Origin of the sequence: Parabacteroides sp. PFB2-10, from assembly GCF_029893085.1 — a bacterium.
Classification (GTDB): domain Bacteria; phylum Bacteroidota; class Bacteroidia; order Bacteroidales; family Tannerellaceae; genus QVMG01.
Genome location: NZ_JARXWI010000004.1, coordinates 1 through 57671 on the forward strand (window position 1 = coordinate 1; position 57671 = coordinate 57671).

General features: G+C 48.7%; 41 protein-coding genes (1 of these 41 running past the window's edge). 26 read left to right on the top strand and 15 right to left on the bottom strand.

Features of this window, described 5'->3' with window-relative positions:
- Nucleotides 1–503: 503 nt before the first annotated feature.
- Nucleotides 504–974 carry a GAF domain-containing protein gene (locus tag M2137_RS04505; protein WP_280765272.1) on the bottom strand — a complete coding sequence of 157 codons (471 nt, stop codon included), beginning with the start codon at nt 972–974 and terminating at the stop codon, nt 504–506.
- Nucleotides 975–1131: 157 nt separating this feature from the next.
- Here M2137_RS04505 and M2137_RS04510 point away from each other — a divergent pair, with 157 nt between their 5' ends.
- From M2137_RS04510 to M2137_RS04535, 6 genes are all read left to right on the top strand, one after another.
- Nucleotides 1132–2478 carry an MATE family efflux transporter gene (locus M2137_RS04510; RefSeq protein ID WP_280765273.1) on the top strand — a complete coding sequence of 449 codons (1347 nt, stop codon included), beginning with the start codon at nt 1132–1134 and terminating at the stop codon, nt 2476–2478.
- 62 nt (nt 2479–2540) lie between these two features.
- Nucleotides 2541–3167, top strand: a complete 627-nt coding sequence (locus tag M2137_RS04515; protein ID WP_280765274.1) for a cytidylate kinase-like family protein — start codon at nt 2541–2543, stop codon at nt 3165–3167.
- A 168-nt stretch (nt 3168–3335) separates the two neighbouring features.
- A complete protein-coding gene (locus tag M2137_RS04520; protein ID WP_280765275.1) occupies nt 3336–4598 on the top strand; it encodes a carboxypeptidase-like regulatory domain-containing protein in 1263 nt (420 codons plus the stop codon).
- 51 nt (nt 4599–4649) lie between these two features.
- Nucleotides 4650–5198: an RNA polymerase sigma-70 factor gene (locus M2137_RS04525; RefSeq protein WP_280765276.1), complete on the top strand. Its 549-nt coding sequence runs from the start codon at nt 4650–4652 to the stop codon at nt 5196–5198.
- The gene (locus M2137_RS04530) at nt 5195–6043 is read left to right on the top strand and encodes a FecR family protein (RefSeq protein WP_280765277.1); all 849 of its coding nucleotides are present in this window, start codon (nt 5195–5197) and stop codon (nt 6041–6043) included. The genes M2137_RS04525 and M2137_RS04530 overlap by 4 nt, the downstream gene beginning before the upstream one ends.
- Nucleotides 6044–6058: 15 nt before the next feature.
- Nucleotides 6059–7630, top strand: coding sequence for a carboxypeptidase-like regulatory domain-containing protein (locus tag M2137_RS04535; protein ID WP_280765278.1), 1572 nt, complete (start codon nt 6059–6061; stop codon nt 7628–7630).
- Between the two features lie 220 nt (nt 7631–7850).
- Here M2137_RS04535 and M2137_RS04540 read toward each other — a convergent pair whose 3' ends face one another.
- Nucleotides 7851–9140, bottom strand: a complete 1290-nt coding sequence (locus M2137_RS04540; RefSeq protein ID WP_280765279.1) for a nucleotide sugar dehydrogenase — start codon at nt 9138–9140, stop codon at nt 7851–7853.
- A 17-nt stretch (nt 9141–9157) separates the two neighbouring features.
- Nucleotides 9158–10147, bottom strand: coding sequence for a DNA/RNA non-specific endonuclease (locus M2137_RS04545; protein WP_280765280.1), 990 nt, complete (start codon nt 10145–10147; stop codon nt 9158–9160).
- A 615-nt stretch (nt 10148–10762) separates the two neighbouring features.
- Between M2137_RS04545 and M2137_RS04550 the strand changes: the two genes are divergently transcribed.
- The 6 genes from M2137_RS04550 to M2137_RS04575 all read left to right on the top strand — a co-directional run bounded on the left by M2137_RS04550 (nt 10763) and on the right by M2137_RS04575 (nt 17933).
- A complete protein-coding gene (locus M2137_RS04550) occupies nt 10763–12139 on the top strand; it encodes a S8 family serine peptidase (protein ID WP_280765281.1) in 1377 nt (458 codons plus the stop codon).
- Nucleotides 12129–13478, top strand: coding sequence for an exodeoxyribonuclease VII large subunit (gene xseA / locus M2137_RS04555; protein ID WP_280765282.1), 1350 nt, complete (start codon nt 12129–12131; stop codon nt 13476–13478). Before M2137_RS04550 ends, xseA begins: the two co-directional genes overlap by 11 nt.
- Nucleotides 13479–13489: 11 nt before the next feature.
- On the top strand, nt 13490–13687 hold the full coding sequence (gene xseB, locus M2137_RS04560) for an exodeoxyribonuclease VII small subunit (protein ID WP_280765283.1): 198 nt from the start codon (nt 13490–13492) through the stop codon (nt 13685–13687).
- The gene (locus M2137_RS04565; RefSeq protein WP_280765284.1) at nt 13687–14388 is read left to right on the top strand and encodes a 2-C-methyl-D-erythritol 4-phosphate cytidylyltransferase; all 702 of its coding nucleotides are present in this window, start codon (nt 13687–13689) and stop codon (nt 14386–14388) included. The genes xseB and M2137_RS04565 overlap by 1 nt, the downstream gene beginning before the upstream one ends.
- Nucleotides 14389–14401: 13 nt before the next feature.
- Nucleotides 14402–16498 (top strand): ATP-dependent DNA helicase RecG, encoded by a 2097-nt coding sequence (recG, locus tag M2137_RS04570; RefSeq protein ID WP_280765285.1) that lies wholly within the window; start codon nt 14402–14404, stop codon nt 16496–16498.
- A 214-nt stretch (nt 16499–16712) separates the two neighbouring features.
- The gene (locus tag M2137_RS04575; protein WP_280765286.1) at nt 16713–17933 is read left to right on the top strand and encodes a LysM peptidoglycan-binding domain-containing protein; all 1221 of its coding nucleotides are present in this window, start codon (nt 16713–16715) and stop codon (nt 17931–17933) included.
- An 85-nt stretch (nt 17934–18018) separates the two neighbouring features.
- On the opposite strand, the gene M2137_RS04580 is transcribed toward M2137_RS04575, so the two are convergent.
- From M2137_RS04580 to M2137_RS04595, 4 genes are all read right to left on the bottom strand, one after another.
- The gene (locus M2137_RS04580) at nt 18019–18240 is read right to left on the bottom strand and encodes a DUF2795 domain-containing protein (RefSeq protein WP_005633363.1); all 222 of its coding nucleotides are present in this window, start codon (nt 18238–18240) and stop codon (nt 18019–18021) included.
- 76 nt (nt 18241–18316) lie between these two features.
- Nucleotides 18317–18880: a cob(I)yrinic acid a,c-diamide adenosyltransferase gene (locus M2137_RS04585; protein ID WP_280765287.1), complete on the bottom strand. Its 564-nt coding sequence runs from the start codon at nt 18878–18880 to the stop codon at nt 18317–18319.
- Nucleotide 18881: 1 nt separating this feature from the next.
- Nucleotides 18882–19673 (bottom strand): SAM-dependent methyltransferase, encoded by a 792-nt coding sequence (locus tag M2137_RS04590; protein ID WP_280765288.1) that lies wholly within the window; start codon nt 19671–19673, stop codon nt 18882–18884.
- Nucleotides 19674–19685: 12 nt separating this feature from the next.
- Nucleotides 19686–21404 carry a B12-binding domain-containing radical SAM protein gene (locus M2137_RS04595; protein WP_280765289.1) on the bottom strand — a complete coding sequence of 573 codons (1719 nt, stop codon included), beginning with the start codon at nt 21402–21404 and terminating at the stop codon, nt 19686–19688.
- A gap of 132 nt (nt 21405–21536) precedes the next feature.
- Here M2137_RS04595 and M2137_RS04600 point away from each other — a divergent pair, with 132 nt between their 5' ends.
- Nucleotides 21537–21824 (top strand): GNAT family N-acetyltransferase, encoded by a 288-nt coding sequence (locus M2137_RS04600; RefSeq protein ID WP_280765290.1) that lies wholly within the window; start codon nt 21537–21539, stop codon nt 21822–21824.
- Nucleotides 21825–21841: 17 nt separating this feature from the next.
- On the top strand, nt 21842–22060 hold the full coding sequence (locus tag M2137_RS04605) for a (4Fe-4S)-binding protein (protein ID WP_280765291.1): 219 nt from the start codon (nt 21842–21844) through the stop codon (nt 22058–22060).
- A 17-nt stretch (nt 22061–22077) separates the two neighbouring features.
- Here the strand turns inward: M2137_RS04605 and M2137_RS04610 are convergent, their stop codons facing one another.
- The 6 genes from M2137_RS04610 to M2137_RS04635 all read right to left on the bottom strand — a co-directional run bounded on the left by M2137_RS04610 (nt 22078) and on the right by M2137_RS04635 (nt 33300).
- The gene (locus M2137_RS04610) at nt 22078–22962 is read right to left on the bottom strand and encodes an aldo/keto reductase (protein ID WP_280765292.1); all 885 of its coding nucleotides are present in this window, start codon (nt 22960–22962) and stop codon (nt 22078–22080) included.
- Between the two features lie 143 nt (nt 22963–23105).
- The gene (gene carB / locus M2137_RS04615) at nt 23106–26324 is read right to left on the bottom strand and encodes a carbamoyl-phosphate synthase (glutamine-hydrolyzing) large subunit (protein WP_280765293.1); all 3219 of its coding nucleotides are present in this window, start codon (nt 26322–26324) and stop codon (nt 23106–23108) included.
- Nucleotides 26325–26608: 284 nt separating this feature from the next.
- On the bottom strand, nt 26609–27211 hold the full coding sequence (locus M2137_RS04620; protein ID WP_280765294.1) for a hypothetical protein: 603 nt from the start codon (nt 27209–27211) through the stop codon (nt 26609–26611).
- A 39-nt stretch (nt 27212–27250) separates the two neighbouring features.
- Nucleotides 27251–28162: a helix-turn-helix domain-containing protein gene (locus M2137_RS04625; protein WP_280765295.1), complete on the bottom strand. Its 912-nt coding sequence runs from the start codon at nt 28160–28162 to the stop codon at nt 27251–27253.
- Nucleotides 28163–28433: 271 nt separating this feature from the next.
- Nucleotides 28434–30536 carry a tetratricopeptide repeat protein gene (locus M2137_RS04630; protein WP_280765296.1) on the bottom strand — a complete coding sequence of 701 codons (2103 nt, stop codon included), beginning with the start codon at nt 30534–30536 and terminating at the stop codon, nt 28434–28436.
- Between the two features lie 259 nt (nt 30537–30795).
- Entirely contained in the window at nt 30796–33300 is a 2505-nt protein-coding gene (locus M2137_RS04635) for an alpha-L-arabinofuranosidase C-terminal domain-containing protein (protein WP_280765297.1), read from the bottom strand.
- Between the two features lie 498 nt (nt 33301–33798).
- On the opposite strand from M2137_RS04635, the gene M2137_RS04640 reads away from it, so the two are divergent.
- From M2137_RS04640 to M2137_RS04680, 9 genes are all read left to right on the top strand, one after another.
- Nucleotides 33799–36489, top strand: coding sequence for a valine--tRNA ligase (locus tag M2137_RS04640; RefSeq protein ID WP_280765298.1), 2691 nt, complete (start codon nt 33799–33801; stop codon nt 36487–36489).
- Nucleotides 36490–36510: 21 nt separating this feature from the next.
- Nucleotides 36511–38514 carry a HAMP domain-containing sensor histidine kinase gene (locus M2137_RS04645; RefSeq protein ID WP_280765299.1) on the top strand — a complete coding sequence of 668 codons (2004 nt, stop codon included), beginning with the start codon at nt 36511–36513 and terminating at the stop codon, nt 38512–38514.
- A complete protein-coding gene (locus tag M2137_RS04650; RefSeq protein WP_280765300.1) occupies nt 38515–40506 on the top strand; it encodes a HAMP domain-containing sensor histidine kinase in 1992 nt (663 codons plus the stop codon). It abuts the gene before it with no gap.
- Nucleotides 40507–40635: 129 nt separating this feature from the next.
- A complete protein-coding gene (gene topA / locus M2137_RS04655; protein ID WP_280765301.1) occupies nt 40636–42981 on the top strand; it encodes a type I DNA topoisomerase in 2346 nt (781 codons plus the stop codon).
- A gap of 206 nt (nt 42982–43187) precedes the next feature.
- The gene (locus tag M2137_RS04660) at nt 43188–43748 is read left to right on the top strand and encodes a hypothetical protein (RefSeq protein WP_280765302.1); all 561 of its coding nucleotides are present in this window, start codon (nt 43188–43190) and stop codon (nt 43746–43748) included.
- Entirely contained in the window at nt 43748–44656 is a 909-nt protein-coding gene (gene miaA, locus M2137_RS04665; protein ID WP_280765303.1) for a tRNA (adenosine(37)-N6)-dimethylallyltransferase MiaA, read from the top strand. Before M2137_RS04660 ends, miaA begins: the two co-directional genes overlap by 1 nt.
- 330 nt (nt 44657–44986) lie before the next feature.
- Nucleotides 44987–49621: a translocation/assembly module TamB domain-containing protein gene (locus M2137_RS04670; RefSeq protein ID WP_280765304.1), complete on the top strand. Its 4635-nt coding sequence runs from the start codon at nt 44987–44989 to the stop codon at nt 49619–49621.
- A 5-nt stretch (nt 49622–49626) separates the two neighbouring features.
- Nucleotides 49627–52056, top strand: a complete 2430-nt coding sequence (locus M2137_RS04675; RefSeq protein WP_280765305.1) for a BamA/TamA family outer membrane protein — start codon at nt 49627–49629, stop codon at nt 52054–52056.
- Between the two features lie 189 nt (nt 52057–52245).
- Nucleotides 52246–53613 (top strand): glycoside hydrolase family 27 protein, encoded by a 1368-nt coding sequence (locus tag M2137_RS04680; protein ID WP_280765306.1) that lies wholly within the window; start codon nt 52246–52248, stop codon nt 53611–53613.
- A 12-nt stretch (nt 53614–53625) separates the two neighbouring features.
- Here M2137_RS04680 and M2137_RS04685 read toward each other — a convergent pair whose 3' ends face one another.
- Together M2137_RS04685 and M2137_RS04690 are read right to left on the bottom strand one after the other, a co-directional pair.
- Nucleotides 53626–54099 carry a YkgJ family cysteine cluster protein gene (locus tag M2137_RS04685; protein WP_280765307.1) on the bottom strand — a complete coding sequence of 158 codons (474 nt, stop codon included), beginning with the start codon at nt 54097–54099 and terminating at the stop codon, nt 53626–53628.
- A gap of 81 nt (nt 54100–54180) precedes the next feature.
- Complete coding sequence (locus M2137_RS04690; protein ID WP_280765308.1) at nt 54181–55458, bottom strand: O-acetylhomoserine aminocarboxypropyltransferase/cysteine synthase; 1278 nt, start codon at nt 55456–55458, stop codon at nt 54181–54183.
- Nucleotides 55459–55948: 490 nt separating this feature from the next.
- Here M2137_RS04690 and frr point away from each other — a divergent pair, with 490 nt between their 5' ends.
- The 3 genes from frr to M2137_RS04705 form a co-directional block, all read left to right on the top strand.
- On the top strand, nt 55949–56509 hold the full coding sequence (gene frr / locus M2137_RS04695) for a ribosome recycling factor (RefSeq protein ID WP_280765309.1): 561 nt from the start codon (nt 55949–55951) through the stop codon (nt 56507–56509).
- Nucleotides 56510–56606: 97 nt separating this feature from the next.
- The gene (gene rsgA, locus M2137_RS04700; protein ID WP_280765310.1) at nt 56607–57539 is read left to right on the top strand and encodes a ribosome small subunit-dependent GTPase A; all 933 of its coding nucleotides are present in this window, start codon (nt 56607–56609) and stop codon (nt 57537–57539) included.
- Between the two features lie 60 nt (nt 57540–57599).
- Nucleotides 57600–57671: the 5' portion of a DEAD/DEAH box helicase gene (locus M2137_RS04705; RefSeq protein ID WP_280765311.1), read on the top strand. The gene runs 2835 nt beyond the window's last position; 72 of the gene's 2907 nt are visible here — the first part of the coding sequence; its start codon is at nt 57600–57602; its stop codon lies off the right edge, out of view.

Here is a 57671-nt window from a genome sequence, read left to right on the forward strand (position 1 = left end):
ACTTAATATCTCATGAACCCGAAAAGGGTTCAATTGGCTAAGACCGACCTTTAATTCAACACCTTCGGCGTTGGTTTGTTTCCACATTCGCTATCCCCCCCAGTCGTTCGCTTCGCTCTCTTCACTGGGGGTTATTAGGAGTTAAATCCCTTCCGGGCTTTCTGCAAATCTTCAAAATCTCTCCAATTTAAAGAAACCAGTAACTATTCCCCTCTCTTGTGGGCAGGGGGAGAGGTGGTCTCTTCTCCCCAAATGTTAAAAACTCGATTGTAAGCAAAACGCCTGTTTTGCTTACAAATCCATACGTTAAAAAGTGTTTCTCCCGGGAGTTTGTCTCCGAAGTCCCGCCTTTTTGCGCGCAAACTCCCTCCGAAATTACAAATCGTAAATTGGGAGTTTTGACGAAAATGAGTAAATTAACATTTGTTTACATCTGAATTGAGTGGTGGGATCGTTACATCTTGAAGAAATTCAAATGGGTCATTTAGTCATTGTTGCTATTTTTAACCAATCAGAGCAACTATTTTTTCCAGGTAGATCCGGTCGGTTTCGTCGAAGCTATTGAGGCTGTCGCTGTCGATATCGAGTACGGCGTAGACCGTATCGTTTTGTATCAGGGGAACGACAATTTCCGAACGCGAGGCAGAGTTGCAGGCTATATGTCCGGGGAATTGATCCACATCGGGTACAATCAGGGTTTGTTTTTCTTTCCAGGCGGTGCCACATACCCCTTTGCCGTAGCGGATGCGGGTGCAGGCAACCGGTCCCTGGAAAGGAGCCAATACCAGTTGCTCACCGTCGACCCGGTAGAATCCGACCCAAAAGAAATCGAAGGTTTGCCGCAGGGCAGCCGCCACATTAGCCATATTGGCGATTAAATCCGGTTCGCCTTCAACAAGGGCAGCTATCTGGGGGAACAGGGAGGCGTAACGTTCTTCTTTACTCTTTCCGGTGATCTGTAAATTTTCAGCCATGGTCTCTTTGTTTTCTTGTTTAGAAGGGCGAAGATAGGGATAAACACAGCTTCTTTTCTATTAACACACGTTAAAAAAACACACAATCAGCCTGAATAATGGCTATCTTTGCAGGCTCTTAGCAGCGACGCTGCTACCAATATAAGACCAATCATTTATGACACAAAAGAATTCCCCTTTAGTACTGGGTACCGAGCGTACAGGTAAATTACTGACGCAATATGCTATCCCGGCTATTATTGCTATGACCGCCTCGTCATTGTATAATATTGCTGATAGTATCTTTATTGGTCACGGGGTCGGCCCGTTGGCTATTTCCGGCCTGGCATTGACCTTTCCGCTTATGAACCTGGCAGCCGCTTTTGGTTCGTTGGTCGGCGCCGGAGCGGCCACCCTGCTTTCGTTGAAACTGGGGCAGCGCGATTACGAAAGTGCCAACCGGGTATTAGGCAACGTGCTCATATTAAATATTATATTAGGTATCGCCTTTACGATTATCAGCCTGATCTTCCTGGATCCGGTGCTCTATTTCTTTGGTGCCAGCGACCAGACGATCCAGTACGCACGCGAATATATGGAGATCATCCTGATGGGTAATGTGGTGACGCATATGTATCTTGGCCTGAACGCGGTACTCCGTTCCGCCGGTTTTCCCCGCCTGGCCATGTATGCCACCTTGGCATCCGTGGTGATCAACTGCATTCTGAACCCGATATTCATCTTCGGTTTCGGATGGGGTATCAAAGGATCGGCCTGGGCAACCGTTATCTCGCAGTTGATTTCATTGGGCTTTCAGCTCCGTCATTTCTCCAAATCGTCGAACCTGATCCATTTCAAGAAAGGAATATACCGCCTAAAAGGCGAATTGGTGAAAGATATCTTCTCGATCGGTCTGTCACCGTTTCTGATGAATCTATGCGCCAGTTTGGTGGTGATCCTGATCAACCGGGGATTGAAAGAACACGGAGGCGACCTGGCCATTGGTGCCTATGGTATCGTGAACCGCTTGTCATCGCTTTTCGTAATGATTATCATGGGATTGAATCAGGGCATGCAGCCCATTGCAGGCTATAACTACGGAGCGCGCCTCTTCCCGCGTGTGATGGAGATCACCAAATTGACACTGAAGATCGGGGTCGCTATCTCCACCACAGGCTTTCTGTTGGCGCAACTTATTCCGGGCGCTATGGTACGGATCTTCACGACCGATCCGGAACTGGTCGAGATTGCTACGAAGGGATTGCGGGTGGCCTTTGCGGTATTCCCGATTGTCGGTTTCCAGATGGTGGCAACCAACTTTTTCCTCTCCATCGGCATGCCCCGCAAATCGATCTTCCTGTCGCTGTCACGTCAGTTGATCTTCTTAGTGCCTTTCCTGATCATTCTGCCTCAGTTCTGGGGAACGCTGGGTGTCTGGATCTCTATTCCATTCGCCGACGTGACGGCGGCTATTATCACCTGGATTGTTTTGATGAACCAGTTCAAAAAGTTTAAAACCGCCTGAGAAAGCGATTGGAAGGAAAAAAATAATATATTTGTATACATTGTTAATCAGAGAAACAGGATATGGAAAAGAAAATAATCCTTACGATCGGCCGTCAGTTCGGTAGCGGAGGACGCATAATAGGAAAACAGATAGCCGAGGAATTGGGCATTGGCTACTATGATAAAGAGATCATGTCGGTAGCGGCCAAAGAGAGCGGCCTGTGCGAAGAGGTGTTTGAAAAGGCGGATGAACGCACGGCAAGCGGGCTTTCGTATGCGCTGACCACCGGTTATTCCTATATGGGTATGTATATGCCTTATACCGATTTCCTTTCCAACGATGGATTGTTTCAACTGCAAAGCGACGCGATGCGCAAGCTGGCGGCAGAGAAATCATGCGTATTGGTAGGTCGTTGTGCCGACTACATCCTTCGCGACGAACCGGGACTGTTCAGTTTCTTTATCCACGACAAGACAGAAAACCGGATCAAACGCATCATGGAGTATCAAAAGATTGGCGAAGAAGAGGCCAAAGAATTGATGATCAAGACCGACAAATCACGTGCCGCCTACTATAATTATTATACGAATAAGACCTGGGGTGCTGCCAACTCCTACAACTTCTCGATCGACGCCTCCGTATTAGGCATCGACGAAACAGTTGCGCTGATGAAAGAATTTATCGAACGGCGTCAGAAAGGTTCGTAACTTTTTTTGATTTTAATCGCAGAGAACGCGAAGAACTACTAAAAAACAAAAAGTTCTTCGCGTTCTCTGTGTTTAGATCTTTTGTATCGAAAAGGATAGGGTATTTCTTCACTGAACGATCTTAAAAATAGAGAGATGAGAGATAATAAACTAAAATAAGTGACGATTATGAAAAGGTTCAGTAAACAGATCATTTTATGGAGCATTGCTCTGTGTATAGGCTGTGGAGTAATGCCAGCCTATGGGCAAGACGTTGTGATGGAAGACTTCGTGACGGTGACTGGTGTTGTGAAAGACCAACGTTCGAAACGAGTACTCGAATATGTGAATGTGTCGGTGCCGGGCACGAATATCGGCACCGTAACCAACGAAGACGGACAATTCTCTTTGAAGGTGGTGAAATCGTTGGGTGCAAACAAAATCGAGATCAGCCATATTGGTTATTTAAACAGTATTATTCCTTTGAACGGAAGGGATATCACCGGGCTGGCTGTTACGTTGGTTCCCAACGCCAACCTCTTGGAAGAGGTGATCGTGCGCGGGGGTGATCCCCGTATAATTGTGGAACAGGCGATGGGAAAGATCCCTGATAACTACAGCAATCAGGCCAATCTGTTTACCGGTTTCTACCGGGAAACGGCACAGAAAGGGCGCCGGTATGTCAATATTTCGGAAGCTATTATCGACATCTACAAGTCGCCTTATAAAGATATGGACGTAAATCGTGACCGGGTGCAGATCTACAAAGGGCGTAAGCTGTTGAGCCAACGCGCCAGCGATACCTTGGTGGTAAAGCTATTGGGCGGGCCAAACCTTTCGGTCTATGTGGATATTGTGAAGAATCCCGATGTGTTGTTGGATCGTGAGATGCTGCCTTATTATGCTTTTCGCATGGAAGAGAGTGTGATGCTGGATGAGCGCCACCATTATGTGATCAGCTTCAAGCCACAGGCCATCCTGCCCTACGCCTTGTATGAGGGGAAACTCTATATCGACCGGGAGAAATTGTCGTTCAGCCGGGCTGAGTTCAATCTGAATATGGACGACCAAAACAAAGCCACACAGGCGATCCTGAAAAAGAAACCCTTCGGCTTGCGCTTCCGCCCGCTTGAGGTAAGCTATCTGGTGACCTACAAAGAGAGAGAGGGGGTGACCTATCTGAGTTATATCCGCAATGAGGTACGCTTCCGGTGTGATTGGAAACGCCGCCTGTTTGCTACCAACTACACGATCAATTCGGAAATGGTTATCACCGATGGCAAGCCGGCCGACACAACTATCCCCAGCCGGGAAGCATTCAAACAGACTCAGTCGCTCTCCGACCGTGTGGCCGATTTTGTGGACGAAGACTTCTGGGGAGCGTATAACATTATCGAACCGACCGAATCATTAGAGTCGGCCGTAACCAAATTAAGAAAACAACAGAAATAATATCTCGATACTTTTTCGTATATTTACAGAAGATAGGAAGATAATGAGGTTATGCGGAACGAGATACTCTTATGTAATAAGATTCGGAAAGGAGATATTAAAGCCTTCGAACAGATGTTCAGGTTTTATTATACGCCTCTCCGTATGTATGCCGCAAGCCTTACCGGAGAGATGGAGGTAGCCGAAGAAATCGTGCAGGAACTATTTTATGTGTTTTGGAAAGAACGGGAACAAATCACCGTATTGCATTCGTTGAAAAACTATCTCTACGGCGCCGTTCGCAACCGATCCTTCCAATACCTGGAACATCAGGACGTACGTCACCGCTATCAGGAGGCGATATTGTCGAAGGAAACCGTCGATGATCCGACACCGCACGACGAACTGGAGTATAATGAGTTATTGAAACTCATCGACCACGCCATCAGTCGGCTTCCCGAACGGCGGCAACGCATCTTCAAAATGCACCGTTTCGAAGGAATGAAATACGCGGAAATTGCGGAAACCCTGTCGTTATCGGTGAAAACAGTCGAAGCGGAGATGACGAAAGCCCTTCAAACATTACGAAAAGAGATTGAGGTTTACACCTTTAGAGCATGAATGAAATAGATTTGCATAAACGAAAAACAGACCGGGCATGGAACCGGTTATACGCCCGCCTCGATGAAGACGGACTATTGACCGGGGCGGTTGCCCCTCGTCAGCAAACCAAAACGCTGCCGGTAAGGGATATGCGTATGTTGGCCGCCGTTGCTTTATTGTGTCTGGTCATAATAGGTGTGTATATGTATACCCGACAGGACAACCGGGTATCTGCCCTTCTGACGCTCCGCAACGCGGAAGAATCGACCACACTGATCACCACCTTGGAGGACGGCTCCGTGGTTTACCTGGCTGAACAAGCCGTGCTTCATTATCCTTCCTCCTTTGAAACAGATCGCCGCGAAGTGGCATTGGAAGGGAATGCGCAGTTCAATGTAAGCGGAAACAAGGAGCGTCCGTTCCTGATCTCCACAGAAAATGTGCATGTTGAGGTATTGGGCACCACCTTTCATATACAGAATGAGGCGAACGCTCCTTTTGAATTGAGCGTAGAATCGGGCATTGTGAAGGTGATTGCCAAAGGAAATGGAAATAGCTGCTTAGTGACTGCCGGTGAAATAGCCCGGTTGCAGGCCGGCGAATGGCAGATAGGGAAGGCAGAAACAAACCGGAATCCACTGAAACGCATCCTCTTCAAAGACGAACGCCTGGGAGATGTGTTGAACATACTCAACCAAGAGGTCTCTTCCGTGCCCCTGTTCACCACTCCGGCGCTGGAAAGCCGTAGCTTTACCGTTGCCTTCGAGGGGCAGACTCCGGTGGAAATGGCTGAAATCATCTGCCTGGGTCTCGATTTGTCCTACACCCGAACAGAGGAGGGGCTCTTGATTACCGAACCATGAAATAACCTTTAAGAGATGAGACCGCCGGTTCCTTTCCGCTTTATCCTGTGTCTCGCCTGGTGGCTGTTGTGCGTAGCTTCCGTGGCGAAGGCAGATAATGAAGGATTGGATCGCCGAATCGATCTGCCCCGAAGCAAGGGGACTGTTTATAAGATGCTGGGGTTAGTAACCGACCGTTCCGGCTATTTGTTTATATACGATAGCCGGGTGATCGACAATGACAAGGTGGTCAGGCTGAAAAAAGGCAACTACACCATCCGGCAGGCCATCCATGAAATCACCGGCGACCCCACGCTCTTATTGCGTATCTCCGGCAATCATATCTTAATCCATACGCAGGAACAGACAAAGAAATCCTTGCGCGAAGAGGCCACAGCGCAAGAAGAGACCGGCTCACCCGAGCCTTCCTACCTTACCGTCGCAGGCGTAGTGACCGATCGCTACAACAACGAGCCGATTGCCTATGCCACAGTCGGCATTATCGAGGGAGCCATCGGCACGGTGACCAACCAGAACGGCGAGTTTCGCTTCACCTTTCCCGACTCACTCCGGAGCTATCCTTTGCAGTTCACCCACTTAGGCTATAAATCTTACGAGGTAGAAGCCGATTTATTAGCGGGCGGATACCGCTATATCACACTCGAGCCAAGAGTGATCTCCCTCCAGGAAGTGATCGTTCGCTTGGTCAATCCGGAGAAGTTATTAGACGAAATGCTGGCAAAACGGGAGCTAAACAATGCCCGGGAGCCGGTCTACCATACTGTTTTCTACCGGGAAGGCATCCACTACCGCAAGCGCCTGGCCAGCCTGACCGAGGCCATGTTTCAGATCTATAAGACACCCTATGCCCAGTCGACGGCTAACGACCAGGTGAAGCTGTTGAAAATGCGACGGCTTCTCGACAGGTCGGAACGCGACACCATGATCACCCGCTTCAAGTCGGGCGTACAAACCACCCTACTGCTCGATGTAGTAAAGAATCTTCCTGACTTTCTCCTGCCCGAAGAGCGTATTTTATACGATTATGCGCATGCGGATATCAAAGAGATAGACGGTCGGTTGGCCAACGTGGTCACGTTCGAACAACGAGTCGGCATCACCTCCCCTCTTTTCAAGGGAGAGATCTATCTCGATATGGAGAATAGTGCCCTGCTGGGCGTTACCTTCCGCATCCATCCTAAGTTTGTTGCCCAGGCCGCCCCCATGTATGTAGAGCGTAAAAGCCGCGACTTGACTATCATCCCGCAAGAGGTATCTTATACCATCTCCTACAAACAGTCGAAAGGCATTTACTATATCAATCATGTCCGGGGCGATCTGGCATTTCGCGTGCGTAAGAAGAAGCATCTGTTCAGCACCACCCTGCATACCTGGTTCGAAATGGCCACCATCAAAACAGAAACGGAAGATGTAAAACGTTTCTCCCGGGATGAACGGATACCGACCCGTAGCGTTTTTTCCGAAACGGAATACACCTACGACAATCATTTCTGGGAACACTTCAACATTATCCTTCCGGAAGAATCGCTCCACGAAGCAATCGGGAAAATATCCAGTATCATAGAGGAAACAGAGAACAGCGAATAGTTATAAATCATAAAGAGGGCCTTTTCTCAAAGGCCCTCTTTATAGGTTTTTAATAGGTATTAGTCTTTAAGGCAAAAAGATTGTTTAGGTTATCTGCATGCAAAGATGTGCCTTTTATCGAGACCGCACAAAAAAAAAAACATATTATAAAACACATTTTTAACATTCTCGATACTTATTTGCAGGTTATCTTACTTTTTAACATTTCAGACCCCTTTTTTCAAAGGCTCCAATAAGCCATTTTGGCAATTCGTCCCTGAAAAATACCCTTTACGTCACCCAAAACGGCCGGTTCGTTGGCTATGTTCAAAAACCAATTTTCGTTTAATGTTAAATATTCCTTATGGGAAACGGCCATAATGATGGCGTCATAGCGCCCTTCGGGCTGCTTTTTCAGACTCAGCCCATACTGCTTTTCCACCTCTTCGGGCGACGCATAAGGATCGGTCACATCCACCTCCATACCGTAGTCCTTTAGTTCGTTTATAATATCGACCACCTTGGAATTGCGGATGTCGGAAACATTCTCCTTAAAGGTTAATCCCATCACCAGGGCACGCGCCCCTAAGATGTTTTTCCCTTGGGCAATCATCTTTTTCACGATCTTCTTCCCGATATAACCGCCCATGGAGTCGTTCACAAAACGGCCGGAATTGATCATCTTTGGGTGGTAATTCAATTCGCGTGCCTTATATACCATATAATAAGGATCGACCCCTACGCAATGGCCGCCCACCAGTCCCGGCGCATAAGGCTGGAAATTCCATTTGGTTCCGGCCGCCCGCAACACATCATAGGTATTGATGCCCATCCGGTCGAATATGATCGACAATTCGTTCATCAACGCGATGTTCACATCGCGCTGCGTATTCTCAATGATTTTGGCTGCTTCGGCCACCTTAATCGATGGGGCGCGATGCAATCCCGCCTCGACAATCAGCCCGTACACCTTTTCCAAGGTATCTAAGGTCTCTTCATCGGAAGCAGAAACGATCTTGATCGTATTCGAAAGCGTATGCGTCTGATCGCCCGGATTGATCCGTTCCGGCGAATAGCCCACATGGAAATCTTTCCCGGCTTTCAAGAGAGAGGCTTTTTCCAATAGGGGAATACAGTCTTCTTCTGTACATCCCGGATAAACCGTCGATTCATAGACTACATAGTCTCCTTTCTTTAATACTCTTCCCACCTGGCTGGTCGCATTCAACAAAGCGGTGAGATCGGGTTGGTTGTGTCGGTCGATGGGAGTCGGAACGGCAATAACATAAAAAGAAGCCTCAGGCAAATCTTCCGCAAAAGGAGTGAAAAAGATATCTTTTCCTTCGAATTCCTCCGGACTCACTTCGTTGCCCGGATCAATGCCTTGTTGCAGTTTTTCCAACCGGTCTCTATCGATATCATACCCGATCACCGACAAATGCCTGCCAAAAGCCATGGCAAGCGGCAGCCCCACATAACCCAGGCCGATCACTGCCAGCTTTTTTTCTTTTCCGATCAATGCTTTATACATACGCTTTCTCCTTATGATTAGAACCAGAACGATTCGTCTACCACCGCTTCCATATCTTGTTGTATCGACTCGGGCAATTGGTAAAAGAAATCGATCCCCGTGACCTTTTCCACCCTGTCGATCGGTATGGCCAACGTCCGGAGGGATGTTTTTCCGTAATCTTTGTTCTCTATTAAGAACGCAATTCCGTGGTATTTGTTATGCGAATAATAACAAATCACCTTATAAAACTGCTTCGGCACACCCACCCGGTTCTTCCCCATCACCCGCATATCTTCCGTGATCACCGGCCCGGTGGCTATCCAAAGCGTACCATGTTGGTTGGCCCAGGCGCGGCATTTGTTTTCCAACGTGTTCCAAAGCCCCTTGTTCAGTTTGGGGTGCTGGGGGCAGATGTTGCTCAGGTAGAATGTTTCGCGCATCGCCTTGGCCGACCATTTCATATCGCCGGCAGGTGCCAGGTGACCGCGGTCGAAACCTGTCCGGGTATAATCCTCGTGCAGAGCCGTAGCACCCTTCACCTCGGGATCGGGCACAAAACGCCCGTCACGAGCCGCTTTGGTACTGACCGCCTCTTCGCGTGTCAGCTCCCAGGCAACCCAATTGGCAATTTTATAATCGTTGTTGTAGGAGAGCGAATAGCCCTCGTGGTGGATAAGCTGCTCAGGGCGTTTCGCCTGCAAAGCCGCCATCTCGATTCGCACATCTCCACGGCTCACAACCGGTTTCGTTGCCGTTTCTTTTGTTTCACCGGGAAAAGCAAACGTATTCTCTTTTGGGAAAGAGAAAAATTTTGCCAACTGCCGCTTGGTCTCTGCCGCAGCAGGCTCCTTCGGATAGAGATAATCCAATAGGTATAAGCCGACGAAAATCCCAACTGTCACCAGCAATACACGCACCACAAACCGTTTCGTGGAAAGCAGAAAGCCATCTCCTTTCGCTTTCCGGTTTGTTTTGGCGGTCTTCCTTTTCCTGACGGATTTCTTTTTCCCTTTTTTCTGTACCATAGCCTATTTCTTACAGGTTACAAAATTAATAGAAAAAACGAAGAATTGGGAATCCTGATTTGGGATAGGTGAGAGTGGTGTAAATAAATGTTAAAACATTCGTTTTCGACGAAATCCCCAATTTACGATTTGTAATTTTGGCGGGACTTTGCGCGCAAAAAAGCGGGACTTCGGAGACAAACTCCCGGGAGAAACATTTTTTAACGTATGGATTTGTAAGTAAAACAGGCGTTTTGCTTACAATCGCGATTTTAACATTTGGAGAGAGACCGCCTCTCCCCTGCCCCCTCTCCACAAGAGAGGGGGATAGTTACTGATTTCTTCAAAGAGGAAAGGATTGGAAGATGTTTCAGGAAAATCCCGAAAGGGATTTAATTCCTAATAACCCCCAGTGAAGAGAGCAGAGCGAACGACTGGGGGTAGGCATAAAAGGATCTAACATCTCATGAACCCGAAAAGGGTTCAATTGTTTAATTCAACACCTTTCGGCGTTGGTTTGTTTCTACATTCGCTATCACCCCCCCCTCATCCCTACTTGTAACAACCTTCCCTTTTTTTTAATCTTATCTCCCTATTTTTTGTACTTTTGCATATAGGACAAGGTGGACAAATGAAATGAATAAACTGATCGCATTCCTTTTTTTTATATCGATTGCCTATTTCCCTCTTTCGGGTGAAGAGAGCTATTGCTTTCGGGTCTACCTGAAAGACAAAGGAGCAACCGGCCATACCCTTGAGAAGCCGGAAGAGTTTCTCTCTGCCCGGGCTATCGAACGCCGCCTGAAAACGGGGAAAGAGTTGACGGAATCCGATCTGCCGATCTCCGCTTCCTACCTGCATACGTTGGAGCAAACGGGAGTCGCACTGATAACTAAAAGCAAATGGCTATCCACCGTAGTAGTTTCCTCCCCTGACAGCCTGATAGCCGGACGCCTGCGGGAGTATTCCTTTGTCGATGATGTGAAATTGGTGTGGAAAGGAAATCTCGCTCCGAAGAAGGAGGATAATAGTGAAGAAATAGATACGACCCGGTTTTCACCTTCCGACACCCCTTTGTCCGATCATTACGGATATGCACAGAAGCAGATAGAAATGCTCCACGGCGACCACCTGCACGAAGCGGGATATACCGGATCGGGCATACATATAGCGGTGATAGATGCCGGATTTACGCATGTGGATCGCATCAGTGCTTTCGATTCTTTGCGGATCGGAGGAACCTATAACTTCGTTGCACCCGGACAAAGTGTTTTCCAAGGCGATGATCACGGCACCCGGGTATTGTCGTGCCTGGCTGCCAACCAACCGGGTATCATGGTCGGAACGGCGCCGCATGCCACCTACTGGTTGCTTCGCAGCGAAGATAGCTCGACGGAGTTTCCCATTGAAGAGGATTATTGGGCGGCCGCGGTGGAATATGCCGACAGCATAGGGATCGACCTGATCACCTCATCCCTCGGTTACTTCTCGTTCGATGCGGAGGAGATGAGCTACACCCAGGAATTATTGGACGGGAAAACAGCCTTTATAAGCAAAGCTGCGGCTATGGCTGCCGAAAAGGGGATGTTGGTGGTCTGCAGTGCCGGCAACGAAGGCGGCAATCATTGGGAAAAGATCACCTTCCCCTCCGATGCGGCCGATATCCTGACGGTCGGATCCATCACCCAGAAAAAAGAAAAAAGCAGCTTCAGCTCCACGGGCTTTACGGCCGACTACCGCATCAAACCGGATGTGACGGCACTGGGAACAGGCTGTTGTGTGATCGACGAACAAGGTCAAATCCGCTATGCCAACGGCACCTCCTACTCCACGCCTGTCGTGGCAGGGCTGGCTGCCTGTCTGTGGCAGGCTATCCCTGAATTGACTCCCGTCCGACTGATTGCCCTGTTGCAAACAACAGCCAGTCAATACAAACGACCGGACGCAGAGAAGGGATACGGCATACCCGACCTCAACAAGGCGCATAAGAAAGGAAAAAACGATGACTACTGATATTTTTCAAACACAGGAACAGCCCCAGGCAATCTCGCTCTCGGCGCTCAACCTGCAGGTGAAAGGGGCAATCCAACAGGCTTTCCCCGACGGTTGCTGGCTACAGGCGGAGACGAGCGATGTGCGTGCCAATGCGACATCCGGCCACTGCTACCTGGAATTTATCGAGAAAGACCCGACGACCGGGCAACTGTTAGCCAAAGCACGGGCGACAATCTGGGCAAAGACCTACCGGATGCTTAAACCCTACTTCGAGCAAGAGACGGGGCAACGGTTCACATCAGGCATCAAGGTGATGGTCAAAGTATTGGTCGACTACCACGAGGTGTATGGATTCAACCTGACCATTGTCGATATCGACCCGACCTATACCCTGGGGGATATGATGCGCAAGCGCCTGGAGATTATCCGCCAACTGCAGGAAGAGGGGGTGTTTACATTGAATAAGGAGTTGGAATTCCCGACATTACCCCAGCGCATTGCCGTGATCACCTCGCCGACAGCCGCCGGATATGAAGATTTCATCAACCAATTGACTCATCATACGGCGGGCTACTGTTTCTATACCCGCCTTTTCCCGGCTGTTATGCAGGGAGAGAAGACCGAAGCATCGGTCGTGGCGGCATTAGATGCTGTCTATGAATACTATGAATTGTTCGACGTCGTAGTGATCATTCGCGGTGGAGGAGCCACCTCCGAATTGGCCAGTTTTGATAGTTACCTGTTGGCGGCCCATTGCGCCCAGTTCCCGATACCGGTTCTGACGGGCATCGGACATGAACGCGACGATACGATAGTCGATATGGTAGCTCACCGGCGGCTGAAAACACCAACAGCCGTAGCGGAGTTTCTGATCGGACAGATGGACAAGGTGGCGCAAGAGATGAACGCTCTTTGCGAACGCCTGCGCCTGCAGGCAACCACCCACCTTCAGGAACAAAAGAATTATCTTCAGCTCATGGCAACCAGGCTCCCGGCTTTGGTCACCGGACGGCTGGAACGAAACCGGAATCTGTTGCAAGGTATGACGGGGCGTTTGCCGCATCTGGCATCGACCCTATTGACACGCCACGACTCCCTGTTGAGGAATCTCACGGGAAGGCTGCAAAACAGCCTGGTTCATTTCGGGAACGAAAAAAGGCGCCACCTGGAACTGACCGAGCAATTCCTGAAAATGGCATCTCCGGACTATATTCTGCAACGCGGATATAGTCTGACTTTGAAAGAGGGGAAAATCATAAAAAAAGCCGGAGAGATAGGCCCGGGCGACAGGCTAACCACCCGTTTCACGGATGGGGAGGTTGAATCGACGGTGAATGAGATAGTAAAAAACAAATAAATCATACCCATATGGCCGGAAAAGGAGAATCGTATAACGAAGCTATCGAAAAACTTCGTAAAATTGTAGCAGACATCGAAAACAACGAACTCGATGTGGATGTTTTATCGGAAAAGGTCAAAGAGGCAACACGCCTGATAAAGCTCTGCAAAGATAAGCTGTTTAAAGCCGATGAAGAAGTAAAGAAAATATTAGAAGAACTGGAATAATGGAACGTTTTATCATCATCGTAGCAGGAGGAAAAGGACTGCGCATGGGAGCCGATCTGCCGAAACAATTCATCCCCTTGGATGGCAAACCGTTGTTGATGCACACCCTGGAAGCATTCAACAAATGGGATGAGTCGGCTGAGATTATTCTGGCCTTGCCGGAAGAACATCAGGACTACTGGCGTATGCTCTGCAAAGAGATCGGAACAACCATCACCCATGTGATCGTCAACGGAGGGGAAACCCGCTTTCACTCTGTTAAAAACGGATTGAAATACATCGCTGAGGAATTGGGATTCTCGCCGGAGCGGAAGAAAAAGGCATTGATTGCCATACACGACGGGGTGCGTCCTTTCCCATCATCGGACGTGATCGATAACTGTTTCAATAGCGCCGAGAAGGAAGGAAATGCCATTCCGGTTATCCCGATTGTCGATTCCATTCGCCAGGTGACCGAAGAAGGGAATTTTCCAATGGATCGCGCCGACTTCTATGCTGTGCAAACACCACAAGTATTTCAAAGCGACCTCATCATAGAAGCCTATCGCCAGGACTACTCGCCGAGGTTCACCGACGACGCCTCGGTAGCGGAAGCCATGGGTGCTGCTATCCACCTGGTGCCGGGCAACCGGGAAAACATAAAGATCACTACGCCTTTTGATTTATTAATTGCCAAAGCAATTTGCCCGTATTGCCATTAAAAAGGGAGCAACTATGCTTGATCTCGACAAACGATCGATCACATACCTGCCCGGAGTAGGCCCGCGTAAGGCTGAAATTCTGCAAAAGGAACTCAACGTGGTTTCTTTTCAGGATATGCTTTACTATTTCCCTTATAAATATATCGACCGGAGCCGTTTCTATACCGTCGCGGAGATTACGGGAGATATGCCTTATATTCAACTGAAGGGGCGGATTCTCTACTTCGATGTGACGGGTGAAGGACGGGGCAAGCGATTGATCGCCCGCTTCACCGACGGGACAGGCAATATCGATCTCGTCTGGTTTAAGGGATTGAGTTTCATTCTGGAAAAATATAAAGCCAATACCGAATACATCGTTTTCGGAAAACCCAACGAGTTTGGGCAGATCATCAACATACCTCACCCCGATATCGATCCGCTGGATCATGCCGAACAGGTGGCAAACGGCCTGACTCCTTTCTATAATACATCGGAAAAGATGAAGAAGTCTTTTCTCAACTCACGCGCGATACAGAACCTGCAATATGCCCTACTCAGCACCATCAAATGGGAGGTGCCTGAAACATTGCCGGCATGGCTTTTGCAAAAAATAAAGATGATGCCGCTCTCGGAGGCGATCCGGAACATCCATTTCCCCGAATCGGTTGAAAAACTCAAAGCAGCCGAATTGCGCCTGAAGTTCGATGAGTTGTTTTATATTCAGTTGAAGATCCTTCATTCAGCCGAACTGCGGAAGATGAAACTGAAAGGGATTGTTTTTTCGAAGGTGGGCGATTACTTTAATGCCTTCTATGCGAATCACCTGCCTTTCGAACTGACCGGCGCCCAGAAACGCGTCATCAAAGAGATGCGTGCCGATATGGGAAGCGGACGACAAATGAACCGCCTGTTGCAAGGCGATGTGGGTAGCGGAAAAACGCTGGTAGGGCTGTTGGCGATGTTGCTGGCACTCGACAATGGCTATCAGGCCTGCATGATGGCGCCGACCGAGATATTGGCCAATCAACATTATACGACCGTAAAAGAATTCCTCCGAGAGATGGACATAGAGGTAGCCCTATTGACAGGATCGACCTCCAAAAAGGAACGCACTCGTATCCTACCCGCCATAGCCGCCGGCGAGATCCGGATTGTGATCGGCACCCATGCATTGATCGAAGAGACGGTGCAGTTTGCTTCGCTTGGGCTGGCGATTATCGATGAGCAGCATCGCTTCGGGGTTGCCCAACGCTCGCGCCTCTGGTCGAAAAGCATCGATGTGCCACATATCTTAGTGATGACGGCAACGCCTATCCCACGCACGCTGGCGATGACGCTCTATGGCGACCTGGATGTGTCGGTGATCGACGAACTGCCTCCGGGACGAAAACCGATCCGCACGCTCCACCGTTACGACAATAAGAAGGCGGAACTGTTCGACTTCCTGCGCAAAGAGATTGGATTGGGGCGCCAGGTGTATGTCGTTTACCCGCTGATCGAAGGAAGCGAAAAGACCGATTATAAAAACTTAGAAGAGAACTTCGAACTATTTAAAGAGATATTCTCCGATCTGAAAGTCTGCATGGTACACGGACGCATGAAGGCGAAGGAGAAAGAGGCACAGATGCAACTATTTGTTTCCGGCGAGGCACAGATATTGATGGCCACCACCGTGATCGAAGTGGGCGTGAATGTGCCGAATGCCTCCGTGATGGTAATTGAAAGCGCCGAACGCTTCGGACTCTCCCAACTGCACCAGCTTCGGGGACGGGTAGGCCGGGGAGCGGAACAATCCTATTGCATTCTGGTCAGCTCCTACAAACTGAGCGATGATTCCCGTAAACGCTTGGAAATAATGGTCAATAGCAATGATGGATTCGAGATAGCCGAAGCCGATCTGCGCCTGCGCGGACATGGCGACCTGGAGGGTACCCGTCAGAGTGGCGAAGGCATCGATCTGAAAATTGCCAACCTCGGAACCGATGGACAGATACTGCAATATGCCCGCGATATCGCACAGGAGATATTGAACGAAGACCCCGATTTGTTGGCCGAAACCAACCGATTATTGAACAAAACCCTTAAAAAGCATTTCAATAAAAAGACCAATTGGGGAATGATTAGTTAATATGTTATAAAACATACGCTTTTCTATCTGACTGAAAATCAAACTATTTATTTTCTAACACTTTCTTCCTTTCGGAAAAATTACAATTTATTCACAGACAATCGCTTGGCATACTTCTTCAAATTAGCGTACTTTGTGCATCAATTAAACCGATCTATTACTATTCAGCGTCGAAAAAGATCGATTTTTAGGGAAAAGTATTTCAAATTATAAGATGAAGATAAAAGTACTACTAAGCATCGGGGGAGTCATAGTTTCTTTATTCGCGCAGGCACAAGCTGTGGAGAATGAGGAAGGCACCCAGTTCACTTCACATACCCAGTTAATGGAAGAGCGTATTTCCGTACTTATGGCCGACAAAGTGCCGGTAAGAAAAGACATCGCTCTGCAGGAATTAATCGAAATAAACGAGAAAGCGCAGCTTATACAAAGGGAATCCCTGATGTTTCCGGCCGAAGAACTGTACGGTTCGCATTGGGACAACAAATGGGTCGACCCTTTTCAGGGACAAGTCAAACCCATCTTTCCTGATTCCTGCCAGATAGACTGCTCTTCTTTCATTATTCCCATTGATTCTCAGATAAAAGTTACTTCCAAATATGGCACACGTGGTCGCCGTATGCACCGGGGTATCGACCTGAAAGTGCAAACAGGTGATACGATCCGCGCCGCTTTTGATGGCAAAGTCCGCATCCGGGCTTATCAACGGAGTGGTTATGGTTATTACTTAGTATTGCGCCATCCGAACGGACTGGAAACCGTTTACGGCCATCTGTCCAAGTTTATTGCCAACGAAAACGATATCGTCCGCGCCGGACAACCCATCGGTTTGGGAGGAAACACCGGCCGTTCTACCGGATCCCATCTGCACTTCGAGACCCGTTTCCTGGGGCAAGCGCTTGATCCGGCCGACCTGATCGACTTCACCGAAGGGGTTCCGCATAAAGATATGTATGTGTTCCGTAACGTAAAGATCAACGGACGCAAGAGCAATATCTACACATCCGACGACACCCAGATGGTATATCACCGCGTGAAATCGGGCGATACCTTAGGTAAGATTGCCCGTATGTACGGAACAACGGTTAATCAACTTTGTCTTCTGAACGGCATCAAGAGCACAACCACCCTGCGCATCGGCCAATCGCTCCGTTGCACTGCCAGCAGCACCGCCGTGAAAGCCTCTACGCAAACCACCGTGAAGCAGGCAACAGTACAGGCTACGCCTGCCGCAGTTGCTTCACTTCCTGAAAACAAAGCCAATAACGCTCAGACAGAAGCTACCGGCGAACCGGTTTACCACAAAATACAATCGGGTGATACCTTAAGCGCTATCGCTACGAAATATGGCACGACCATCACCAAATTATGTGAACTGAACGGCATCAAGCGCAATACCATTCTGCGTCTCGGTCGCACATTACGTTGTTCATAACAAGTAAAACTGATTAACATATCCCAAAAAAAACGAGGTAACAGCTTTCTGTTACCTCGTTTTTTATGCCTTTACTTCTTTATCATTAATACTCTTCTTCGTTGAAAAAGAAATCTTCTTTACTGGGATAATCCGGCCAAATGTCTTCCATGCATTCGTAGATTTCACCTTCATCTTCCATTTCCTGCAAGTTTTCAATCACTTCTAAAGGTGCGCCGGAACGTTGAGCATAATCAATCAATTCATCCTTGGTTGCAGGCCAGGGAGCGTCTTCCAGCTTCGATGCTAATTCTAATGTCCAATACATAGTTCTTCGGTATTAATAATCACCGGTTAAGGGTGATCTGATTTTCAAATTTTCCGCAAAAATATAACAATATTCGTTAGATACAAGTATTATCCCAAATTATTTCCTTTCCGCCATTTTTTAGACTCTCCTCACGTCCGAGAACAAAGAAATAATCCGATAGCCGATTGATGAAAATCAACACCGGATCTTCCACCTCAGCCGTCTCCCGCAAACGATGAATTCTCCGCTCAGCACGACGGCAGACCGTACGGCAGACATGCGCCAGCGCCGCCGAAGGAGATCCGCCGGGGAGCAGAAATGTTTTCATTTTCGGCAATGCACTATCGATCCGGTCGATCTCCTTTTCGATTCGTTCGATACTTTCCGGCGAGACACGGCTCTCTATCCGGAATTCGGTCTTCTCGGGATCAGTAGCCAGGTAAGAGCCGATCGTAAACAATTTATGCTGCACAAACAGCAAGAAATCACGCGTTGCCTCTGTCTCTACCGAGGTGATCAATAGCCCCACGAACGAATTCAGTTCGTCCACCGTACCATAGCTTTCGATACGGCAGTCGGCCTTCGACACCCGATGCCCGCCAACCAGCGAGGTCATGCCTTTGTCGCCTCCTTTGGTATATATTCTGCTTTTTTCCATATCAATAATAAAGTTTATAATGTCGTTTATGCCATTTAGGATTCACAAACAAGATCCCGATATTATACAGATCGAGCGTCACCGTCACTTCCGGCTGTTCGCAAATGGTTTTCCAGGCAGCCAGGCGCTTTTTTGTTCGACGAATGCCCTCTATCACGCAAACACCCTCCTGGCTCAATTGCTTTTTACACCTGTTAAACACTTCAAGGGTATCATATTGTTCATCGCGACCGCAAAAAAAGATAAAATCAAAGGAATCATACGTTTGTAAAATCGCATCGAGCTGTGTCGGGAAGTCACCGCTCCTCTGATCGATAGCCGTGCGCGCCGCCTCGTCGTAGACCCATTGAGAGATAGCCGCCAGCGACGCTTCCGGCTCCAGCGAGACAGAAAGCAGGTCGGGTGCGTAGGAGGTAAGGTACAAGGTGGAAAGCCCCATAGAGGAGCCTATCTGGAGTATACGTTCCGAACGAAAATAATGAGTCAGGCGAAACAACAAGGCTCCGGTCTTGGGCGATACCGCCTCTTTGCGCACCAGTTCGCCCACGGTCGTTTTTCGCTCTTTCAACGGACGACGGGAATCAGGATAAACCACAATATCCTTGTTCTGCAACAGCCGTTTACGCAACAATTCAATCTCCTTAAAGCGGTAGTACGATCCCTTTTCGCCTATCACCTTTGTCAATAGATTAAATACGAACGGGGAATGTACGCCATGCCCCTTCGTGCGGAAAAGCCGCCGGTAGCGCGCAATATGCTTTGACTGTATCTGTTTTCCTATGAACCGTTTCATTTTTGAAGCTCCTTACTCCTGGTCGGCAAAGGTAAAAAAAGCAGAGAAAGCAAACGACTTTCTGTGGTAAATGACTTCCCTGCGGGCTGTTTTTTCTCCTTCGGCGGGGAAGATGGTCAATAGGTAGCGTTGCTGATCGAGTGGGTCGATGGCTGTTTGTTTCTCGATGATCCGGCGAGTCAGACGGTGTCTGAGTAGGAATTCCTTGTCCTGGCCGATGGCGTACAGGAGCTTTTTGCGCTCCTTCTTGTCGATTGTCTGCATCCAGTAGCCACGGGGACGCTGCGTGAAATTGCTGTAATAGTCGGTTCGCAGCGCATCATAAAGATCGATCCCTTTGGATAACAGGAAGTGGTGGAGATGGCGAAACAGGTCTTCCAACAGATACCCCCGGTGCGGTAGGTGGTTTTCTTCGTAATACTGCCCCAATTCATCGAAGAGCTGAAAATAACGCCCGGGGTAATAGTCGGAGAAAAGCTTACGCATGGTCGCTTTGAAACGTCCGCTGTTCCAATATTTCTCCAAGGCATGTTCGGCTTCGTGGATGCGATGAAGCTCGGTGGCGGAGATGGCGTCGTTGGCAACTATCTCATAGGGGGCATGCGCAGCATACTGATAGCCATAGCGGTCGGCATCGCGTCGCAGGTTGGTTCCCCGGAGCATTTTCAGGAATCCCAGTTGCACCTCTTCGCCCTCCAGGGCAAAGACCTCGTTGAACGACTGCACAAAGCGGTCGAAGGTCTCATAGGGCAGGCCGGCAATCAGGTCGAGATGCAACACTACCTTGCCACCAGCCATCAGACGGCGGATATTATGAGCCAATAGCGGGAAATCCTGCTGGCGTTTGATCGCCCGGTTGGTGGGTTCGTAGGTGGACTGTATGCCGATTTCGAAGCGGAAATAACCAGTGGGCAGGCGCTCGTTAAGCCAGTCGATCATCTCATCGGTCAATAGGTCGGCATAGACCTCGAACTGGCAACTCAGCCCTTCCCTGTAATGGTCGATCAGAAATTCGAAGATCGCCCGCGTATGTTCCTTGTTCAGGTTGAAGGTACGGTCTAAGAATTTGATCTGCCGCGCCCCGGCTTCTATCAGATATTTCAGATTATCCAATACATAATCCATAGGAAAGTAGCGCACCCCCTTCTCGCGCGACGAGAGGCAATACTGGCATTGGTAGGGGCATCCGCGGGAGGTCTCCACATAAACCAAGCGGTTTTTCAGCTCTTCCCGGTCTTCTTCCAACTGATAGGGAGAGGGCAACTGTGCCAAGCGGGTGATATCCGCCTGGCAAACGGTCTGGCTGATATGATCCCGGGAGGAGACACCGGGAGGTAGGGTGGTTTCTCCCTTTGCAAGGGCTTCGATCAGATCGCCCAACACAAACTCACCTTCGCCACTGATCACATAGTCGACCGGCCATTCTTGCAGGAAATGCGCCGGTTCGTAGGTCACCTCCGGCCCGCCGATAATGATAAACAGGCGCGGATTGCATTGTTTCAGCCAGCGGATGATCTCACCCGTTCGTTCAACATTCCAGATATAGACGCTCAGACAGATCACATCGCATCCGGTAGCCAGTAATTCGTCGGTTATCTTTTCCGTTTCTTCTTTGATTGTAAACTCCCGGAAACGGATATCCAGGCGGTCTTTATTGGCAACATACAACCAGCGAAGCGCCAGGGATGTATGGATATATTTTGCGTTTAATGTAGCTACAATGGCTTTCATGACTGCAAATGTAGGAAACTGTTCGTTTGTAAAAGAATGTTTCACCGCATAAAACAAAACCGACTTTTCTTTGTTATTAATGTGTAAGGACAAAAAGAAAAAGGAAAAAGTAACATTTTAAAAAACAAGTTTATGGAAGAGCAATATGAATTGATCAAGAACGATGCTTTGCAGCAATTTGAATTTAACGTAAAAGGCTATACTCCGCTAATCGAATTTGTTATGATTCCCGAAGGAGATGTATTCCTGACACATACCGAAGTTCCCATGTCACTGGCAGGCCAGGGCATTGGTACCCAGTTGGTGAAAGAGACATTAGAATATCTCGACGAGAACAACCTGCGTGCTGTCCCATTATGCCCGTTCATTGTTTCTTATATCCAGAAACATCCTGAATGGGAAAAGATTGTCGTTCATTAAATAAAGAGACTTCAATCGTGGGTAAAAAAAATGAATACAGCAATGGTGAAATAACCATCGTATGGCAGCCTGCTTTATGTGCCCATGCGGGTATCTGCGTGAAGACGCTGCCCAAGGTGTATCGTCCGCAGGAACGCCCCTGGATTACCATTGAAAATGCAACGACAGCCGAACTGATCGACCAGGTAAAACAATGTCCATCAGGCGCTTTGAGCTACCGAATGGACAATGAATAAAACAGGGAGATAATAAGTTATACGAACTTCATCACCCGGTCGATGGCGTCGTCCATTTGCTCAATGGATTCGAGTCCGAGTGTCATGCAATGAATATGACTTTCGGTCAGGGCGAAGTGGATAGACTGTTCACGTTCGTCCTCTTTGACGTGCTTCCCCTCTCCGAATATCTTCATGCCGATCACTCCTTTGCCATTTTCGCGGGCCAAGGCCAACGCCTCTTTTACTACTTCCGGTTTGCCGTCCATATTGGTTCCGAAAGGATTGATACGGGCCATGATGACGTCTACCCAGGGGGTGGCAGCCGCTTTCCTAAGCGCATCGATATTATGGCAGGAAACCCCTACCGCTTTGACAATCCCATCCTGCTTGGCACGCGAGAGCCCATCCATATAATGGTGGCGGGTATCCGGCCAATCACCATTATTCATGAAATGCATCAATAGGATATCGATATAATCCGTACCGAACTCCGTCCGGAAACGATCGATCTCCGGGGCCACCGGCACCCGTTTGTCGGAGTCGTCGGGATGTGTCCAGATCTTTGAAAGCAGGGTGATCTTCTCGCGGGGAAGGCCTTTGATCGCATTTCCTACATAGGGTATGGATCCGTAGGTGTCGGCCGTGTCATAAAAACGAATGCCCCGGTCATAGCCATGGCGCGCCAGGCGGACAAAATTGTCCATGCCGAGACGTGTCTGGTTGGATTGTTTGTTCCACCCTACCGTACCGGTGCCCATGGCAATGCGGGAAACGGTCAGGCCTGATTTGCCCAACTTCACCTTATCGACTGTGATATCACGGGTAAACGTACAGCCCGACATAGCGGCTATACTGCTATTAGCAATCGAAAATCCGGCGATGCCGGTAACACCTGTTTTGAGAAATTTCCTTCGATTCATCTCTTTACTGCTTGTGGTTTTTAACTAAAGGAGCGGGAAATTACTCTTTTAATACGAATATAAAAAACAGGGATACAGAGTTTTATATATATTAACATAAAACGCTGTGTCCCTTCTATTTTTGTCCGTAAGAAGGACTCTTCTTACTTATATTCCTGCCAGCTCTTGATCTGGATATCCGACTCTTCCAGGTTACAGAAGGCCTGGATAAAAGCGCTTGCCAGGCGGGCGTTGGTGATCAATGGAATATTGTGGTCGATCGCAGCACGACGGATCTTATAGCCATTGGTCAATTCGCGTTTGCTATGGTCTTTCGGGATATTGACCACCAACTCGAAGATATGCTCTGAGAACATCTCCATGATGTTGTTTTCGCCCAATTCGTCCGGCCAGCTTACCTCCTGCGATGGAATGCCGTTCTCGTTGAGGAAACGTGCCGTGCCATGTGTGCCGTAGATCGTGTATCCCTTATCGGCCAGGATGCGGCAGGGTTCCAACAGGTCTACCTTGCTCTTTGCCTCTCCGGAAGAGACTAAGATATTCTTCTTAGGGATGGCATTGCCAACCGAAAGCATAGCGGAGAGCAATGCTTCGTCGAAGTCGTCACCCAGGCAACCTACCTCACCGGTCGAGCTCATATCAACACCCAATACCGGGTCGGCCTTATGCAGGCGGGCAAACGAGAACTGAGAGGCTTTCACACCGATCCAGTCGATGTCGAAGGCACTCTTGTCGGGACGGCTATAGGGCGCATCGAGCATGATGCGAGTAGCTGTTTCGATAAAGTTGCGTTTCAATACTTTCGATACGAACGGGAAGCTGCGTGAGGCACGCAGGTTACATTCGATCACCTTCACGTCATTGTTCTTGGCCAGGAACTGGATATTGAACGGACCACTGATATTTAATTCTTTCGCAATCGTTTTAGCGATCTTCTTCACGCGGCGCGCTGTTTCGAAATAGATCTTTTGCGCCGGGAAGACAAGCGTAGCGTCACCGGAGTGTACACCGGCAAACTCGATATGTTCGGAGATAGCATATTCCACCACTTCGCCATTCATCGCGACAGCATCGAACTCAATCTCTTTCGCTCCCTGCAAGAATTCCGACACAACCACCGGGTATTCCTTCGATACTTTGGCAGCCAGACCAAGGAATTCAATCATTTGTTCCTTGCTGTAGCAAACGTTCATCGCGGCTCCCGAAAGCACATACGACGGACGGATCAGGATGGGGAAGCCCACCTCGTTGATAAACGAGTCGATCTCATCCATGCTCACCACCTCCGCCCAGCGCGGTTGGTCGATACCCAGCGTATCGAGCATGCCGGAGAACTTATGACGGTTTTCCGCCCGGTCGATAGAGAGCGGAGAGGTTCCCAGGATAGGCACCTGCTGACGGTGCAGCTTCATCGCCAGGTTGTTCGGGATCTGTCCCCCCACCGAAACGATCACCCCTTTGGGTGTCTCCAGGTCGATCACGTCGAGTACGCGTTCGTACGAAAGCTCATCGAAGTAGAGGCGGTCGCACATGTCGTAGTCGGTCGAAACCGTTTCCGGATTATAGTTGACCATGATGGACTTATACCCCAGCTTGCGAGCCGTTTGTGCCGCATTCACCGAACACCAGTCGAATTCAACCGACGATCCGATGCGGTAAGCTCCCGAGCCCAGGATAATCACGCTCTTCTCATTCTTATAATAGGGAATATCATGTTCGCTGCCATCATACGTCAGGTAGAGGTAGTTGGTCAGTTCGGGGTTGTCGGAGGCAATGGTATTGATCCGTTTTACGCTCGGCAGAACGCCCAGGCGCTTGCGTTGGTTGCGCACGCGGATATTTTCTTTTTCCATATTACCTTCCGGATTTTCTACGTAACGGGCAATCTGGAAGTCGGAGAATCCCAGGCGTTTGGCTTCGCGAAGGATATCTTCAGGCAGCTCTTCAATCTTATTGTATCCGCTCAGTACAGCGGTATAGTCTACAATGTTCTTCAGTTTCCGCAGGAACCAGTGGTTGATTTTTGACAGTTCATAGATGCGATCGATCGTATATCCCGCTTCCAAAGCTTTGGCAACGGCGAAGATACGCAGGTCGGTCGGGTTGGCCAGTTCCTCGTCCAGGTTGTCGAATTCCAGGTCGTTGTTGCCGACAAAGCCGTGCATTCCCTGCCCGATCATACGCAATCCTTTCTGGATGATCTCTTCGAAGCTCTTACCGATCGACATAATCTCGCCAACCGACTTCATGCTGGAGCCGATCTGGCGGCTAACACCTACGAATTTGGTCAGGTCCCAACGCGGGATCTTCACGATGATATAATCAACTTCCGGCGCTTTATAAGCCGAGTTAGGGGTTCCCATCTCGCCTATCTCATCCAATCCGTAACCCAAAGCCAGCTTGGCTGCCACAAAAGCCAACGGATAACCGCTTGCCTTGGAAGCTAAAGCCGACGAACGGCTCAAGCGGGCATTTACCTCGATCACGCGGTAATCGCCCGTTTCCGAACTGTAAGCATATTGAATATTACATTCTCCGACAATCTCCAGGTGGCGGATAGTCCTGATAGACAACTCCTGCAGGTTCTTTATCTCCTCGTCGGTCAACGAACAGGTAGGCGCTACCACGATACTCTCTCCGGTATGTACACCCAGCGGGTCTACATTCTCCATGCTTACCACCGTGAAGCAATGGTCGTTCTTGTCGCGGATCACCTCAAACTCGATCTCTTTCCAGCCTTTCAACGACTCTTCCACCAGGATCTGTGGCGCGTAAGCAAAGGCGCTCTCCGCCAAAGCCACCATCTCCTCTTCGTTTTGGCAGATACCGCTTCCCATACCTCCCAGGGCATAAGCCGAACGGATCATCACCGGATAGCCGATTTTGAGGGCCGCTGCTTTCGCGTCGGCGATGGTTTCTACCGCCTGACTGATAGGGGTTTTTATGTCTTTTTCGTCTAATTTCTTAACAAACAGGTCGCGGTCTTCCGTGTTCATGATCGCCTCCACCGAGGTTCCCAATACCTTTACGCCATATTTCGCCAGGGTGCCGCTGGTGTACATCTCCGTTCCGCAGTTCAACGCCGTTTGCCCGCCAAAGGCCAACAGGATACCGTCGGGACGCTCTTTCTTGATCACCTCCTCCACGAAATAGGGAGTAATCGGCAGAAAATAGACCTGGTCGGCCACCCCTTCCGATGTCTGGATCGTTGCGATGTTAGGATTGATCAGCACAGTATAGATGCCCTCTTCGCGCAAGGCTTTCAACGCTTGCGAACCCGAATAGTCAAACTCACCTGCCTGTCCGATTTTCAGGGCACCGGAACCCAGAACGATCACTTTTTTAATACCACTTTTCGACATAATATATTCTGTTTTTTTAAGATTGTTAACCTCCTTACCCATCGTCGTTGGCGGACAAAAAAAATGCGTTAGATAGAAAAACTAACGCAGCCCTGAAAGAATCAGATATCTCTCCTTCCGACAAAAAGAAAAAAGAGCAGTATGTTCCGACACATGATCGGAGAAAAGGTATGGGTCATCCGTTTGCCACGTATATTTCATCTACTCTTTTTCAAATTTCGGCAAAGGTACACATTATTCTTGTTATTCCGCACAAATCGGGCAGGCTTTTTCTTCTTCTCTTTTTACGCTTCACCCTTTTGCGGCGCCTTTGTCTCCTGTGCCAATTGCCTGACCCATTCGTCCAGATTATCAATCCGGGGATCATCTATTTTCTGCCGCAGGCGGTAGCGTATCTTGATCACACTCGGCCGGCTGATGCCCAACGTACGGGCGATTTCTTCATTGGTCTGATTCAGGGAGACAAGCATACAAAACAACTCTTCCCCTTTGGTTATCGAAGGAAGTATCTCACGCAAGCGGTGCAAAAAAGTCGGATACAACGAGTTAAATCCCAGGCGGAATTGCTCCTCTTCCTGCGTTGTCAATAAAGAAGGATGCAGCATCTCCATCACCTTTTTCAGGTCGGTCACCTTTTCCGGTTGATGTTGGATTTCTCGCAACTGGCGGCGCAATTCTTCGTTGCGGTTATGCAATTCCTGGCGGGAGGCAATCAGTTTATTCATCAACTCCTCCTGGTCATAGATACGCTGATGGGCAAGCTCCTTTTCTTTCATATCCAGTTCATGACGCAACTTATAATAGCGACGGCGTGAAATAGCATTGCATAGGAAAAACAGCACGGAAAAGAATATGATGGCCAGGATTAACAAAGTGTGTGTATCCATTGGTTTTGTCTGATTGTATGGTTTGCAATGCAAATATAATTAAAAAACTTCCTTTTTATACTGCGAAGGCGACATACCTACATGCTTCTTGAAAAATTTTCCGAAAGTAGACTGATCGGCAAAATTCAACTGAATGGATACCTCCTGCACCGTCATTTTAGGTGATTTCAACAAGACACGCGCCTCGGAAAGGATCGCCTCGTCGATCCATTCACTGGCTGTTTTATCGGTCAGCTCTTTCAGTACGGAAGAGAGATACTGCGGCGTGATACATAATAGATCGGCATAAAAGCCAATGGCATGCTCCTCCTGATAATTTCTCAATAGCTGTTGCAGGAATTTGTTCACGATTTCCTCCTTACGCGTCATCCTTTTCTCCACGATGTAATCCTTCCGCTTCAATACAATATTCACCATCTCTAATAACAGCGCCATAAAAGTGATATGAATTATCTCTTGCTGAAAAAAATGTTCCTTTTCCGAGAGCTTCTTCTTCAACATCTCTATATGATTATCTAAGAAACCGACCTCCGCCTCTTCCAGGCGGATATGGGGATTTTTGCGCAGCCGCATATAATTCACCAGAGAGGGATTGATCGTTTCCGGCTTACATTCTTCCAGGAAAGCCAGGTCGGCCAATAGGAGTTTACCCCGCAGGTCAGGGCTGGTATAGGTTATCTGTGTGATATGCGACGGCATAATAAACAGGAAGCTATGAGCCGACAATTCATACGGGACATTATCTAACGAGACATTGGCATGCCCTTCGGTGATCAGAATAAGTAATAGGGCATTCAGCCGCATGGGCGATGTCAGGTCGACATGTTGCATATCGTCCAAGGAGATACCTCCGCTCCCCAGGTCGCCTATACCCAGTTTGTTCTTATAATTACGGAACGTAATGGTGTTCCGGGCCAGATCGGATATTTCAACAACAGATAGTTTTCTCATGATAGATTTGTTTAATAAAACAAATGTAAACTTTAATCCTCAAAAAGCTGAATAAATCAGGCTCAATTCTTTTACATATATAAGTATAATGAAGAAAAATGCAATGAATCATGTTGGAATCCCACCATCATTCTATCGTCGATGGGCATGGACAGTACTGTCGAAGCGCATGGACAGAACTGTCGAAGGGCATGGACAGTACTGTCGAGGCGCATCGACGATAGAAAACTCCCGGGTTTTGTTGTGTTAATCGGATGTAGTAGCTGCCGACTTAGTTCGTCATTCGCTTGATGATGTTATAGGCATTGATGATGCCCAGTTCGCCGGCTTTGCTCAGGTCGGTAATGCCTTGCGTGGTATCTCCCAGAGAGAGACGAGCCAGTCCCCGGTTGAAATAGGCTTCGGCGAAAGTGGGGTTGCGCAGGATAGCCTCGTTGTAGTCGAGTATGGCTGCCCGGTAGTCGCGTTGGGCGCAACGCAGGTTGCCCCGGTTGAACCAGGCGTAGACAAAATCAGGGTTAAGCTGGATCACCTTGTCGTAGTCTCTTACGATGTTTTCATGCGCGTACGACCGTTGGTTCTCCAGGGATTTCAACGCCGTCTGGTCTTGCATGGTCTGTGCCTGTTGGTTTCTTCCGCTGTTGAGTGTCATGCTGGTGGGCGATAGATCCAACTGGCTGTTTGCCGATGTCGACATCTCATATTCCATTTGTTTATAGCGTACCACTGCCCGGTTGTAATAGGCCATACTGAAGCTGGGATCCAATTCAATCACCCGGTCGTAGTCCAACATAGCTTCTTGGAAGTCCTGTACCAGCATATAGTCGATGGCACGGGCGAAATAGGCCGCTTCATCCTGCGGGTTTTGCTGGATTTGTTGTGATAATTGGTTGATGGAGTTGAAATGAACTGCCACCTGTGCCTCGTTCAATGGTGCCTCCTCATTGGTGATGCGCAACAGGCGCGGCAATAGTTGGCGGTTGTTGAAGTCCTCCACCGTTTTATCGTAATAAACAAGCTTCTTCACCGGATCCGGTTTCTCATAATAAGTCAGGATAAACAGGGGCTCCAGGTCGACGCGAACGTTACGATCCTGCACCCTTCCCCGGATATCGCTCTGGTATTTGTTTTGCCATTCGTCCTCTTTGTCGTACACCACCAAACGGTTGAACTTTTCGATCGTCTTATCCGATTGCTCCCGTGTCTTGTCTTCCTGGCTCTCTTCTTGGGGATCGTCCTCTTTTTTCTGAGCGGTATGTGCGGCGGAGCGGATGGTTCCTCCCTGCGACATTTGTTCTTCTAATTTGATGGCCGCCCAGAAGTCGCGATCAGATCCGGCCAGGTCGTTCATACGGCGTTTGGCGTCGGCACGCGTGTAGTATCCGTCAATAAACGAGGGATATTCAGCCAGTACCACATTGAGGTCGTTGATCGACCCGCGCATATCCCCGGTTTCGTAGCGTAAGAGCGCGCGGTTGTAGTAAGCCATGAAGTTGTTGGGTTCCAGTTCGATCACCACATCGAAGTCTTCGATGGCGCGGTTGGTATCGCCCACCTGGGCGCGCAATAATCCCCGGTTGAAACGGGCAATCAGGTTTCGGCTATCCATAGCTACCACCTGGTCGTAGTCGGCCATGGCTCCACGCAGATCGTTCATCTGATAACGCACCAATCCGCGATTGATGAAGTAGCCGCTTTGTCGTGTGTCTAATCGGATAGCATCGTTGAAGTCGGCCAAGGCGCCCTCCAGATCGTGTGTCTGGTAGCGCAGAATACCCCGGTTCCCGTAAGCTGGTGCGTAGTAGGGATCCATCTCGACAGCTTTATTGTAGTCGGCCAACGCATTCAGGGTGTCGCCCTGTTCGATATACATCGCTCCACGAGTCATGTAATTCATTGATTCACGTGGATGAGCCGCCATCAGTTTCTCAAAAGTTTCTTCCGCCTGGGTAAACTCTTTTTGTTGGATATAGGCTACCGACAGGTTCACCAGCATACCCCGGTCTTCCGGCCGGTATTCCAATCCTTTTTTGTAGTCTTCGATGGCTTCTGCCAGTTTGTTTTGATTGTGGCGGGCAATGCCACGGGCATAATAGGCCTGCACTAAGAAGGGGTTGCGCTCGATGCAAAGTGTGCAATCGTCTTCCGCCCCTTTGAAGTCGTCCAGGTTGATCTTAGCCACGGCGCGGTAGAAATAGGGCTCTGCCAGATAGGGTTTTGCTTTGATTACCTGATTGAAATATTGTATAGAAAGGACATAATCCTCAAAGTAGAGCGCATTCCGACCAATCGCTGTCACCCGCTCGGTATTCACCTGCCCCCAGAGCGAGAGGCAGCTCAGCCATAAAACACACAAAAGCAAAATCTTCTTCATGCAGTATCCCTTGTTGTATTCGGCAGTCTGTTTTCAGACCAATAAATTCAGTATTCGTACGAATTAGGGACAAAAATAGAGAAATAAACGGTTTCTTCGGAATAATCCCCTGTGAATTAGGAATTGTTAATGAAGAGGAGGGGGGAATAAAAACACAAAGGCACGGAAGAGATTGAATACGGAGGACACAGAGAAGCGCTATTGGCGCTTTCTCTCTCTCTGTCCTCCGTCTTTCAAATAAATCTTCGTGCCTCTGTGTTTAAAACTCTTTTACAATATCAAGCACGCCGGCCGATAAAGGCTCGACGGATAGCGTAACAGTGTGGTCACTGGCTGTCGCTTTTTTGTTTTTCAAAGCAACGGCATTTTTGTTTTCCATACTGTTTATTGCATCCAACGAACCGGGTGCGTAATAGGTATAATCGGTATCGGCCACACCTTTCCAATCGCCACGGATGGTCAGGGTATACGTCTTTTCGGTCGGATTCACTACTTTCACAATGACTTTGCTGCCGTTTTCAGCGAGTGTTGTGGTGATGTTTAATTCATCGGTATCTCCTGTAAAGGCAAGCCTGTATTTGGAGAAATTATCATACCACAACTTCGTCACCTGGTAATTAGGCGCCACAAACAGATCTTTGTAATCGAAATTGATAAAGGCATTGTTCCAGTCAGGCGCATCCGTACGACGCATAAACAACGCAGCCGCACCCATTTCCACCACCGGTGTCCTTTCGCACATATTCAGGAAGCCTCCGGCAAACAGACCGGTACGCCAGTCAATACTATTGAGGTTCCATTCCGAAATATACAATTTGATATTTGGATTCGGACATTTGGCGATCATCTCGGCATACCGATTATATTGTTCGCCTAATCGTTCGGGACCGGTGGCATATCCGGTCGCTCTCTCATAATGATGCAAACTCAAATAATCGAAGTAACTACCGGAGCTGTTCAAGAAGGCTTCGTCCTCTCTGAAACCACCGCAGGCGACAATCTTGATGGTGGGATCGACTTCGCGCATGGCCACGGAGAACTTGCGGACTGCTTTTTCGTATTCTTCGATACCCATTTCCCACATTTCATTGTCGATCTCCCAAATCCTCACATTATACGGCTCGGGATGTCCGTTGGCTGCTCTTTTGCTTCCCCATTTGCCTGTAGCCGGCTCATTACAGTAGGCCACCCAGTCGCAGGCATCCTGCAATAGTTGGGCATGTTCGGATTCCGGACGGTCGAAACCGACGCGAACAACAATAACCGGTTCTGTATTGATCTGGCGGCAGAATTGGATGAATTCATCTGTACCAAAAGCATTCTGATCGTAGTCAAGCCACATCCAATGCGGCCAACGATGTCTTTCTTCCTGTGAACCGATGCCCCATTTCCAGTTGTATTGGGCAACATATCCTCCTCCGGGCCAACGCATGGAAGTAGGTTTCAGGTCTTTCACCGTTTGGTAGATGTCGGGACGGAATCCTCCCAGATCTAAACCTGTTTGGGTGGAAACAGTCACCTGGTCTATTTGAACGGTTCCCTGATTCGTGTAGATGGCAAAATCAGCATCCCCAACATAATCTCCGGCATGCAGGCTGAATTCATATTTTGTCCAGTCTCTTCCCGGCTTTCCGATCATCTTCTCCACGAGATACCTGTCGCCTGCTTTGAGGGCTACAAAGAGTTCGCTCTTCGCATCGCCTTTCGCATACACAGAACCCACGTAGCTTTCCTGACGAATGATGTTTTGAGGACCTTGAATTAATCCGCTTTTGCTGCCGCTTGCGGTGATCTTTTGCGAATAATCCATATTGACAGCATCATTCTTGACTAACTCAAATTTTCCATTGCCAAACGACTGCCATTGAGGAGCCACTTCGGGTATTTTCACCGCTTCCGGCATGCCTTCGAAATAGACGGTCTTTTTGTCTGTTGACGTGATACGGATATCTTTATACAACGCTTCGGTATAGTTCACCCAAAAGGCAATCTCATTGTTGGAGCTGTTGTCGGGCAACTGGTAGTTGATGATTTGTTTGTTGTCCCAGTACACACGCACGCGTTTTCCTTCGCAGCGGATGCGCAACTTATGCCATTCGCCTCCCAGGGTTATCTGTTCCTTTTTGGCAATCGTGGTTTTCAAAGGTTGCAATGCTTTAACAACTCTTCGCTGACCGGTCCATCCCGGCATACCCTCCTGCGCGCCTATCTCCATTTCCGAGAAGGTGGAAATAGAAAAGTTCGCCGGTTGAGGTGCCGGGGCGCCCTCTCGCGCACTTCTTGTTTCAATGGAAGGATCATTGATGCGAAGAAAATAGGGCTCTCCGTTCATTTGATTCTTGAAGGCGAAACGGATGTCCAACAGACCACCGCTCCATCGTCGGCCAGCCAGCTTATAGGCTCTCCAATTGACATCCATGGAGATCTCATAATTGTCGCTGTTAATCGTCGTGACAGGAATGGGTTGTTCATAACGCGTCGGGGAATGCAACACCTGCGCATCATCTACAAACCAACCATCAAAATAACCATCCCGGGGAGGAATACCCGGGTAGTGTTGAGGCTCAAAAGAGCGACCATAAATCAGTTCCTGCCATAATCCGTTGTTGGCAGAAAAATAGATATGCTCAAACAATTGACCATAGATTTTTTGGTCGATCAGGCCGTCTACTTTTTCTGACTGGACATTAATAGATACATTTTGTGCTTGCACGGCAGAAAACATACAAGCAAGAACGAAAATAATCGTGTGTTTAAGACTCATTTTACTCATAACTTATCAATATTGGGTTTTATTCTAAGATAATGGGCTTAAATATATTCACTAAGTGGTTTAGCCTCTTAAAAATCGTAACAATAATATAGATTATTTTTTTCATAACCTATTTTTTATTAAAAAGTTACATAAACGTTTAAAAAAGTATGACAACTAAGGGGTATATTGTATAGCTGTCAAAACTGCGATTGTAAGCAAAAAGGCCTTTTTACTTACAATCTCGTATGTTAAAAAATGTTTCTCCCGGGAGTTTGTCAAAATATCCCTGCTTTTTTGCGCGCAAAGTCCTGCGAAAATTACAAATCGTAAGTTGGGGGGGGTGGCAGAAAAATGATCTAAATGTGTTTGTCCTTAGATGAATAGGTAGAATAGTAAAGGACGTTAATTTTTTTTATACATTTGTGCTTTCTTTTGAGTAAGGTGGGTGGGAAGCTCATACCTGTTTGATAAATAAAGTATTAAGAGATATTGTATTAAGTAAGTAGTATGGAAATCGCAAGTAAGTACAATCCCGCGGAAGTGGAAGGTAAATGGTATCAGTATTGGTTAGACAATCAATTATTTAAGTCGGAGCCCGATGAGCGGGAGCCTTATACAATCGTCATTCCTCCGCCAAACGTCACCGGGGTGCTTCACATGGGGCATATGCTTAACAATACGATTCAGGATATTCTGGTGCGCCGCGCCCGTATGCAGGGAAAGAATGCCTGCTGGGTACCGGGTACCGACCATGCCTCGATTGCTACGGAAGCCAAAGTAGTAGGCAAGCTGGCGGAGAAGGGTATCAGCAAAAACGACCTTACGCGCGAAGCCTTCCTGGAACATGCCTGGGAGTGGAAAGAAGAACACGGGGGTATTATCCTGCAGCAACTACGCCGCTTGGGTGCTTCCTGCGACTGGGATCGCACCGCCTTTACCATGGATGAAGTCCGTTCGGAAAGTGTGATCAAGGTATTTACCGATCTATATAACAAAGGATTGATTTATCGGGGCATCCGCATGGTAAACTGGGATCCGCAAGCCTTGACTGCCGTCTCAGACGAGGAGGTGATTTACAAAGAAGAGCATAGCAAACTCTACTACCTGAAGTATAAAATATGCACAGAGGACAGCCCCCTCAACTCCCCCCAAGGGGGAGCTAAAGAGACTGGCGTGGTCGACTATATCGTGATTGCTACCACCCGCCCGGAGACGATCCTGGGTGATACGGCCGTATGTGTAAACCCGAATGACCCACGTTATACCTCGCTGAAAGGGAAACGGGTGATTGTGCCGCTGGTGAATCGCTCTATTCCGGTGATCATGGACGATTATGTAGATATGGAATTCGGTACCGGAGGATTGAAGGTGACACCGGCGCATGATGTGAACGACTATGCACTGGGCGAGAAATACAACCTGCCGTCGATCGATATCTTCAACGACAACGGAACAATCAACGAAGCCGGCGAATTGTATATCGGTATGGATCGTTTCGATGTACGCAAACAGATCACCCTCGACCTGGAGGCAGCCGGACTGCTGGAAAAAGTAGAAGATTACGACAATAAGGTGGGGTATTCGGAACGTACCCATGTGCCTATCGAACCGAAGCTATCGATGCAGTGGTTCCTGAAAATGGAGGAGATGGCCAAGCCCGCCCTGGAGGTAGTGATGAATGATGAGTTGAAATTCTATCCTCCGAAGTTTAAGAATACCTATCGCCACTGGATGGAGAACATAAAGGATTGGTGTATCAGCCGCCAATTGTGGTGGGGACACCGTATCCCGGCCTATTATATAAAAACTTCCGAAGGAAAATACTTGGGGTATGTTGTCGCTGAAAGCGAAGAAAAAGCGCGTGAGATAGCCCTTGAAAAGCACCCCTCCTTGGGAGGGGATGGGGGAGGCTTCACCTTGTCTCAGGATGAAGACTGCTTAGATACCTGGTTCTCTTCCTGGTTATGGCCGATCTCCCTTTTCGACGGCATCAACAACCCCGGAAACGAGGAGATGAAGTATTACTATCCGACCAACGACCTGGTGACCGGCCCGGACATTATATTCTTCTGGGTGGCGCGTATGATTATGGCGGGATATGAATATGAAAAGGAGATGCCGTTTAAGAATGTCTACTTCACCGGGCTGGTGCGCGACAAGCAGGGACGTAAGATGTCGAAATCACTCGGCAACTCGCCCGATCCACTGGGGCTGATCGATACCTACGGAGCGGATGGCGTTCGTATGGGGTTGATGCTGACGGCTCCCGCAGGAAACGATATTCCCTTCGACGAATCACTTTGCGAACAGGGACGTAATTTCAATAATAAGATATGGAACGCCTTCCGCCTGGTGAAAGGTTGGAAGGTAGACGAAGCGATCGCTCAGCCGGAAGCGGCAGCGTCGGCGGTGAAATGGTTTGAGATGCAGCTCAACAAGACAGCATCCGAGATGGATGATCTATTAGACAAATATCGCTTGAGCGAGGCACTTATGACGGTCTACAAACTATTCTGGGATGAGTTCTCTGCCTGGTACCTGGAGATGGTAAAACCGGGATTCGAGCAACCTATCGACAAAGCGACCTACGAAGCGACCCTCTCGTTCTTCGACTCATTGCTTCGCCTGTTGCATCCGTTTATGCCGTTTATCACCGAAGAGCTCTGGCAGGCACTTGCTCCACGCCAGGCGGGAGAGAGCATTATGATGGCCGCTATGCCGAAGGGAGACGAAGTAGACAACAACTACCTGATGGCCTTTGAAGCCGTCAAAGAGATCGTCAGCGGGGTACGTACGATCCGTTTGCAAAAGAATATACCAAACAAAGAAACATTAGAACTACAGGTATTGGGTAACCATAACGAAGCGCTCGACCCGGTAATCAGCAAGATGTGTAACCTATCGGCCATTAACAAAGCAACAGAAAAGGCCGCCGGAGCGGTTTCGTTCCTTGTTGGTACCACTGAATATGCTGTTCCGTTGGGCAACCTGATGAACGTGGAGGAAGAATTGGCGAAGCTGAACGAGGAACTGATCTATCAGGAAGGATTCCTTGCATCGGTCATAAAAAAACTGAGTAATGAGAGTTTTGTCGGCAAAGCACCTGCCAAAGTAATTGAGATGGAGCGAAAGAAACAGGCGGATGCAGAAAGTAAGATACAGTCTTTAAAAGATAGCATTGCGGCGTTAAGCAAATAAATATTTGTATATTTGTCAATTATGAGGTTCTGTATTTCTATATTACTTCTTGTTTTGAGTGTGTCGGGTGCCTTTGCCCAGCGAGACGCTTTGGCGGATAGCGTGGAGAATATTGTGCGTAACATGCCGGAGAGTGAACGTCTCCCCTATTTGCAGGAAGAGATGCAGAAATACGTACTGACCCCTGCCCGGCTGGTGTATGCCCGCCTGCTTTATCCCGAGGCGTTGCGCCAACATAATGAAGAGGCAGAGGCAGATGCCATCTATATCATGTCGCGCCATTTTTACGGAGCAAATGGCGACAGCGCCATGTATTGGATTGAAAAAGCGGAACCGCTATTCGTTAAACTTGGACGCCTGGAGGATATCTGCCGGATGAAGGCGTGGGTGATCTACCTGTTGAACAAAGGAGGTCGTTTTGATGAAGTATTGACAGCCGTAGAGGAACTGAGGGCATTCAGCGACAAAGTAGGCTTCCCAGAAGGACGTGAAATGGCTGATCAGGCGATGGCCGATTTCTATTTCTCTAACAACCTGCAGGAAGATGCCGAACGACTCTACCTGGCTGTGATTGATCGGATGGAAAAGCGAAACGCCCCGCCAGTCAAGCGTTACTACATCATACGGCAACTAATCACCCGGATGAGTAATCTGCAGAAAAAGCTCGATTACTTAGCCAAAGCGGAAAATCTATTGGAAGATAGCCGGAAGCGGGGAGAGACAGAGCTCGACTCGGAGAATCCGCTTTATTCGCTGGAATATGTGATCTACCGAACCTATGCGCACACCTATGTGCAATTGGGGGAATACCCACAGGCATGGACCTATCTTCAGAAAGCCGATTCGGTGGGTACCCTTCATCATCTGCCCTATAAAGAGAGCGAGTTGGAGCAGATCTATTACCAGTACTACTATTTTACGGGCGATTACCAAAAAGCGATCGCATATGTTGACCAGTCGATCGAAAATGCGCAAAGTAAAGGGCATACGGATCTTCTCGTACAACAGTTGAAGCATAAGGCGGATATGCTGAATGAATTGGGACGCTCAAAGGAGGCCTACCAAGTGGCCATGCAGTTTACGCATCTGAAAGATTCGGTCGACAGGCAGTCATTCCATGAGACGCTGGCGAATGTGCGTACGGAATATGAGGTGGAACGGCTGGAGGTCGAAAAGGAACGCATGGAGGCCAAGGCGAAACAATCACATCAACGCATGATGTTTTTGGTTGTCGGATGCCTTATTTTGTGTATTGTCATCGTAGGACTGATCTACCTGATCCGGATTATCAAGCGAAAGCAGGCAGAACTGAAGATAGCGAAGGAAAAAGCAGAAGAGTCGGATCAATTGAAATCGGCCTTTCTGGCTAATATGAACCACGAAATCCGTACGCCGCTGAATTCCATCGTCGGCTTCTCCCAGGTACTGATCGAAGAGGAAGAGAAAGAGACCCGTAAGGAGTTTGCCCGGATCATCCAGCACAACAACGAACTGTTGCAACGGCTGATTGCCGATGTATTGGATATATCGAAAATCGAATCCAATTCGATGTCGCTGATCTATTATCCGCAGGAATTGCCCGGGCTGATGAAAGAGGTGTATGATATGATCCAGATGCGGATAGAACAGACCCGGTCGAAAGTGAAATTTGCCCTGGATCCGTGCGAAGCATGCATCATAGAGACAGATAGGAACCGCTTGATCCAGATACTGATGAATCTGCTTACAAATGCGATGAAGCATACACCGGAGGGTGGTTCTATTCGTTTTGGTTATGAGTTGTTAGGGAAAAATGTTCGCTTCTATGTAGAGGATACCGGTGAAGGTATTCCGGAAGAAGAACAAAGTAGTATATTTGATCGCTTTGTCCAGTTGACTAATGGAAAGAGAGGAGTCGGATTGGGCTTAGCTATATGTAAAGGGTTGGTAACTAAAATGGGCGGATCAATCTGGGTTCACTCGAAGGAGGGAGAAGGCTCGACCTTCTATGTGGAAGTGCCCCAGAAGCGGCCACAAACTAAATAGATGAAAAACATACAAGGTGTTCCGGCAATAGTATTTTGTTTGCTGTTGCTTTTTTCTATACCTGGCGAAGGACAGAACCCGGCAACGGTTGATAGTCTGAAGCAACTCGTCGAATCGGTTCCTGATTCGGAGCGATTAGCCTATTTGAATGATCGGTTAGAAGAGAATCTCTCTAATCCCAATCGGCAGATCTACGCCTATTGGCTGGAAGAAGAGGCGCAAAAACAGAAAAACGAAGCCTATCTGGCGAATGCCCTGTTTGGACTGGTTAAGCATTTCTATGGGAACAACCAGGATAGTATGCGGCAAAGAGCGCAACAGTTGTATCCCTTGCTTCTGAAACAATATCGATATGAGGACTTTTTTAGGGTCAAGGGATGGGATGTCTATATGAGTAACCGGCGTGCCAACAAGGTAGAGGCTTTGACCACCATAGAGGAGATACGGAAGTTAAGCGAAGAATATGATTTCCCGGAAGGTCTGGAAATCGCCGATCAGGCTTTGGCCGATTTCTATTTCTCTAACGATATGTACGATGAAGCCGAGCAACTGTATCTCTCTGTTATGCGGCGCATGGAAGCGAGGAATGCTCCTCCGGTTAAGATATTTAATATTTACCGTCAGTTGTTCAACCGCCCTGCCATTCCTGAAAAGCGAATTGCCTATCTGAGTCAGGGAAAAGTTTTTCTGGAGAAATGCAGAAAGGAGGGAATGACCCATTTAGACAAAGAGAATAGCATTCTTGAACAGGAATATGTGATTCATCGGTTTTTAGCCCGGGAATATACTACCGGGAATCAGTTAGAGAAAGCCTGGACGCATTTGCAGTTGGCACAACAGATTGCCGACCAGGAAGGGTTGCATAGAGCCAAAGCGGAACTCGGTGCCGTCTATGCACTTTATTATCTGCAAAAAGGCGAAAGTGAAAAGGCCATGACCTATATTCTGGAGTTAGAAAAACACAATCGAACCAGAGGATACAGCCAACAGCTTCACAATGTACTGTCTTGGAAAGCAACTGCGCTGGAAAAGCTCGGCCGCTTAGATGAATCGCTGCGTGTTACCCGCGAGATGCTTGTATTGAAAGACTCGATTAACCGCCAGGAATTCAATGCAACATTGGCAAATATCCGTACAAAAAATGAGGTAGAACGCCTGGAACTGGAAGGTCAGCGGATGGAAGCAAAGGCGAAGCAGACCCGGCAACTGATGATTTTCTTATTGGTTGGATGTTCCGTCCTGCTCTTAGTGATCGTAGTGCTGATCAATATGATGCGTATACTTCGCCGCAGAAGAGAAGAACTGCGCATTGCCAAAGAGAAGGCAGAAGAGGCTGATGCCTTGAAATCAACCTTCTTAGCTAATATGAACCATGAGATCCGGACACCGTTGAATGCCATCGTCGGTTTCTCGCAGATACTGATTGAAGAGGAGGGTAAAGAGGCACGGGAAGAGTTTGCCGGTATTATCCAGAACAATAATGAACTACTGCAACGCCTGATCGGTGATGTGTTGGATATCTCCAAGATCGAATCGGATTCGATGTCGCTTGTCTACTCCGTGCAGGATATCCCCGTTCTGATGAAGGATGTCTATAATATGCTCTCTTTCCGGGTATCTGAGCAGGTAAAGTTTACGCTTGCACCCTGCGAAGCGTTGACATTGGATACGGATCGTAACCGCCTGATACAAATCATTACCAATCTGCTTACCAATGCCATCAAGCATACATCACAGGGAGAGATTCGTTTTGGTTATGATCTGCAGGGAGAAAATGTCAGGTTCTATGTGGAAGATACCGGCGAAGGCATTCCCGAAAATCAATTGGAAAGTATCTTTGACCGGTTTGCCCAATTGCAGAACGGCAAGAAAGGGGTTGGTCTTGGCCTGGCTATCTGTAAAGGGCTGGTGACAAAAATGGGCGGTCGCATCTGGGCCACTTCCGAAGTAGGAGTCGGTTCTACCTTCTATGTGTTGCTTCCGGCCAAATAGTTCTCATCCGAAAGAAAGCGGGGCTCAAATCTTATACATTATTAAAAATAGCGGTTTTTTACAGTCGCGTAACCCATGGCGTGAATTATTTGCGTATGTTTGCACTCGATTTTTAAAAAACTGAGTAAAATGAATAAAAACCTGGTTATTGTAGAGTCACCTGCAAAAGCAAAGACCATTGAAAAATTTCTTGGTAAAGACTTTAAGGTGCTCTCAAGCTATGGCCATATCCGTGACCTGAAAGCAAAAGAAATTAGTATTGATTTTGAACACAACTACAAACCCGAATATGTTATTCCCACGGATAAAAAGAAACTGGTAACCGAACTGAAAAACGAAGCCAAGAAGTCAGAAATGGTATGGCTTGCTTCCGATGAGGATCGCGAAGGGGAAGCTATCTCGTGGCATCTGAGCGAAGCGCTCAATCTGGATCCGGCTAAAACGAAACGGATCGTATTCCATGAAATTACCAAAAATGCCATATTGCATGCGATTGAAACACCGCGTGACATCAATATCGACTTGGTGAATGCGCAACAGGCGCGTCGTGTGCTCGACCGTATTGTCGGGTTCGAGCTTTCGCCGATTCTTTGGAAAAAGGTGAAGCCGGCGTTGTCGGCCGGACGTGTACAGTCGGTAGCTGTTCGTCTGGTGGTAGAGCGCGAGCGCGAGATCAATGCGTTCGTTTCGGAAGCCTCTTACCGGGTGATTGCTACTTTCATCTTGCCCGACGGAACGACGCTATTGAAAGCAGAGCTTAACAAACGCCTGAAAGATAAAAAAGAGGTATTGGCTTTTCTGGAATCATGCAAAGAGGCCTCTTTTGACATAGAAGATATTACCCGCAAACCGGTCAAGAAATCGCCGGCTCCGCCATTCACTACCTCCACCCTGCAGCAGGAAGCGGCGCGCAAGCTGGGCTTTTCCGTTTCGCAAACAATGACGTTGGCGCAACGACTCTATGAATCAGGATTCATTACCTATATGCGTACCGACTCGGTGAACCTGAGCAACCTGGCATTAGGCACTGCCAAAGAGGCGATTCTCGAAGAGTATGGCGAGAAATACTATCAGTTCCGTCAATACAATACAAAGACTAAAGGAGCGCAAGAGGCACATGAGGCTATCCGCCCTACCTATATATCCCAAACAGAAATATCGGGAACTCCCCAGGAGAAACGACTGTACGAGTTGATCCGCAAGCGCACGATCGCCTCTCAGATGGCTGATGCTGAATTGGAACGTACGACCATCACGGTGGGCATCAGCAACCATACGAACGAACGCTTCGTGGCAACCGGTGAAGTCATCACCTTCGATGGTTTCCTGCAGGTCTACCTCGAGAGCAACGACGAGGAGGGAGAAAGCGAACAAGACAATGGCTTGTTGCCGGCTGTGAACCTGAAAGATAAGCTCCAGGCACAGGACATCGTAGCCACTGAGCGCTTTACGCAACGTCCGCCCCGCTATACCGAGGCCAGCTTGGTGCGCCGCATGGAAGAATTGGGCATTGGACGTCCTTCTACTTACGCGCCTACTATTCAGACGGTGCAGAACCGCGAATATGTAATAAAAGGCGACAAAGACGGTATCACCCGTGATTATGAAATTGTTTCGCTGACAAAAGGAAAGATAAAAGAGACGACAAAGAACGAAAAGGTAGGCTTTGATCGCAACAAACTGATGCCTACCGATATCGGCACAGTTGTGAATGATTTCCTATTGGAATACTTCCCTGATATCTTAGACTATAACTTCACGGCAAGCGTAGAAAAAGAATTTGACAATATTGCCGATGGCGAGTTGGAATGGACCAAAGCCATCGATAAGTTCTATAAGCTTTTCCATCCGAAAGTAGATGAGGTAAAAGCCATCCGCACGGAACACAAAGTGGGCGAACGCGAATTGGGTATTGACCCCAAGAGCGGCAATCCGGTGTTTGTTAAGATCGGACGTTATGGCCCTATCGTGCAGATCGGCCAGGCAAATCCGGACGATAAAGAGGCGCCGAAACCGCAGTTTGCCTCTTTGATGAAGGGACAATCCATTGAAACCATCACATTGGAAGAGGCACTGAAGCTATTCGATCTGCCACGAACCGTTGGAGAATACAACGGAAAAGAGGTAGTAGCCGCCGTAGGACGCTTCGGCCCATTCATCCGCCACGACGGTAAATTCGTGTCTATCCCGAAAACATTGAATCCGCTCTCGATCACATTGGAAGAATCGATCGCCCTGATTGAAGAGAAACAACAGAAGGAGGCACAGCGATTCATTAAGAAGTTCGAAGAAGAACCCGAACTGGAAATACTGAACGGCCGCTTTGGCCCGTACATCGCTTATAAGGGAAAGAACTATAAGATCCCGCGTAAAGGCACTAAGCCAGAAGAACTTACCCTGGAAGAGGTGCGCCAGATTATTGAGACGGCCGATAAGAATCCGAAACCAGCCAAGAGAGGTGCGAAAAAGAGCTGATCGCTCTCTTTTATAATAATAGGAAAGCCCTTGCAGACATCAACCTCTGCAAGGGCTTTTTCGCTTTGTAAATATAGTTTTCCGGCAGTTGTATCATCAGATATTTTTCCTACTTTTGCAAAAAGATAGGATGCATCCCGGCCTGATTTAAGCGAACCCGGCATGGCATTCGATTTTTATTGTTAAAGCACCTAAACATTACAAATATGATATTCAGATTTCTTATCTTATCAGATGAAGCAGATGACTTCAAACGCGAGATCCGCATCGATGCAGAAGCTACCTTTCTGGAGTTGCATGATGTCTTGCTTGATTCCGTCGGATACAGTCGTGACCAGATAACCTCTTTCTTTATCTGCGACGATGACTGGAGTAAGAAGATGGAAGTGACCCGGGTAGAAATGGACACCTCTTCGGAAGTCGACAACTACATTATGGAAGAGACGCAGTTGGAAGAGCTGTTGGAAGACGAACATCAGAAGCTTCTTTTTGTATTTGATTACCTGACCGAGCGTGCTTTCTTTATGGAATTGCGCGAGATCATCCCCGGGCAGAACCTGGCCGATCCGGTTGTCAGCAAATCGGTTGGTATGGCTCCTCCTCAGATCATGGCTTTCGATGAGATTGACACCAAGACAATCACTGCTGCCAGCGTAGGCGAAGAGTTCTATGGTGACTCGGAATATGATATGGACGAACTCGACGGTGCCGGATTCGAAGGGCTGGATAGTATCAGCGAAGATATGTTCAGCGACGAAAGCTTCTGATGAAAACACTTCTTGTGTTGTTGGGACCGACCGGGGTGGGCAAGACCGAACTGAGTCTGCGCCTGGCCGAGAAGTTTCAGACATCCATTATCTCTTCCGATTCCCGGCAGGTGTATAAAGAACTGCCGATAGGAACGGCTGCCCCTACACAGGAGCAACTTGCCCGTGTGCCTCATCATCTGGTGGGCATACTCTCCCTGACTGATTATTTTAGCGCCAGCCTTTTCGAAGAGCAGGTACTTTCGCTGTTGGACGAGTTGTTTCAGCAGCGCGATCTGGTGGTCATGACCGGTGGCTCCATGATGTATATCGATGCGGTCTGCAAGGGCATCGATGATATTCCCACCGTGCTTCCCGAAATCCGGGCATCGATCTATGCACAATATGAACGGGAAGGTTTGCAGCCCATCCTCGAAGAATTGCGCGAAAAGGATCCGCAACACTATGAAGAGGTCGACCGTAACAACTACAAACGGGTTATTCATGCCGTCGAGATATGCCGGCAAACCGGACTTCCTTACTCCTCTTTTCGTACAAAAAGTAACAAAGAGCGTCCCTTCCGGATTGTGAAAATCGGGTTGACTCGGGAGCGCGACGAACTCTGCGAGCGTATCAATCGGCGCGTCGATGAGATGATGCAGCAGGGATTATTGGAAGAGGCTCGAGCCGTTTACCCTCATCGCCACCTGAACTCCCTGAATACCGTAGGCTACAAAGAGCTATTCCAATACTTCGACGACACCTGGCCGCTCGACCTGGCCGTCGAGAAAATCAAACGCAACAGCCGGGTCTATGCCCGCAAACAAATGACCTGGTTCAAACGCGACCCGGAAATCACTTGGTTCCACCCCGATGATGAAGCCGCCATCGAGGCATTTCTGAATCAAAACTCCCAAATCGAAGTGTAAGCAAGAGAGGCCAATTTTAACTAAAACTCGCTCCTTTTGCTTACTATTCGCATTGTTAAAAAGTGTTTCTCCCGGGAGTTTGTGAAAAAAGTCCCGGGTTTTCGGAAAAAAACTCCCGCGGTTTTGACAAAATGATATTTTGCGAACTGCCCAATATGCATTTTGCGAATGGATCATCGATATAGCGAATGCTTTCAAAAAAGTAGGGTTATAAACCATTTGTTATCCCCGTTTCTTCACTACATTTGTCTTGTCTTGTTTTTTATGCCCTTTGATAGAACAAAATGGGGGATATCTCCGTTATTTCAATAAGAGCTACAAGGTGAAAGAATGAAGAAGTGGATTAAGTGGATAGGCATACTGTTTTTGATACCAATCGTTTTGGTATTGCTTATAGCTGCGCTCTTATATGTCCCAGCGGTTCAGAACTTTGTGGTCAGACAGGCCACCCATTATGCCAGCCAAAACACCGAAATGGATATCCGTATCGACCGGATACACCTGGGCTTTCCTTTCGATCTGAAGATAAAAGGGGTGGAGGTAGTATCCTATCCCGACACCCTGCTCTCCCTCCAACAACTATCGGTGCGCGTAAACCCTATGCCGCTGGCAAAGAAGATCCTTTCCGTCGAACAGGTACGCCTCGAAAAAGCCCGGATCAATACGGGAGATCAACTGGAAGGCATGTTAATCAAAGGAGAGATTCCTGATTTTGTATTGAAAGCGGACTATATTGATTTGTCCGATAAAAAAGAGGTGGTTTTGAACCATGCCACATTGACCAAGGCCGATATTTATCTGCGCATCGATTCGTTATCGCAAAAGGGGAATACGAGTGCCTCGCCGATGAACTGGAAGATTCGTGTTGGCGATATTGCAATCAAACAATCAGCTTTTGCTTTCGATATGCCTGCCGACACGTTGAGCCTGTCGGCGCGTATAGGCAAGGCGGGACTGTCGAACGGATTAGTCGATCTGGGAGCCGCCCGTTATGAGGTAGAGAAATTCAATCTGGCGGAATCAGCCATTGTTTATGACGGCGATACGCTGGCGCCACAGCCGGGATTAGACCCAGCCCACCTGGCTTTGCAAAATCTGCAGGCCGACGTTCGTTCCATCCGTTATCAGGGAAAAGAGATCGGAGCTGATCTGCGCCGATTGGCTTTCGACGAGCGTTCGGGCTTTGTATTATCCTCCCTCGAAGGAAAGGTGGAAGCCGACAGCCTACATATAGATATACCCGGTTTTCAGTTGAAAACTCCTTTTACGAACATCACCTTGAAGGCCAACCTACCCTGGAGCCTTTTAGATGAAAAGCCTGCCGGCAATTTCGACCTCTCTCTTTCGGCTTCGGTCGGGAAAGAGGATGTATTTATATTGGTTCCCGATCTGCCAGCCGACTTCAAACAGGCTTTCCCGGCCAACCCCATCGACTTTTTGGCGAATGCAGGCGGCAGTCTGGAGGAGATCCGTCTCCGGCAATTGAAAGCGGACATCCCCGATGCTATCGTCGTAGAGGCCTCCGGAAGGGTAGGGGCGGTGTTGGATAGCGTGCGTCGTTCGGCGGATATTCAATTGGAAGCGGTGACCGGAAATATGGATTTCCTATTGTCTTATCTGCCGAAAGAGGAGCGTAATCGCTATGCGATTCCTGCGGGCATAGAGCTGTATGGGGAGGTCGCCCTATACAACCAGGAGTATACGGCCAATCTGCAGTTGACAGAAGGCGATGCCCGGGTGCAATTAGATGGCCGTTTCCAGGAAACAACGGAGGCCTATGCAGCCGCTTTGAAGATAGAGGGTTTGGAACCGGTTCATTTTATGCCGACTGATTCCATTCTCTGGGTAACCGCTTCATTGCAGGCGGAAGGGCAGGGTTTTGATTTCTTCTCGGCTCGTACCCGGGCGAAGATAAATGCACAAATCGATTCCCTCTTGTATCAAAACATCGGCTTGTCGGATGTTTCGCTGACAGCTTCGCTGGAAGAGAATCGGTATGAGGCGAATCTGAACAGCTTATACCCCTATGCCCAGGCGGATCTAAGCGTTAGTGGGGAATTGAAAGAGGAGTCTTTCACGACCATGTTGGTATTGGAGGCCAAACATCTCGATTTGCAAGGGCTTCATCTCACCGACTCGCTCTTTTATACGGAATTCGAACTCTATGCGGATGCCCAAAGCGATTGGAAAGAAAAGAACGAAGCCTTCCTCTCGCTCGGAGCCTGCAATATCAGGGTGCCGGGTTTGCGATTCAGCCCCAAGTCGCTGACGTTGAAACTGGATAGCGATGTGGATACCACACGGGTATCATTCAATGCGGGTAATGACTTTGCTATGGTGTTGACAGGCGATGCGGGGGTGAACGCCTTGTTGAAGCAGTTCGGCGAGATAGGCAATGAACTGACCCGTCAACTGGCGACCGATTCGATTATTCATATTGACGCTTTGCAAGCCTCGTTGCCCCATACCTCCCTCTCTGTCAAGGCGCGGCGCGACAATCCGATCTTCCATCTGTTGAGGACTTATTATTATAGCTTTACAGATCTCGATATAGAGGCTTCGACCTCGCCCGAAAACGGGATTCTATTGGATGCGGGCATCTATGCCTTCGCCAGGGATACCTTCCTGATCGATACGATCAGAGCCTCCATTCGCCCGGCTCCGGATGGCCTGACTTACAGCGCCGATGTGATCAAAAACAGATACCGTCTGCAACAACCCTTCACAGCCCATGTGCATGGAGCGTTGAAAAACAGATATGTTGACGCGGAATTCACCTACACCAACCACAACAAAGAAACGGGATTACAGTTGGGCGTCAGCATGACAAAAGGCGTGGACGGGATGCGTTTCAACCTCTTCCCCGAGCAACCGATCATCGCGTTCAATACGTTTACCCTCAATCCGGACAACTATTTCCGCTTTGGCAGCATGAAAGATATGGATGCCAACATACGATTGACCGGATCGAAGAACGCCTCCCTGTGGATCCATTCGATGGATCTGGGCGATACCTACCCGGAGTTGCATGTGGAATTCAATCAGATGAACTTAGAGACGATCACTTCCGGCTTCTCTATGTTGCCGAATATGAAAGGAATCCTGAATGCCAACGTGCGGTATGCCCCGATGGAAGAGACTTTTATGGTGGTGGCCGATGCGAATATCGACGAACTGTTCTATGAAAACGGGCGCGTCGGGGAGATGTTATTAAACGCTGTCTACCTGCCGTTAGACAATGCCGAACACCAGTTCGACGTGCATCTCTACCACGACCGGGAAGAACGGATGACGGCTTATGCCTTGTATAAGGCGGCGGATAAGACGAGCAACATAGAAGGAGCATTCGATATACTCTCTCTGCCGTTGGATATGGCGAACCCGTTTATCCCGGAGGGTATGGCAAAAATGGAAGGCACCCTGAACGGAAGTATGCAGATCAGCGGTTCTTCGTCGCAGCCGGTACTGAATGGCTTTATGAAACTCGATTCCAGTTCGATGTATGTCGGCATGGCCGATACGCGATTGCGCTTTGATGATCGGAAGGTGACCGTGAAAGACAGCCGTATCAGGTTCGATAAATACCGCTTGCTGACAACAGGCAATAATCCTTTTGTAATCGACGGAAATATAGATATCTCCAACTTCTCGCGCATGATGGCGGATCTTCGCCTGACGGCCAGCAATATGCAGGTGTTGAATGCCAGCCGTACGCCTGAAAGCTTAGTCTACGGCAAACTGTTTATGAACTTTGACACAAGCATCAAAGGACCTTTGTCGGCTATAACTGTACGTGGCGATGCCCATCTGTTGGCGGGAACGGATCTGACTTATGTATTGACCGATTCGCCTTTGACGGTACAGGATCGGATGGACGGGTTGGTTTCTTTCACCTCTTTCACCGACACATTGACAGTACAACGGAGGAATACCGGACAACAGATGGCGTTGGGAGGAATCAATATGTTTATGGATCTGAGGATCGATCCGACTGTGCAGTTCCGTGTAGACCTTACGCCCGACCAGTCGAACTATGTCGAATTGGAAGGGGGAGGGGATCTGGTTCTCCAATACGAACCGCCGAGCGATATCACTCTCAACGGACGCTATACCTTTACCGGTGGCGTGGTGAAATACAGCCTGCCGGTGGTGCCGCTGAAGGCTTTCGATATCCATCAGGGAAGTTATGTGCAATGGAATGGTCAAATGATGAATCCGGAGATCAATGTAACGGCCACCGAGCGGATGCGCGCGACCATCACCGATGCAGACGGCCTGCAACGGCGATCGAACTTCGACGTGGGCATCAGTGTGAAGGAGCGGTTGGAGAATATGCAGTTACAGTTTATCATCGACGCAGTGGACGATACGAATATCCGTTCGGAACTAGCTTCGAAAGATAATGACGAGCGTTCGCGCTACGCCATCTATATGATGCTTACCGGAACCTATATGGGTTCCGACCCGACCAATATGAACCTGGGTGGTGCCCTGGGTAGTTTCTTAGTCGGACAGGTCAACTCCATTGCCGGCGATGCCCTGAAAGGGGTGGATATCGACCTGGGATTAGATACCTACGAGACGGCTACGGGTACGCAGAACGACCTGACATTCAGCTTTGCCAAACGCTTCTACAACGATCGCATCCGCGTGTCGGTGGGTGGAACGGTATCGACCGGCAACACCACCGAGCAGACGCAGTCGTTCCTCGATAACTTTGCTGCCGAATACCTGTTGGATCCGGCGGGTTCCAAAACCATTAAGTTCTTCCATGACCGCAACTACGAGAGCATCCTGGAGGGCGAGGTGGTAGAGACAGGTGTTGGTATAGTGTTCCGCAAGAAGGTGCTTCGCTTGCGTGAGCTGTTCGATTTCAGGCAGAAGAAGACAACACCGGTACCGATAGAAGAGCCCAAAGAAGACAATGCCGAAAGCGAAGAGCCGGAACGTGAAACGAAAGAATAGTTAGGATGAAACAAAAGAATCATACATATAACCTACGTCTCCTTCTTCTCCTACTGGCGGTAGGGGCGGGCTTTGTCAGCTCCTGTTCGGTCACCAAACACCTGCCCGAAGGGGAGGTGCTCTATACAGGCATCAAAAAGATGGAGGTGGCCGACCCCGACCCGACCCGCGAGGGGGATGCTGCCATGCAAGAGGTAGAGGGTGCTTTGGCGTATGCGCCCAACAACGCCTTGTTCGGTAGTTCAACCACGCGCATCCCTATTCCTTTCGGCTTGTGGATCTACAATGGATTTAAGAAATACAAAGGCGGAGTCGGCAAATGGATATTCGATAAGTTTGCTGCCAAGCCGGTACTTATCAATACGGTCAATCCCGATGTGCGTGTGGCGGTCGCCCGGAATATGTTGCACGAAAATGGTTACTTCGACGGGCATGTAGCCTATGAGATACTCCCCGACAAAAAGGATTCCCTGCAGGCAAAGATCAATTATTCGGTGGAGATGAACAACGCCTACCGCTATGACAGTATCCAGTATATGCGGATGCGCCATTTTGCCGATACGTTGATCAATGCGCACCGGCACGAAAGCCTGTTGCGTAATGGCGACCAGTTCAATGTGATCCGGTTGGAGAATGAGCGTCAACGCATTGCTACCCTCCTGCGCAACAATGGTTTCTATTTCTATCGCCCTGAATATGTGGTCTATGAAGCCGACACCCTGCAATCGCCGGGCAAGGTGTGGCTCCGGGTGATGCGAAAACAGGGAACGCCTCCGAATGCCATGGCGCCCTACCGTATCGGAAACATCTCGGTGTATATGAATGGATACAACAGCGAGGCGCCTACCGATTCGATCCGCTACAAGGATATGACGATCTATTACGAAGGGAAACTGAAGCTTCGCCCCGAGGTATTATACAGCCGCTTGCGTTTCAAACCGGGAGACCTCTACACCCTGGAGGAGCAACAGCGCACGCAAACCGGGCTTTCGCGCCTGAATGTGTTCCGTTATGCCGAGTTTCAATATACGGAAGTGAACCGTTCGACCGCGCGCGACAGCATCGGACGAGGCAGTTACAATAGGCGTACCCGCGATGAACAGGGTGGTGTAGAGCGCTTGGATAGCCTGCGCCGCCGGAGCGATATATACAACCAGAACAACCTCTTGGATGTGCGCATCAATACCGTCTTCGATTATCCTTACGATGGTGAATTGGAAGTGAATGCCAGTACGAAGAGCAACGATTATGCCGGTCCGGGAGCAATCTTCTCGATCACCCGCAGAAATGCGTTCCACGGCGGGGAGTTATTGGGCTTCCAGGTGAAAGGCTCTTACGAATGGCAAACAGGAAACCGGATCGACGGAACGAAAATAAACAGCTACGAGATAGGCGCCAATTCGACATTGACCATGCCTTTCGTGCTCTTCCCAGGGTTTGTTTACCGTGACCTGGTGCGTCCCTCCAGCACGACCTTCAAATTGAGTGCCGACCTGATCAACCGGGCGCGCTTTTTCCGGATGACTTCTTTCGGGTTAACGATGATGTACGACTTCCGTCCAAGTCCGACCACCCGCCACCAGGTGACGCCCTTCCGTTTGAACTATAATAAAATGAAGCCAACGGATCTCTTTATCGAAAAGGCGGAAGAGAACCCTTCGCTCTGGCTGAGTCTGCAGGATCAGTTTGTTCCGGCCATGAGTTATATGTTTACCTACGACAACACGCCGATAGCTAAGCGACATTATTTCTCCTGGACCACCTCGTTTACGCAAGCCGGTAACCTGATCAGCAGCATAGGCGCCATTGCCGGAAACGACTTCAATAAGGAAGGGAAAAAACTATTCGGAAGCCCATACGCGCAATTCCTGAAACTGACCAGCGAGTTTCGCTACAACCGCCGCATCGATAAGAACAACCGGCTCGTCGGACGTTTGATGGCTGGTGGAATCTACAGTTATGGCAACTCGCGGGTAGCGCCTTACAATGAACAATTCTATATCGGAGGAGCCAACAGTGTGCGTGCTTTTACGATCCGTTCGATCGGCCCGGGACGTTATTATGCCGATCCCAAAACAAATCCATACACCTATATCGATCGCACGGGAGATTATAAGTTTGAAGCCAACCTGGAATACCGCGTGCGCCTGGTAGGCGACCTGGAGGGTGCCTTGTTTTTGGATGCCGGTGGTATATGGGCGGCTCGCGAAGACGACCGCACCGGCGGCACGTTCAAAGCCAGCGAATTCCTCAACGACCTGGCGTTAGGTACCGGGGTGGGTCTGCGCTACGACCTCTCGTTCCTGTTGATCCGCTTCGATGTAGGCTTGGGCTTGCATGTCCCTTACGCCACCGACAAGAAGGGTTATTTCAATATCAACCCCTTCCGCGAAGGAGGCTATTCCTGGCATCTGGCCGTCGGCTATCCGTTTTGACAGGGTGAGTGTAAACAAAAGGCGGTTTTGCTATCAAAGATTAAAATGGCAAATGGTGGAGGGTATGTTGGGCTTTTCACGCGTGTTGAATGATGAATGTGTTGTTTTGGCTATGTAGAGGCTCGTCAAATTAAAAAGAATAGCTACTTTTGGCAAACAATAAAATTTTATAACTCTAAAAGAAAGAATATGAAACATGGTGTGTTAGTATTGCTTGGGGCGGCTCTTCTGTTGAGCTCCTGCGGGCAGAAGCAGGTAGAGAGAGTGGCTTTCCAGCAAGGGGAGTTTAAGGAATGGGCCAAGACCCCTCCGATGGGTTGGAATAGCTGGGATTGCTATGGGCCGACGGTGATGGAACATGAGGTGATAGCCAATGCCGACTATATGGCAGAGAACCTGAAAGAGTTTGGCTGGGAGTATGTGGTAGTGGATATCCGCTGGTTTGTGGAGAACGACAAAGCGGGCGGATACAACCAAACCGACCCGCGCTATGTATTGGATGAATACGGACGTTATCAGCCGGCCACGAACCGTTTCCCCTCTTCTGCCAACGGAAAAGGATTCAAGGAACTGGCCGATTATATACACAGTAAAGGATTGAAATTCGGTATCCACATCATGCGCGGCATCCCGAAAGAGGCCGTAGAAAAGAAACTCCCGATCTTAGGGGCGGAAGGCGTAACGGCCGACCAAATCTACTCCACGGAACTGCAATGCCGCTGGTTGCGCGACAACTACACAGTTGTAGCCGATCGTCCGGGTGCGCAGGAGTATTACAATTCTATTTTCAACCTGTATGCCGACTGGGGTGTCGACTTTGTGAAGATCGACGATATTACCCGTCCGTATCATCAGCCGGAGATCGAACTGGTGCGTAACGCCATCGACCAATGCGGCCGTCCGATCGTATTAAGCCTGTCGCCGGGAAAAACACCGCTTGAAGACGCCGAACATGTGCGCGAGCATGCCAATATGTGGCGTATGGTCGACGATGTATGGGATCTTTGGAGAGACATCACCCACCTGTTGGACGTAGCCCAGGGCTGGTATCCCTATATTACGCCCGGCACCTGGCCCGATTGCGATATGATTCCGCTGGGAAGAATCTCCGTACGTGGCGAGCGAGGCGAAGACCGCATGACCCGTCTGACACCGGACGAGCAATACACCCTGATGACGCTGTTCACCATTTTCCGTTCGCCCTTGATGTTTGGTGGCGATCTGCCGAGCAACGATGCCTTCACCCTCTCTTTGCTTACCAATAAAGAGGTATTGAAAATGCACCGCGAAGGCACGGATGTGCAACAGCTTTTCCAGCAAGACAACAAGGTAGCGATTGCCTCTCGCAATCCGAATACGCAGGAAGCCTATTTGGCTATCTTTAATATCGACGACGAAAAGGCGCAGGAGATCGCTGTCAACCTGAAAGATCTGGGCTTGAATGGCGACTGTAAGGTGACGAATATGTGGACCGGCGAAGAGCTGGGTATCGTATCCAACGACTTCGTACAGACATTGGCTCCGCACGCGTCGGGATTGTATAAATTCGCGAATTAAGGGGAGAGAGGCTTAAAACTCTTTTTTCAATCGTTCTAAGATTTCAAAAACTGCCGGGCAAGTCCCGGCATTTTTTATGGTCAGCGGGTAGATCTGATAGAATTTCTTGCGGTCGGTATGCGGATACTCGCGACAGGCACGCGGACGGTCTTCGTATATGCTGCAATAGTTGTCGGCACAAAGAAAAGGACAGGGCATCTCTTTGAATACATAATCATTGTCTTCGTCGATGCGCAGGTAGCGGGCAATCACCTCCTGTTGCTTGATCCGCAAGGCTGAGGCCATCCGCTCGATGTCACGATCGGTCAATCGCGGCCCCAGCGAACGGCAACAATTAGCGCACGCCAGGCAATCGATCTCCTCGAACACCTCCTCATGAAGTGCATGAACCACGTCATCCAATTCACGCATCCGGTTCTTTTTTATGTTCTTAAAGAACTGCCGGGTCTCTTTCTCTACCTTTTCGGCTTTTTCCTGTAAATCCATGTTAATTATAAATTATGAATTATGAATTATGAATTCGGGGAACATGAAATTCATAATTCATAATTCAAAATTCATAATTTCTTATTGTAGCGCCTGCTCAACATCCGCAATAATATCCTCTGCACACTCGATGCCGGTGGAGAACCGGATCAGGTCGGGAGCGATGCCCGCCTCTTTCAGTTGTTCATCGCTCAACTGACGATGCGTATGGCTGGCAGGATGAAGCACACAGGTACGCGAATCGGCCACATGGGTCACGATCGACACCAGTTTCAGGCTGTCCATAAACCGGATCGATTCCTCGCGTCCGCCTTTGAGACCGAAGCAAAGCACGCCACAGGTGCCGTCGGGCATATACTTTTGCGCCAGGTCATAGTATTTATCGCTTTTCAGTCCCGGATAGTTCACCCAGGCCACCTTCTCGTTCTTCTCCAGCCACTCGGCGACCGCCAGGGCATTCTGGCAATGTTGCGGCATGCGCAGATGAAGCGTTTCCAGTCCGAGGTTCAACAGAAAAGCATTCTCCGGCGCCTGAATAGATCCCAGGTCGCGCATCAGTTGTGCCGTCGCCTTGGTAATATAAGCGCCTTTACCAAATGCTTTGGTATAGGTCAGTCCGTGATACGAGTCATCGGGCGTACACAGCCCCGGAAACTTATCCGCATAGGCATCCCAGTCGAAATTGCCGCTGTCGACAATAGCGCCGCCCACCGCCGCCGCGTGTCCGTCCATGTATTTTGTCGTCGAATGGGTCACGATATCCGCTCCCCACTCAAACGGGCGGCAGTTGATAGGCGTAGGAAACGTATTATCGACAATCAGAGGAACACCCTGTTTGTGTGCGATGCGGGCAAACTTTTCGATATCCAAGACCATCACGCCCGGGTTCGACAGCGTCTCGCCGAACAACGCTTTGGTGTTCGGTCGGAAGGCCCGCATGATCTCTTCCTCCGAAGCATCCTGATCAACGAATGTACATTCGATGCCCAGTTTCTTCATCGTTACCGCAAAGAGATTGTAGGTTCCTCCGTATATGCTGGTTTGTGCCACAAAATGGTCGCCCGATTCGCAAATATTGAACAAAGCATAAAAATTGGCTGCCTGTCCCGACGATGTCAACATACCGGCCACCCCTCCTTCCAAGGCCGTGATCTTGGCCGCCACCGCATCGTTGGTCGGATTTTGCAGACGGGTATAGAAATAACCGCTCTCCTCCAGGTCAAACAAACGCGCCATCTGCTCACTGGTGTCATATTTGAATGTCGTACTCTGATAAATAGGAAGCTGGCGCGGTTCGCCCTTTTTAGGTTGCCATCCGGCCTGCACACACAACGTGCCCGGTTTTAATTTGTTAGCCATTGTTTTAAATCAATTAATTAGAATTATACACATCAACGTAGGGTGGCAAAGGTAGTGAAAATAAGTTAAGTGTTAAATACAGATTATTACTAAAACGTCCTCCCCACCTTTCCCTATTTTCCGACTTGAAGATTTTTCAATTTGCATTCCCTTCTTCGGAGAAGGCAAAATGACAAAATGATATTTCGGCAGGAGAATTTTTGCAAAAACCCGGGACTTTGGAGACAAACTCCCGGGAGAAACACTTTTTAACAGTACGGATAGTAAGCAAAAGGGTCGAGTTTTAGTTAAAATTGGCCTCTCTTGCTTACACTTCGATTTTTCATTTTCGCCCTATATTTCCACATTCTATAAAAAATGCAAAGCCTATATACGTCTGCCCTGAAAGGATGCCCGATGTGAATTTGTTTAGTTGAAAATCTTTACTACTTTTGTTTATCAAAAAACGGAACGATAACGAAACGGAAAAAACATATAAACAGGTAATCTTATGGTAGATATTAAGCAGTATGTAAAAGGAGCTGAAGAAAAAATGCAATCAGCTATCGAATATCTGGACGAACAGCTATCGCATATCCGCGCTGGCAAAGCCAATCCGAAGATTCTGGACGGCGTACGTGTGCCTTACTATGGGGGACTGGTGCCATTGAGCAATGTCTCTTCTATCAATACGCCCGATGCCAAGACCATCATTATCACTCCCTGGGAGAAGCCGATGATCAAAGAGATCGAAAGGGCGATCCTGAATTCGGATGTAGGTATTACGCCCGAAAACAACGGGGAGATCATCCGCCTGGGTATTCCTCCTCTGACGGAAGAGCGTCGTCGCCAACTGGCTAAGCAATCGAAGCAGGAGGCTGAAAACGCGAAGATCAGCATCCGCAACGCCCGTCGTGACGCAATCGACCTGCTCAAGAAAAGTGTGAAAGACGGTGTGCCCGAAGATGTAGAAAAAGATGCCGAAGCAGAAGTACAAAAGATCCATGATAAGTTTATCAAGAAAACGGATGAATTGTATGCTGCGAAGGAAAAAGAAATCATGACGGTTTAATTCTGCCCAGGCAGAATTAAACAATTATGAATTATGAATTATGAATGGGGCTCGCTCATAATTCATAATTCATAATTCTTTAATTTTCAATTAAAGAATGCGCGGCTTAGTCATCAAAAACACCGGTAGCTGGTACACCGTACGGACGGAGGACGGACGGGATATCGAATGCAAGATCAAAGGAAATTTCCGTCTGAAAGAGATACGGAGCACCAATCCTGTGTCGGTCGGCGACTGGGTGCATATCGACATCAACAACGAAGGCATGGGTATGATCCGGGAGATTGAAGACCGGAAGAACTATATCGTGCGCCGCGCTTCCAACCTCTCGAAACAATCACATATTATCGGGGCAAACCTCGATCAGGCGATGCTGATCGCAACCGTGAACTTTCCCATCACCACGACCATATTTATGGATCGCTTTCTTGCTACGGCCGAGGCCTATCAGGTGCCTGTGCGCATCGTATTTAATAAGATCGACCGTTACCGGGGAGAAGACCAGGCACGGCTGGAGGAATTGATCGCACTCTATGAATCGATCGGCTACCCCTGCTACCGCCTCTGTGCCAAAACCGGGGAGGGCTTCGAAGCCATCCAGGAACAACTGAAAGGGCGGGTGAGCCTGCTTTCCGGCCATTCGGGCGTAGGGAAATCCACGATTATCAACAAACTGGTGCCCGGAGTGGATTTGCGCACCAGCGATATCTCGGAATACCACAATAAAGGAATGCATACCACGACCTTCTCTGAAATGATCAGCCTGCCCGAAGGGGGATACCTGATCGACACCCCGGGTATCAAAGGGTTCGGTACGTTCGATATGGAAGATGCCGAGATATCCCATTATTTCCGGGAGATATTCCGGGAATCGACCCATTGCCGCTTCAACAACTGCACCCACCGCCACGAACCGGGCTGTGCCGTATTAGACGCGATCCGCGAAGAACGCATCAACGAGTCGCGCTATAAAAGCTACCTGAGCATCCTTTCCGACCGGGATGAGGGCAAATACCGGGAAGAATATTAGTATCGACTCCCAAATTCGGCTTACCTTTGTAGGTTTCAATATGTCCGAAGGCAACGATTGATGAATAACGACGAACTTATCTTGGTTTTATATGCGCACCGCTATTTCGGATGGAAATACGCGGTTTTTTCG

Bases quoted from the DNA above. Each gene is read 5' to 3' on its own strand.
- M2137_RS04505 (WP_280765272.1), bottom strand. From the start codon at position 974: ATGGCTGAAAATTTACAGATCACCGGAAAGAGTAAAGAAGAACGTTAC.
- M2137_RS04510 (WP_280765273.1), top strand. From the start codon at position 1,132: ATGACACAAAAGAATTCCCCTTTAGTACTGGGTACCGAGCGTACAGGT.
- M2137_RS04515 (WP_280765274.1), top strand. From the start codon at position 2,541: ATGGAAAAGAAAATAATCCTTACGATCGGCCGTCAGTTCGGTAGCGGA.
- M2137_RS04520 (WP_280765275.1), top strand. From the start codon at position 3,336: ATGAAAAGGTTCAGTAAACAGATCATTTTATGGAGCATTGCTCTGTGT.
- M2137_RS04525 (WP_280765276.1), top strand. From the start codon at position 4,650: ATGCGGAACGAGATACTCTTATGTAATAAGATTCGGAAAGGAGATATT.
- M2137_RS04530 (WP_280765277.1), top strand. From the start codon at position 5,195: ATGAATGAAATAGATTTGCATAAACGAAAAACAGACCGGGCATGGAAC.
- M2137_RS04535 (WP_280765278.1), top strand. From the start codon at position 6,059: ATGAGACCGCCGGTTCCTTTCCGCTTTATCCTGTGTCTCGCCTGGTGG.
- M2137_RS04540 (WP_280765279.1), bottom strand. From the start codon at position 9,140: ATGTATAAAGCATTGATCGGAAAAGAAAAAAAGCTGGCAGTGATCGGC.
- M2137_RS04545 (WP_280765280.1), bottom strand. From the start codon at position 10,147: ATGGTACAGAAAAAAGGGAAAAAGAAATCCGTCAGGAAAAGGAAGACC.
- M2137_RS04550 (WP_280765281.1), top strand. From the start codon at position 10,763: ATGAATAAACTGATCGCATTCCTTTTTTTTATATCGATTGCCTATTTC.
- xseA (WP_280765282.1), top strand. From the start codon at position 12,129: ATGACTACTGATATTTTTCAAACACAGGAACAGCCCCAGGCAATCTCG.
- xseB (WP_280765283.1), top strand. From the start codon at position 13,490: ATGGCCGGAAAAGGAGAATCGTATAACGAAGCTATCGAAAAACTTCGT.
- M2137_RS04565 (WP_280765284.1), top strand. From the start codon at position 13,687: ATGGAACGTTTTATCATCATCGTAGCAGGAGGAAAAGGACTGCGCATG.
- recG (WP_280765285.1), top strand. From the start codon at position 14,402: ATGCTTGATCTCGACAAACGATCGATCACATACCTGCCCGGAGTAGGC.
- M2137_RS04575 (WP_280765286.1), top strand. From the start codon at position 16,713: ATGAAGATAAAAGTACTACTAAGCATCGGGGGAGTCATAGTTTCTTTA.
- M2137_RS04580 (WP_005633363.1), bottom strand. From the start codon at position 18,240: ATGTATTGGACATTAGAATTAGCATCGAAGCTGGAAGACGCTCCCTGG.
- M2137_RS04585 (WP_280765287.1), bottom strand. From the start codon at position 18,880: ATGGAAAAAAGCAGAATATATACCAAAGGAGGCGACAAAGGCATGACC.
- M2137_RS04590 (WP_280765288.1), bottom strand. From the start codon at position 19,673: ATGAAACGGTTCATAGGAAAACAGATACAGTCAAAGCATATTGCGCGC.
- M2137_RS04595 (WP_280765289.1), bottom strand. From the start codon at position 21,404: ATGAAAGCCATTGTAGCTACATTAAACGCAAAATATATCCATACATCC.
- M2137_RS04600 (WP_280765290.1), top strand. From the start codon at position 21,537: ATGGAAGAGCAATATGAATTGATCAAGAACGATGCTTTGCAGCAATTT.
- M2137_RS04610 (WP_280765292.1), bottom strand. From the start codon at position 22,962: ATGAATCGAAGGAAATTTCTCAAAACAGGTGTTACCGGCATCGCCGGA.
- carB (WP_280765293.1), bottom strand. From the start codon at position 26,324: ATGTCGAAAAGTGGTATTAAAAAAGTGATCGTTCTGGGTTCCGGTGCC.
- M2137_RS04620 (WP_280765294.1), bottom strand. From the start codon at position 27,211: ATGGATACACACACTTTGTTAATCCTGGCCATCATATTCTTTTCCGTG.
- M2137_RS04625 (WP_280765295.1), bottom strand. From the start codon at position 28,162: ATGAGAAAACTATCTGTTGTTGAAATATCCGATCTGGCCCGGAACACC.
- M2137_RS04630 (WP_280765296.1), bottom strand. From the start codon at position 30,536: ATGAAGAAGATTTTGCTTTTGTGTGTTTTATGGCTGAGCTGCCTCTCG.
- M2137_RS04635 (WP_280765297.1), bottom strand. From the start codon at position 33,300: ATGAGTCTTAAACACACGATTATTTTCGTTCTTGCTTGTATGTTTTCT.
- M2137_RS04640 (WP_280765298.1), top strand. From the start codon at position 33,799: ATGGAAATCGCAAGTAAGTACAATCCCGCGGAAGTGGAAGGTAAATGG.
- M2137_RS04645 (WP_280765299.1), top strand. From the start codon at position 36,511: ATGAGGTTCTGTATTTCTATATTACTTCTTGTTTTGAGTGTGTCGGGT.
- M2137_RS04650 (WP_280765300.1), top strand. From the start codon at position 38,515: ATGAAAAACATACAAGGTGTTCCGGCAATAGTATTTTGTTTGCTGTTG.
- topA (WP_280765301.1), top strand. From the start codon at position 40,636: ATGAATAAAAACCTGGTTATTGTAGAGTCACCTGCAAAAGCAAAGACC.
- M2137_RS04660 (WP_280765302.1), top strand. From the start codon at position 43,188: ATGATATTCAGATTTCTTATCTTATCAGATGAAGCAGATGACTTCAAA.
- miaA (WP_280765303.1), top strand. From the start codon at position 43,748: ATGAAAACACTTCTTGTGTTGTTGGGACCGACCGGGGTGGGCAAGACC.
- M2137_RS04670 (WP_280765304.1), top strand. From the start codon at position 44,987: ATGAAGAAGTGGATTAAGTGGATAGGCATACTGTTTTTGATACCAATC.
- M2137_RS04675 (WP_280765305.1), top strand. From the start codon at position 49,627: ATGAAACAAAAGAATCATACATATAACCTACGTCTCCTTCTTCTCCTA.
- M2137_RS04680 (WP_280765306.1), top strand. From the start codon at position 52,246: ATGAAACATGGTGTGTTAGTATTGCTTGGGGCGGCTCTTCTGTTGAGC.
- M2137_RS04685 (WP_280765307.1), bottom strand. From the start codon at position 54,099: ATGGATTTACAGGAAAAAGCCGAAAAGGTAGAGAAAGAGACCCGGCAG.
- M2137_RS04690 (WP_280765308.1), bottom strand. From the start codon at position 55,458: ATGGCTAACAAATTAAAACCGGGCACGTTGTGTGTGCAGGCCGGATGG.
- frr (WP_280765309.1), top strand. From the start codon at position 55,949: ATGGTAGATATTAAGCAGTATGTAAAAGGAGCTGAAGAAAAAATGCAA.
- rsgA (WP_280765310.1), top strand. From the start codon at position 56,607: ATGCGCGGCTTAGTCATCAAAAACACCGGTAGCTGGTACACCGTACGG.